Here is a 57,671-nt window from a genome sequence, read left to right as displayed (position 1 = left end):
CTTTCATGCTGGCGGGTAAACTCTTCGTCACATTCGGCGGCGGGCTGTTCCGCCGCAAACGCTTCGTCCACGAAAAGGCAGGCGGCTCCGATGCCGTCGCCCGCAGGACGGGATCAGATGCTGGAACGATCGTCGAGCCGACCTGACGACGGGAAGACGCTTTCCCACACACTTGCGCATGGCGGGCTCGCCGTCACGCTGCAATCGCAGGCGGACGCGCGCAGCGAGCTGATCGGCACGAGTCCGACCGACGACGAGACCAACCGCAAGAACATGGCGCTGCTGATCCAGCTGCGCTGGACCGCGGTGGTCGGGCAGATCGTGACGATCGGCGGCGTGCATCTTGGGCTCGGCATTCCCCTGCCGCTGGAGCGGATGGGCGCGGTGATCGGCGCGCTGGTGCTGCTCAACGTCTCCAGCCTGGTCTGGGTGCGCCATCGCGCCGCGATCACCAACAACGAGCTGTTGGTCGCCTTGATGCTGGACGTCGCCGCGCTGACCGCGCAGCTCTACCTCTCTGGCGGCGCGACCAATCCCTTCACCTCGCTGTTCCTGCTCCAGGTGACGCTCGGCGCGGTGCTGCTCGATGCCCGCTCGACCTGGTCGCTGGTCGCGCTGACCTGCGCGAGCTTTGTCTGGCTGACGCTGGCATACCGCCCGCTGGATCTGCCGCCGAATCCGCTGAGCGAGACCTATACGCTCACGGTCGCCGGCATGCTGCTGGGCTTCGTTCTCAACGCCGTGCTGCTGGTCGTGTTCGTCACCCGCATCAACAGGAATTTGCGCGAGCGCGACGCGAATCTGGCCGCGCTGCGCCAGCATGCCGCCGAGCAGGATCACATCGTCCGCATGGGCCTGCTCGCCTCCGGCGCGGCCCATGAGCTCGGCACGCCGCTCGCCTCGCTCTCGGTGATCCTCAGCGATTGGCGCCGCATGCCGGATCTTGCCGCCGATCAGGAGCTCGCCGAGGACCTCGCGGAGATGGAAACCTCGCTGCAGCGTTGCAAGTCGATCGTGACGGGCATCCTGGTCTCGGCCGGCGAAGCGCGCGGCGAAGGCTCATCGCCGACGACGGTGACGGCCTTCGTCACCGCCCTGGTCGACGAGTGGCGCGACGCGCGCTCGGCGCGGACGCTCTACTTCGTCAATACGTTCGGCGCGGACGTCGCCATCGTCTCCGACATCGCGCTGAAGCAGGTCATCTTCAACGTGCTCGACAACGCCTATGAAGTCTCGCGGGAATGGGTCGAGCTCGTCGCCGAGCGCGAGGGCGACAACCTCGTGCTGTCGATCAGCGATCGCGGCCCGGGCTTTGCGCCGGAGATGCTGGCGCAGCTCGGAAAGCCCTATCACTCGAGCAAGGGCCGCGCCGGCGGCGGGCTCGGGCTGTTCCTGGTGGTGAACGTCGTGCGCAAGCTCGGAGGCACCGTGACCGCCGAGAACCACAGGAAGCGCGGCGCCACCGTCCGCCTCACGCTGCCGCTCGCAACGCTGGCGATCGGAGGGAATTTTGACGCCTGACCGTTCGCTCATCGTCGTCGAGGACGATGCCGGCTTTGCGCGCACGCTGAAGCGCTCGTTCGAGCGCCGCGGCTATGACGTCGTGCTCGCCGCCTCGATCGAGGATGTGCGGAACGTGCTGGAGGAACGCTCTTTCGGCCACGCCGTCATCGACCTCAAGCTCGGCGGCGCCTCCGGCCTTGCCTGCGTCGAGCTGCTGCACACGCACGATCCTGACATGCTGATCGTGGTGCTGACCGGCTTTGCCAGCATCTCGACCGCCGTGGAGGCGATCAAGCTGGGCGCCTGCCACTATCTCGCAAAGCCCTCGAACACCGACGACATCGAAGCCGCCTTCAACAAGGCCGAAGGCAACGCCGAGGTCGCGCTCGACGCGCGGCCGACCTCGATCAAGACGCTGGAATGGGAGCGCATCCACCAGACCCTGATCGAGACGGATTTCAATATCTCGGAGGCGGCGCGAAGGCTCGGCATGCACCGGCGCACGCTGGCAAGGAAGCTCGAGAAGCGGCCGGTGAAGTGACCCGCCACGCGTCGTTTGACGAAGACTCTCTCCTCTCGTCGTCCCGGCGAACGCCGGGACCCCTACCGCGGAATCTATCGTTGCGATCGGTAGGCGTACCGAACGACTAGTCTTCGTCAAACTTCTCCCTGGGGGTATGGGTCCCGGCGTTCGCCGGGACGACACCGAGTTTGTCGAGAGAGCTCTTGCACGAAGCTTCAGTCATCGTCTTGGAAAACATTCCCCAAACAAAAAGCCCGGCCATTCGGCCGGGCTTTTGATTGCTTGCGCAGAGCGAAGCTGCTTACGCGGCCTCGTCGGCGACGGTGGTGTCGTCGCCATCGGTGTCGTCGGTATCGCCCTCGGCATCCGTATCGCCCTCGCCGTCGGCGGCTTCCGCCTTGGCGTTGGTGCGGCGCGGGCTCTTGGCGAGCTGGGCTTCGATCTCCTTGACCGCTTCGGTCTCGGTCGAGTGCTGCACCACCGCGATCTCGCGGGAGAGACGATCGAGCGCCGCTTCATAGAGCTGGCGTTCGCTGTAGGACTGCTCCGGCTGCGACTCCGAGCGGTAGAGGTCGCGCACGACTTCCGCGATCGCGACGATGTCGCCCGAATTGATCTTCGCTTCGTATTCCTGGGCGCGGCGCGACCACATGGTGCGCTTGACGCGGGCGCGGCCCTTGAGCGTCTCCAGCGCCTTCTTCACCAGCGCCGGCTCGGACAGCTTGCGCATGCCGACATTGGCGACCTTGGCGGTCGGCACGCGCAGCGTCATCTTGTCCTTGATGAAGTTGATGACGAACAGCTCGAGCTTCGCGCCGGCGATCTCCTGCTCCTCGATGGCCAGGATCTGGCCGACGCCGTGAGCGGGATAGACGACGAATTCATTGGCCTTGAAGCCCTGACGCTGGGTCACGACCTTCTTTTCCTCGACCTTCGGCGCAGCAGCCGCCGGCTTCACAGCGGGCTTGGCGGCAGCAACGGGAGCCTTGGCAGGAGCAGCAACGGGAGCCTTCGACGCGGCGGGCTTGGCAGCGGGAGCCTTGGCGGCAACGGGCTTGACAGCAGGCTTGGCAACGGTCGCTTTCGCGGCCGGTTTGGCAGTCTTGTTAGGCATTGCGCTTCTTTTGTTCTTCGAGGACTTTGCAGCCGGCGCCTTCGTCGCGGTCCGACCTTTGGATGCGCTACGGCTGGCCGCGGCGACTTTTTTGGCCTCCTTATGGGAAGCCCTCGCTGAAGTACTCTTTTTACGCGTTTTCTGTGACACAGCCTGCGCGCGGAAACTGCCACGCCCCTGTTCGACATTTGGTTTCACGGGAACCCAGCGGGGCCAACGGGGCTGACAGGGTTCGGCTTAATGTGCCCAATATAGCACATTTCCCGCAAAAATCAATGATTTAGGGGTCTTGAGGGCTGGTTTTCGGCGGAAGCGCCGCTATTAGGGTTAAGTTTGAGCCCGATTCAGTCGCCGGAGCCGGGGTTCGGAGAAAAATATTTCTCGAACTTGCCTTCCATGCCGTCGAATTCCTTGGCGTCGGCAGGTGATTCTTTCTTCTGGGTGATGTTCGGCCAGCTCTTGGCGTAGTCGGCGTTGACCGAAAGCCACTTTTCCAGGCCCGGTTCCGTGTCCGGCTTGATGGCGTCGGCGGGGCATTCCGGCTCGCACACGCCGCAATCGATGCACTCGTCCGGGTGGATGACGAGCATGTTGTCACCCTCGTAGAAGCAGTCGACCGGGCAGACCTCGACGCAGTCGGTGTACTTGCACTTGATGCAGTTTTCAGTGACGACGTAAGTCATCCAACGCTCCGAAAAGCTCTTTTAAAAGTCGCGGCTTGCGTAGCGCGTATGGCCCTGCGCTGCAAGGTCGGGAAGGCCCGATCATGACGGCTTTGTGTGTTTGATCGACCAAGAACTGAATTCGAAACGCAATTAATTGCGTTTCGCTTCGCTTAGCTCCTCAAAGAGCACCCGCGCCGCGGCAGCATCGCCACGGCGTTCGCTGAAGCCGGTGACCTTCAACACCCGCACGGTGCGATCGAGCGCGACGGTGATGACGTCGCCGATCTTGATCGCATGCCCCGGCGACTTTTCACGCTCGCCGTTGACGCGAACGTGGCCCGACCCGACGAGCTCGGCCGCGGAGGTGCGCGCCTTCACCACCCGCGCGTGCCACAGCCATTTGTCGAGGCGCTGCCGCTCGGTCGTCGTGGGATTACTCCTTGCGGCCGGACAGCTGCTCTTTCAGCGCCGCGAGCTTGGCGAAGGGCGAATTCGGATCGGCCGGGCGATCGCGCTCGCGCGGATTTGCGCTCGAGGCGTAGGGACGCAGCGAGGGTCCACCCTGGCGGTCGCGGCCCTTGTCGCGGTCACGGCCGCGGTTGTCACGGCCCTTGTCGCGATCTCCGCCGAACTTGCCCTTGTCGCGATCGCGCCCCTTGTTGTCGCGATCCTTGCCCTCGAAGCGGCGGTTCCTGTCGTCGCGCCCCTCGGGACGCGGCGCGCCTTCGCCACCTTCGCGCGGCTTGCGGAAGTCTCTGCCGCCGTCCCTGCGATGGCCGCCATGACGCTGGCCCGGCTTGGCGCCGTCGGCTGCTTGTGCGGCCCCGCCTTCCGCGGGCGCGGCACCTGCCTCTGCGCCTCCTTGCGGACGCTGATGGTGGTGACGCTGGTGGCGATGGCGCTCGTGGCGCGGCTTGCGGTCCTCGTGACGGCCGCCGGGGCGCCAGACCTCGATCAGCTCGGGCTCGGCGGGCGTCGCCGCAGCTTCGACAGGCGCGGCGGCGTCGGGTGACGCGGCGGCTTCGGTTGCGGCCGTCTCGGCCGGAGCGGCTTCGAGGCCAGCAGCCTCGGTGGGCGCAACGGGCTCTTCCGCCGGCGGCGCAATGCCGGGGGCGTCTTCGGGCGTGACGGGGGCCTCGGGAGAGGCTTCGAGCGCGGGCTCGGCCTCCTGAGCCGGCTCGTCCTGCAGCTCCATGCCGGGCGCATCTTCGACGGTGACCGGCTCGGCGACCGCTTCGGTGGAAGCCTCCGCCGGCAGGCCGGCAACGGCCTCTGCGGCGGTCTCGGTCGAGGTCTCTGTCGCGGATTCGGCGCTGCCTTCAGCCGGCGGCGTCTCGGCCGCGACCGTTTCCACCACGGCCGGCTTTTGCGGCAGCGGCGGACGCTTCTCCATGCGATAGCCGAGCGCGCGCAGGACCGACGCAAAATCTTCGCCGGCCGAACCAGTGAGCGAGGTCATCGCCTGCGTCACCACGAAGCCGCGGCCGTCGAAGGCGCCGGCCGGCTTTTCGCCGGACGCGTTCTCGCGCCAGGCCAGCGCCGGACGGATCAGATCGGCAAGACGCTCCAGAATGTCGACGCGCACGGCGCGTTCGCCGGCCTGCTTGTAGCCGAGCACGCGATAGGCATCGCGCGGCAGGGCCTTGTCGACCGGGAACGAGGTGCGGCCCGAGGATGCCAGATGCTGCGCGCCCGACAGCGAGGACAGATCGACATTGTCCTGCTTCAGCGCCCAGAGCAGCGCCGCGAGCGCGCGCGCGGCGGGCTTCAAAAGGCCGGGGAAATAGATGTGATAGGCGCCGAAACGGACGCCGTATTTGCGCAACACCGCGCGCGAGGGCTGGTCGAGATCCTTCAGCTCGTTGGCGATCTTCGGACGCTCGAGCACGCCGAGCGCCTCGACGAGCTGATAGGCGATGCCGCGGGCGATGCCGGTGACGTCCTCGGCCTTGGAGAGCTCGAACATCGGTCCGAGCAGCTTCTCGACATGGGTCTTGAGCCAGAGCTCGAGCCGGGCCTGCACCTTCTCGCGGGGGCCGCCGGTCAGGCGCTCGTCGGAGATGATGCGGATGCGCGGATGCAGCGCGTCCTCTGCGGCGGACAGCCGCGCCACGGCATCGCCGGTCCAGCGGATGATGCCTTCGGAGGTCAGCACGAACTGATCGTCCGGCGCGTTGCCGAGCTTTTCGGCGCGCGTGTTGATCTCGCCGGCGAGCACCGCTTGCGCTGCAGCCTGCAAGGCTTTCGCATCCGAGCCGGCTTCCGCCGCATCCGGTGCAAAGGTGAAGCCGTCGAGGCGGCCGATGACATGGCCTTCGACGATGACTTCGCCGGTCTTGCCGATTTCAGTATTCAAGCTCGTGTTCTCCCGCAGGCGGCGCATCAATACACTGGTCCGGCGATCAACGAAACGCTCAGTCAAGCGTTCATGGAGCGCATCCGATAATTTATTTTCGACCTCCCGCGCGATCCCCTGCCAGCGTTCGGGGTCTTTCAGCCAGTCCGGGCGGTTGGCGACGAAGGTCCAGGTGCGGATCTGCGCGATCCGGGCCGACAGCGTGTCGATATCGCCGTCGATGCGGTCGGCCTGGGTGATTTGGGCCTCGAACCAGGCGTCGGGAATGCATCCCTTCCGCATCAGGAAGCCGTACAGCGTGGTCACCAGCTCGGCATGGGCGGCCGGCGACAATTTTCGGTAATCGGGGACCTGGCAGGCCTCCCACAGCCGCTCCACCGCCGCCTTGCCATGCGCGATATCGCGCACCTCCACGTCGCGGGCGGCGTGATCGAGCACGCGCATGTCCTCGGCGACCGGGGCGCGCGTCAGCGCCTCGTGGCCGGGGGCGAGGTTCAGGGACACCTGGAGCGCGCCGAGCGAGGAGAAATCCAGCCTGGCGTTGCGCCATTGCAGCATCTTCACGGGATCGAAAGTGTGGTTCTGCAGCGCGTTGACGAGCTCGGGCTCGAACGGCGCGCAGCGGCCGGTGGTGCCGAAGGTGCCGTTGCGCGTGGCACGGCCGGCACGCCCCGCAATCTGCGCGAATTCGGACGGCGTCAGCCTACGGAACTGGTAGCCGTCGAACTTGCGGTCGGAGGCAAACGCAACGTGGTCGACGTCGAGATTGAGGCCCATGCCGACGGCATCGGTGGCAACGAGATAATCGACATCGCCGTTCTGGAACATCGCCACCTGCGCGTTCCGCGTGCGTGGGCTAAGCGAGCCCAGCACCACGGCGGCGCCGCCATGCTGGCGGCGGATCAGCTCGGCGATGGCGTAGACCTCGTCGGCCGAGAACGCGACGATGGCGGTGCGGCGCGGCTGGCGCGTGATCTTGCGGTCGCCGGCGAATTCGAGCTGCGACAGGCGCGGCCGCGTGATCATGGAGACGCCAGGCAGCAGCCGCTCGATGATCGGGCGCATCGTGGCGGCGCCGAGCAGCAGCGTCTCGTCGCGGCCGCGGCGGTTGAGGATGCGATCGGTGAAGACGTGGCCGCGTTCGAGGTCGGAGGCGATCTGGACCTCGTCGACGGCGAGGAAGGAGAGGTCGAGGTCGCGCGGCATCGCCTCGACGGTCGACACCCAATAGCGCGGATTCCTGGGCTTGATCTTCTCCTCGCCGGTGACGAGCGCGACCGCCTCGGCGCCGACCCTGCCAGCGATCTTGTTGTAGACCTCGCGCGCGAGCAGGCGCAGCGGCAGCCCGATCATCCCGGACGGGTGCGCCAGCATCCGCTCGATGGCGAGATGGGTCTTGCCGGTGTTGGTCGGCCCGAGCACCGCAGTGACGCCGGCGCCAGCCACCCGATCGGACGGCGCGCGCTCGGAAGCGAAGGGGGAGGAGGAAAAGGGCATCTGGGGGATTAGGTAGTGGCGATTTGGGCGAATGTCAGTGCTGTCTGGGGCGGGGGCGGGGCTTGGGGGCTGATCCGCCCACCATCAGCCCGTCATCCTGAGGCGCGAGCCATGCGGCGCATCGCGCCGCATGGGGAGCCTCGAAGGATGAACGGCCCGGGTGCCAACCCAGCGAATGTCCGCGGCGCCAGCCGGGCCCGTCGCCCTTCGAGGGCCGCTGAAGAAGCGGCCACCTCAGGGTGACGGGATGTGGCAGCGGAGAATCCGGCGCCTCCCCAAACCTCGCGCAACTGTCTCACTTTGCGACGCTTTTCCCGTTGGCTTTAAGCTTCGGAACGACTCTAGAACGAATCGCGGCCGAATCGCTGACTCCCTCTGGAGTCATGTTCCGTTCACGCAACATGTCGCGGGAGTCTTGTTGGCTGCAACTAGATGGAGTTTTGGGCCGCCGTACAAGTGACGTTTCGATGGCGCAAACCCTTAAGTTGGGGACGGCGCGGAGTCGAATCAGAATCGCGGAGGAGTCAAATGGATTCCAGGATCGAGGCCGCCCAAACTCGTTTTCGCGAAAACAACCCCATGCACAGTAGGTAGGTGGTTGAAATCACGACACTTCTTCCGTCATCCTGAGGTGCGAGTGGCGCGGTGCCCAGCACCGCGCCGGGAGCCTCGAAGGATGGACGGCCCGGTTGCGGCGGCTGGCGCTGGTTTCCTCGCGGTGAGAGCCGGGCTGTCGCCCTTCGAGGGCCGCCAAAGAGGCGGCCACCTCAGGGTGACGAGTTAACAAAGGACAGGCGCGGAAACAGCCGCCTACTGCGTCTTCGCCACCCTTGGCGGCTGGGCCGTGGTGATGAAGCTGGTGGCTTCCAGCATGGCCGGCCCCAGCGGCGTCGGCACTTTCAGCCAGAACGGGACCAGGATGCGGGTGCCGGCGACCGGGGCAAAGGCGATCTCGATGTTGCGCTGGGCGGCGAGGTATTTGATCACGGGGCGGTCCGGGATGTAGCCGGCGACGGGGACGAAGTAGAGCGAACAGACCACCACCGGGCCGTGATAGCCCTTCTCCGCCTTCACGCTCTCCATGCGCTTGAAATCGAGCTTCAGATCGTAGCGCATGCGGCCGTCGAATACGGGGGCCGAGTTGTGGCAGGCGTCCGGCGAGACGGGGTCGCCATTGCCGGGCACGCGCAGCAGCGAAGCCGTCATGGGGTCCCAGACGCCGCGGCGATGTGCGTCGGTGACGACGATACGGTCAGGATCGACCGGCGGCTCCGGCAGGATGGCAAAATCCTTCACATTGCCCTTGTCGAGCGTGATGCGGATCTCTTCGGTCTTCTTCGAGGTGGTGGTGGAGGCCTGGTAGCCGGTCGCCACCAGCGCGCCGCCAACGATGCGCCCTTGGCTAGCGCCGGTGCCGGACCCGCCGGTGAACGACTTCAGCAGCCCCGAGGTGCCGCCCGCGGCCGCCGCCGAGAACACGTCGTCCTGGATGTCGATGTTCCATGCGCCCTTGCCGACGGGAATGCCGGCCAGCGAGGCCTCATATTGCGCCTCGAGCTTGCCCTGCGCCGCCGCCGGCACCGCGCCCCACGCCACCACCACGCCGCAAAGCGCCGCCAGCCAGCCGGCAACGCGCGGGCGGACTGAGCGCTGTTCTGGCGCGAGAGGCGACGTTGTGAGCACGAAACAATCCAATCGGGGCGCGACGGTTGTTACTTAAGCCAAAAACCGCGGCAAACAATGTGTCCGGGCGGGTCGAGCCGGGAACTCCACCGGAGTCTTCAGGCCCGAATACGCCCTTTATGTGATGGTAAGGCGCGACAAACATTGCCGTTTTGGTGATCGGGGGCGCCGGGAGCGCTCACCTACCTCCACCCACTCCGCCGTCATGCCCCGGCTTGACCGGGGCATCCAGTACGCCGCGGCCCCCCTGGTCAGCCGCGCCGCCGCGGAGTACTGGATCGCCCGGTCAAGCCGGGCGATGACACCTGTCGTGGCGCGCAAATCCCCGCCCAAAACCTTGACTACCCGCCCCTTCCCCCCTATACGTCCGCCCGCTCCCTGCAAGGACAAAAGAATTAGCCCCCGTGGCGCCCAGAATGGCGGCCGCAATCGTTGGGGGATCAGCTCTAAGGATTTATGCCATGTCTCGCCGCTGCGAACTGACGGCCAAGGGCCCCCTCGTCGGCCACAAGGTCAGCCACTCCAACATCAAGACCAAGCGCCGCTTCCTGCCGAACCTGGTCAACGTGACCTTCATCAGCGAAGCCCTGGAGCGCAACGTGCGCCTGCGCGTCTCGACCAACGCGGTCAAGAGCGTCGACCACAATGGCGGCCTCGATGCCTTCCTGCTCAAGGCCAACGCCGACGTCCTGTCGCCGCGCGCCCTCGAGCTGAAGCGCGCCATCCAGAAGAAGGTCGGCCCGACGACCGCGCCGGCCAAGAAGGCCAGCTAAGTTTTTTAGAATTGGGCGGGGGCTACGTTGCGTCGCGTGGCGTAGGCTTAGCCAGTAAGAGTTTGCGTTGCGGCCGGATCGGAAGATCCGGCCGTTTTTGTTTTTGGGGATACCCTTCGCGTTTAAATATCCGGATATTGACATCCCTCCGAATAGTGTGGTGGCCTCTCGCCGCTACTTTAACTTGTAGATACTTAGAAAATTCCCCATGGGAGCTCTTTCGGCTAGCGGCGTCGAGTACGTTCAGCACTATGCGCCCCTGCACTATTTGCCGTTCATTGCCCGCTCGCGAGCAATTCTGAGTAAGCCTTCGTTGGATGCCGCCGGCTTTAAGTCGACACATCTTCGATCCATGTCTCGCGGCCAAGACGTCGCACGTGGTTTTGGGTCATATGCACACTTAACCCTCGATCGGCAGCCTCGCATCTTGAAGGCGAAGCTCGGCGCCGGATTTCCCCATATCGCATTGAGCGTTCCGGTTGCAGCAATAGAAGCGAGGCCCTTCAGCCTTTGCCGCTTCAACGTCGCGATGACGAGATATCTCAAACGCGGCAAGAAACGAGGCGCCCCGGAATCGAAGACCAATGGGCGCTACTATTTAGGCCATCAAATCCCGATCGCTCGAACCGACGACGATAAGCTGTCGATGCTCGCGATGCACTTGTCGCGGGGTACGATGATAGAAGTTTTAATTCACGGCGACCTCAAACTTCCCGATGACACAACTGTTCTCTGCTACTCGGATGACGATCTGGTAACCGCCCGCACAGTACTCACTCAATTGCAGACTCCCTGGAAGATTGAACTATCGGCACCTCCTGGCGAATACCCGCGCAGCACAGTTCACGCGGAGTCCGTCGACGACTTCATCGCGCAGGCGATGCAAGACCCAGAGTGGCGCGGCAACGGACTAGAATTCGATCGATTGCGTTAATCGCTTCCTCCGAAGGACGAGGAAGTCAAAAGACTATTGGATCTATTTGTCGCACGGCGCCACTCGGCGCTTCGAGCGAAAGCACATTGAGACTCTGACGATCGGAGCAAGCAGAGGGGCAATAACTCCCAAGGACGAGTCTCATCCACTTTTTTGGAGAGCGAGAATGCGTCAGGTAGTCCTGATCAGCGGCCACATTTGCACCGGCAAGTCGGAGTTGGCTCTCCGCTTGACTCGAGAGTTTGGCTACCACTTGGTCAGCACCAGCGGTGTTCTCAGGAATATTGCGGAGCAGCGAAGCAGGCAAACTGACCGATTAGCGTTACAAGCCTTAGGAGACGAACTCGATAGCGACACCAATCATCGCTGGCTTCTTCTCGAAGTAATCGAAGAGGCATCGAGACTTGAATTTGACCGGCCGATCGTCGTCGACAATGTACGTACATGGGATCAACTTCAACTTTTTCGTACTCATCACGGTTTTCGTGTAATTCATGCACACTTATGGGCTCCCAAGAGGGTGCTAGAGCAACGCTATCAGAAGAAGAATGCCGAGCGACCAGATGAAGCCGATCAGAGCTATACTGATGCGGATCTGATCAAGAACGAGAACGACATAAGTGCGTTCAAGCGCGATGCCGACGTGCGTATCAACACGGCACGAACTGATAGCGCGGATACGCTGGTGCGCGTCGCAGCAAGACTCGGCTTGTATAGTGGCCCGGACGTGCGATGTGTGGACGTAATTGTTGGAGGAATGTACGGCAGCGAAGGAAAAGGCCATATCGCTGCATATCTAGCCAATGAGTACGACATTTTAGTTAGAGTTGGAGGACCGAACGCGGGTCATACGGTCTCTAGTCCGTCCGGCGTATATACATATCATCAATTGCCGTCGGGCGCCCGGGACGCAAAGGCCAAACTATTGCTTGGCCCCGGCATGACCATTTTCGTACCCGCACTTCTAACCGAAATAGCGGACTGCGGGGTTACTCCCGAGAGGCTGTATATCGACCCTCAAGCTATGATCATTGAGGATGACGATTTCTCCCAAGAGGAAGAGCTAAAGAAAAACATTGCATCGACCGGTAGAGGTAGCGGCGCTGCGGCTGCACGCCGAATTCTTCTTCGGAAGCCGGGCGCAATCAGATTAGCTCGGGACGTTCCAGAACTTAAGCCTTATGTTGGCGATGCGGCTCCATACCGAGGCTCGATAGTCCGCCATCTTGAGCGGGCATACAGAGATGGCCAATCAATACTCTTGGAAGGCACGCAAGGAAGCGGCCTGAGTATTTTCCATGGCCAGTATCCATATGTCACCTCGCGAGACACGAATGTCGCGGGATGCTTGGCTGAGGCCGGAATATCCCCTTCTCGTGTTAGACGCATTCTTATGGTGATCCGCCCGACTCCAATACGCGTCGGAAATCCTGATGGCGGCAAAGAGACCTCAGGCTCCCTCAAGCACGAGGTCACTTTCGCAGAGGTCGCACTTCACGCCGGCCTCGACCCCGACGAAATCACGAAGCTTGAAATCACTTCGACAACAAAACGTCCACGAAGAGTCGGTTGGTTTGAGTGGGATCAGTTTCGCGACGCATGCGTTCTAAATGCTCCCACAGACATCGTGCTCACCTTCGCCGACTACTTACACGCGGCAAATCGAGACGCGCGACGGTTTGATCGACACAATCAAGTTCATCGAAGAACTGGAGCAAGTCTCCCAATCTCCAGTATCATTAATAAACACGCGTTTTCCGCGCGAGGAAGGACAGAAGATAGACCTTCGCAGCGTAATCGATAGGCGCACTTGGCAAACTCACCTCCGGCTCTCAACCAAGGGAGGGAGCTGACTTGGGTAACAAGACGAACAAGCTGAACATATATCTAATCAAGGACGAATTTTCGGCATCTGAAGCCATCGTCAAGCAGGGTCACAAGGAGCATGCAATAGCCGGCGTTGGGAGACTATATTTGCACGAGTCTCACACAAAGCCTCCAACTTGGCTCAAGGACTTTTTTCTTAATGAACTCGATGGCTTGTTTGCGATTTTCTCCGCAGGCGCCAAAGCCCTCTTGCTTGTAACGGTTCCCTGGAACGGAGCCAATCGAACTTTTGCCATCGCATTCGGCTATGGTCGTTTAATCTTGCAGGACGGCGTAATCGAAGAGCGCTTCGGCCTAAAGGTTGTCTTGAATAGCGTTGACCCTAAGAGCCTCCGCAGCATCGACAAGACTAGTCTCGGAGCTATTGCGAACAAAGCCGAGAACAAATCAGTCGCGCTGGGGAGACCGCCAATTTTGGTATTGATATCGAGCAAGACCTAGTCAATGCCGTGACCGGGCGCTCAAGAGTTCCCCTACTTGGTAAGTTAATTTCGGGACGCGATAGTCTTTCTATCGCAGTTAAAATCGACCGAAGCGAAATATGCGCGTTCCTACCCGCATGCCTGCAGCGGTATGAAAGCAACGAATACAAAACAGATTTTGACTGGATCGATCAGATTCGAGACATCCGAGATCCGACACAGCGGGATCAACTCAACGAGAATCTGCTCGAGCGTCTAAAGAACGGTGATCTCGATAGAGTGTGGATGGCGCCTCCGATCGTTGTCGATTGGGTCGACATCCAAGGGTTCAAGTACTCCAAAGCGAAGAGTTCTGACCTAAAGAACGACCTCGACATCCAAGATTTCTTATCGAGCCTGAATACAGTAGACCTAACGATCGGTGTGCTGAAGTCGCGTCTTATCTACGCGATATCGAGCAAGGCAGACTCGGAGATTGACCGTTGGAGCGCGTACAACTGCTTATATGCCGAGACAGTCATCGGCGAACGGGTATTCATACTCAACCAAGGCAAATGGTACGAGGTCGCAGGGGACTTCAGTAAGCTCGTAATTCAAGATTACAATGCTATTCCCGAATCCCAAATCCCACTTCCCCATTACGCTCATGCAAGCGAGGGGGAATACAACGAGTACGTTCCTTCGGTCGTAGGTAATGCCTGCTGCATGGATCGGAAGCTAGTGAGTTACGGCGGCGCTCACAGCACAATCGAATTCTGCGACGTGCTGACCGACACGAAGCAGCTCGTTCACATTAAGCGCTACGGCGGCTCAAGTCATTTGAGCCATCTTTTCAATCAAGGCGTCGTATCAGGCGAGCTTTTCGTCTCGGACGGCAAGTTTCGGAAATCAGTGAATGAAAAACTGCCCGCAGCTTACAAATGGGCCAATACCGATGAAGCGCCGGATCCAAGGGAGTGGGAAATCATCTTTGCCATAATTAGCAAGTCAAACAACGCGCTCGATATCCCTTTCTTTAGCAAGGTCGCTCTCCGAAACGCACAGCGGCGCTTGCAATCATACGGCTACAAGGTCCGTAAGAAGAAGATTCAAATAGTGCCGTAGGGCAGAGCCGGTTCAATCCTCTGCGTTCCAGGTTTCCTCGCTGACTTGTGAGGCCGGCTACCGCGCCAATAAGCGCCACATCAGCCCCGCACCGTGCCAGAAAAGCAGAGCAGTCGCTGCGCAAATCTCCTTTCGGAGAACACCTCCACGTCCCGAAGCTCTATCTCGCTGCCTGCGCAAGACGGACAAGACGCATTCGCGGCAGATGGTGCTCTCCGATCCCGGGGGGCGGCTCGGTGGCGGGCACTCGTAAACACCCTCCGCGCCCGTTAACCGTTCATTAACCAACGCACCCTAGCCTGCTGTAATCGTCCAGCCATCATTAGCTCGAATTGCCTTCCCGGTTCGCTCCAGGAGAAGCGCCGATGTGCGTTGCGTTGTTGACGTATGCCGATCTCAGTGCCCGCCTCAATATCTCGCGCGAGGCCGCGCGGTCGCTGGCGAGACGTCGCGGGCTGCCGCGCTCGCGTTCGGATGACGGCAAGGCCCTGGTGAGCGTTGATCTCGCCGAGCTCCGGTACACGCCCCGCCCGCGACGTGCCCGCCGGGCAGACCCCATCGATGCCTCCATCGCAAGGATCGAGGCAATCAAGGTCGAGTCCTTCAAGGCGGAGATCGCGCGGCTCGAAGACGTCGCAACCGCCTACAGGGCGGTGTTCGAACGCGAGCGGGAGCGCGCCGATCGCCTCGCCGTCGAGCTGACGCAGGCGGCCGCCGAGACGACGGCCGCCAATGCATGGGCGGCACGACTGGAAGACGAAGTGACGGCGCTGCGGAGCGATCGCCGCCCTGGCGGGACGATCGCAGGATACGCCGCGCGTCGATTGGGACATCTGGCCGCCGCCATCGTCAAAGCAGACCGCGCGGCTACAGCGCGATGAGATTGGGATGAATCGTCATCGCGCTCTAGTTTTTGTTCGAGCATGATCTTTTCGGAAAACCGCTCGCACTTTTCCGGATCATGCTTGCAGGTAGCACTCGAAGACTTCTCCATCCCCGGCTTGCCGGACCAATCGCGAGGGAAAAATGGCTGGCAATATCGATATTCATGAAATGAAGGCCCGCATCGTCGTGTTCGGTGTCGGCGGCGCAGGCGGCAACGCCGTCAACAACATGATCACGGCCGGGCTGCAAGGGGTCGAGTTCGTGGTCGCCAACACCGACGCGCAGGCGCTGGCCATGTCGAAGGCGAAGCACCTCATCCAGCTCGGCACACATGTCACCGCAGGCCTCGGCGCCGGCTCGCAGCCGGAACTGGGCCGCGCCGCAGCCGAGGAGGCCATCGATGCGATCCGCAATCAATTGACCGGCGCGCACATGGTGTTCGTGACTTCAGGCATGGGCGGCGGTACCGGCACCGGGGCTGCGCCGGTCGTCGCCAGGACCGCGCGTGAGCTCGGCATTCTCACGATCGGCGTGGTCACCAAGCCGTTCTACTTCGAGGGCCAGCGCCGCATGCGCTTCGCCGAGGCCGGCATCGAGGAGCTGCTGAAGACGGTCGACACCCTCTTGATCATCCCGAACCAGAACCTGTTCCGGGTGGCCAGCGACAAGACCACATTCGCCGATGCCTTCGCCCTTGCCGACCAGGTGCTTTATTCGGGCGTGGCCTGCATCAGCGACCTCATCGTCAAGGAAGGCCTGATCAATCTCGATTTTGCCGACGTCCTCTCCGTCATGAAGGAGAAGGGCAAGGCCATGATGGGACGGGGCGAGGCCTCCGGCGAGAAGCGCGTGCTCGCCGCCGCCGTCGCCGCGATCTCCAATCCGTTGATCGAGAACCCCTCGATCAAGCGCGCCAGTGGCCTCATCATCTCCATCACCGGCGGCAAGGATCTCATGCTGTACGAGGTCGACGAAGCGGCCAGCCGCATTCGCGACGAGGCCGACCCGGACGCCAACATCATCGTCGGCGCGTCCTTTGACGAAAGCTTAGAGGGCATCGTCCGCGTCTCGGTGGTGGCGACCGGTATCGACAATCTCGACCCGGCGCAGGCGCTGCCGGTGGAAACCGCCCTCACGCAGCTTGCCGGCAGGCTGCGCAACGACAGCCGCCGCATCGCCGATCGCATCGAGCGCAGCGCACCCATTCCGCAAGCGGGCAGCCCGCCCCTCCGCCCGCAGCCGCACCACCCGGTGGGGCCACCGGCACGGCCGGCACTGGACCATGCGCGCCAGGCGGCCGACCGGCCGCTCGATCCTTACGGCCGCACCGCTGCGCGCAATGCGCCCGACGAGGCCGTTCTCGATATCCCGGCCTTCCTGCGCCGCGCCGCCAACTGAGGGGGTGGCGAGAGCCGCGGTTGCCAATGCCGGAACTAAATCGCTGCTACGCGACAACGCGCTGAGATTAGCCTTGTTCTAGCCACGCACGCGGTGGCTCCCTCTCCCGCTTGCGGGAGAGGGTTGGGGAGAGGGTGCTTCCGCAATGGGACACTCCCGATGTGGAAAAAGCCCCCCCGGCGCTTCGCGCCGACCTCCCCCGCAAGCGCAGGGCTATCGCATATGAATTTCACGAGGACCGTGGGCTTGCTCCGCCTCTCCCGCTTGCGGGAGAGGCCGACGCGCCTCGGGCGATGCGAAGCATCGTCCCGAGCGCGGCGGGTGAGGGTTCTCACCACGGGGACATTCGCCGCAATTCTCAACAATCCCAATGCGGAGACAGCCCCCACCCCAGCCCTCCCCCGCAAGCGGGAGAGGGAGCCGACTGCCAATGCCGCCGCATCGTGCACGCCATAAGCGATAGCCCTGCCCGCAAGCGGGAGAGGTTGAGCGAGCGCGCGGCCCGCTCGATCCAACCAAAAGCCATCCTGCTCCAGATCCGCGCGCTTAGAGCGCGCAGATCATTCACGCTGCCGTGCTGCGCGGGCTCTCCGCGGTTTCCTTCTTGTCCGGCTCCTTGTCGCGCGACAGCCAGGCCGGAAAGCGAAGCAGGCGTTCGTTGGTGTCTTTCGGCAGCTCGATCGGCGGCGCTTCAACGGCCGAACACGGCAAGTCCAGCGCGGCCTGTCCGGATCGCACCGCATCCGCACGCTGATCCAGTTCGCGCAAGAGGGGATCGAGCACGCTGTCGATCTCGGTCGCCACCGACACGAGGAAACTATTGAGCTCGCGCGCCTCGGGCACGACGGCCGCAGCCGATTCGATCGCGCTGGAGAGACCGTCGACGACGGGCGCAAACGCACCGGCGGCTTGCTTCACTCGCGTCTTGATCATTTCGATCTCGCTCAGGACGCGCTCACGCTCCCGCCTTTTCTTCTCTTCGATGAGGCGCGCTTCGATTTCGGCGATCTGGGCCGTCAGGGTCGTGGCTTCGGATGCGAGCGCATCGCGTCGTCCGCGCGCGCGATCGAGATCGCGGCTGAGATTGTCCACTAAGTCGTCCTTTCCGAACATGGCTTTGCTCCGTAGGACAGGCGCTTTGCCCTGTAGGACGGCCTTGGCGCGAACCGCCAGCCTCGCCACCGACCGGATGGCCGGATCGGTCGAAACAGGCATCAACCTCGGTCGCGTCACATGGGCCGACATGGTGATCCCCCCATCGTCAACATTAGGCAACCGCATGGTTAACAAGGGGTTAATGTCAACAGATGATGGGACAATGGGGGCTCGGTGCCTGCGAGGACGCCTTCGTCTCCTCGCTGCCATCCCTTTCCGCTATACTCGCCCCGGTAGCATCCCCCCGAGGCGTATCCCATGGACCACGCGCGCGACCCCGCCCCCAACCCCTCCCCGAAAAACCTCGTCATCTGCTGTGACGGCACCGGCAATGAGATCAGCGAGAACATCTCCAACGTCCTGAAGCTGTATCGCTGCTTGCGCAAGACCGAGAAGACGCAGCCGCGGCAGATGGTGTTTTACGATCCCGGGGTCGGCACGGTGACGGAGCCGACGACGTGGCACCGGCTCAAGGCCAATATCAACCTGGTGCTGGGGCTCGCGACCGGCTACGGGCTCGATGACAATGTGCTCAGCGCCTATTGCTTCCTGGTCGAGCATTACGCGCCGGGCGACAAGATCTATCTGTTCGGCTTTTCGCGCGGGGCCTACACGGTGCGCGTGCTGGCGGGGCTGATCCACAAGGTCGGGCTGATCAGGCCGGAGCAGGCGAACCTCGCAGGAAGCGGCCTCGTCGCCTACAAGCAATATTCCGGCACCGGGCGCGGCAACGACATCGAAGACCTCAGGAACGTCGCCTTCGACGACCAGGGGCCGCTGCCGAAGGACGAGTTCGATCTCGCGGCGCAGTTCGCGCGCATCACCTCGACGCGCTGGCCGACCATCCACTTCATCGGCGTGTGGGACACGGTGGCGAGCGTGATCGTGCCGCGCGCCGACCGGCTGTTCTGGCCGAGCCTGGAGGAGCTCGCCTTCACGCTGCGCAATCCCAGCGTCAAGATCTTCCGGCAGGCGATCGCGATCGACGAGCGGCGCTGCATGTTCCGCCTGAAAAAATACGAAGAGCCGCAGGAGTTCTGGAGCAACCGCTACGTCCCTGATGAAAAGAAGGTGCCGCAGGACATTCTGCAGGTGTGGTTCGCCGGCGTGCACAGCGACGTCGGCGGCGGCTATCCGGAAGCCGAGAGCGGGGACTCCAAATATCCGTTGCTGTGGATGATCGACGAGGCGGAGAAGGCGGGGCTGAACTTCAACCCGGCGACCATCAAGCAGCTCGCCTGGGGAATCCAGCGCAAGAACTCACCGTTCCAGTATGTCGAGCCGGCCTACACCGGGAAGACCGGCATGCTGCACAATTCGATGACGGCGGGCTGGCGGCTGCTGGAGTTCTTGCCGAAGAGCGCAAAGTACAAGGAGTGGCCGGAGCGGAAGGTTTATTTCGGCTTCTACATCCCCGATTGCGAGCCGCGCCCCATCCCCGAAGGCGCGCATGTGCATGAGAGCGTGTTGAAGCGGATGGCGGTGGAGCCGGATTACCGGCCGGTGAATCTGCCGAAGGACTATGTGACGGTGCCGATGCCGGTGGGGCCGCAGCATGCGGAGGCGGAGACGGTGGGGGTGTGAGGAGAGCGGCGCTCTCATTGACGGGTGCAGGTGCGCGCCAACATCACCGCTGTCGTCCCTGCGAAAGCAGGGACCCATAACCACAGGGAGGGGTCTGGCGACGATCAGTCGTTCGGGATTGCTACCGCGCGCAATCGATGAATCACGCGGTATGGGTCCCTGCTTTCGCAGGGACGACAGGGGAGTCTGAGGCGAACCCCCACCCCGCTACCGCCGCTTTCTTCCTTCGCCGCTACTTTTCATTAAAATTCTTCCGCCCGCCTTAGCTGGATCGCATCATCTGCGTTCCATCATTGGCTCCGAACCCGCCGCGAGAACCTGCGGAATTGGAGGAGAGTGCCAATGTATCCGCGTAAATATGCCCGCGTGAAGCCTGCCGGGCTGGTGTCGCGCCAGGCCAAGATCATCACCGACCCGCGCGCGCCCGTCATCAACTGCACGCTGATCGACTATTCGCCCGGCGGCGCCTGCGTCGATCTCGGCGGCCAGGTGAACATCCCCGACCGCTTCGAGCTGCTGCACGTCAACACCAAGAAGCGCTGCCGCATCGCCTGGAAGCGCGGCACGCGCGTGGGCGTGGTGTTTTGAGGGACGCTGGAGTCACAAGCGCCGCTGCGCTGTAGGTGCGCTCCCTCCCTCGCTTGCGGGGGAGGGCTGGGGAGAGGGTGTCTCCGCAGAGGGATTCCCCCAGCGGAGAGAGCCCCCCACCCGGCGCGCGGGACGATGCTTCGCATCGCCCGGAACGCGCCGACCTCCCCCGCAAGCGGGAGAGGTTGTAGCGAGCCCGGAGCACGATTGTTCTCCAACAATTCCCCCGTTACTTCCGCATCCTCGCTTTGGCGCCGCCGACGATCTGCATGGCGACGCCGGCGATCCAGCCGAGCAGAGCGAGCCAGGTCCAGACCAGATGCGGGTCGAGGCGGAGCACGATGACGGCGACGGAGGCGAGCGCGGTCAGCGTGGCGCAGAGCGTGCCGGCGGCGCTGAGGAATTCGGCGGCGTCGATCTCGCTATGCGCCTCGTCGAACGGCAATTGCGGCGTGTCGATGCCGAGATAGAAGCCGACGAAGCCCAGCACCATCATCACCAGCAGAAAGCCCTGCGTGGTGAGCGCCGATATCGCCGATCCCACATAGGCGCCGACGAACAGCCCGCACGCCGCGCCGGCCATCGCAAGCCCGACACGCTCGAACACATGAGCCGTATTGCGAACACGAAACCGCATGGCAGGCCTCCGCGAGGAGTTGGGTCGCGCAAGGTTAGGCCAGTTTTGCGGGGGGTGGAAGCTGGGGGGATTTACGGATGCGGGAGGTGAGGGGCGTGCGGAGGATGCCGTTGCGTGAGAGACGCGAAAGGCACGCCACATTCTCCGCTGTCGTCCCTGCGAACGCAGGGACCCATAACCACAGGACGTGGTTTGACGAAGACTCTTAGTTAAGTTGTCAACGCACACCGCGGATCATCGATGGATCACGCGGTATGGGTCCCTGCGTTCGCAGGGACGACGGTGGTGCGCCGCTCTCGCACCACACGCGCCTCAACCACACACACCTACCGCGCCCCGAACGTCGTCCTCCCGAACAGCGCCTTTTGTGTTGAGGGTTGCGAGCGCCAGTATTGCGGCGGGGCTTCGACCTCGCCGCCGACATCGGCGGCGGCGTGCCAGGCCCAGCGCGGGTCGTAGAGCATGCCGCGGGCGAGCGCGATCATGTCGGCCTTGCCGGATGCGACGATCTCCTCGGCCTGCTTGCCCTCGGTGATCAGGCCGACGGCGATGGTCGGCAATCCGGTCTCGCGCTTGATGGCCTCCGCAAACTGCACCTGGTAGCCGGGGCCGAGCGGGATCTTCTGCAGCGGCGAGACGCCGCCGGAGGAGGCGTCGATCCAGTCGACGCCGCGCGCCTTCAGCGCGTTGGCGAACTCGATCGTCTGCGCCAGATCCCAGCCGCCCTCGACCCAGTCGGTCGACGACACCCGCATGCCAACCGGCTTGTCGTGCGGGAAGGCCGCGCGCACGGCGTCGTAAATTTCGAGCGGGAAGCGCATGCGGTTCTGCAAAGACCCGCCATATTCGTCGGTGCGCTTGTTGGAGATCGGCGACAGGAACTGATGCAGGAGATAGCCGTGCGCGCCGTGCAGCTCGATGGCGTCGATGCCGATGCGCTCCGCGCGCCTGGCGCTGTCGACGAAGGCCTCGCGGATGCGCTTGAGGCCCGCAGCATCCAGCGCCAGCGGCGCCGCCTCGCCCTCCTTGTGCGGCAGCGCCGATGGCGCCACCGTCTGCCAGCCGCCCTGCTCCACCGGGATCAGCTGGCCGCCGTCCCAGGGCCGCGCGCTCGACGCTTTCCGGCCCGCATGGGCGAGCTGCATCGCGATCGCGGTCGTTGAATGCTTGCGCACCGAGGTCAGCACCTGCTTCAGCGCGGCTTCGGCGGCGTCGCTGTAGAGCCCGAGACAGCCCGGCGTGATGCGGCCGATCGCCTCGACATGGGTCGCCTCGATGCAGAACATCGCCGCGCCCGACAGGCTGAGATTGTTGATGTGGGTGAAATGCCAGTCATTGGCGACGCCGTCATCGGCCGAATATTGGCACATCGGCGACACCACGATGCGGTTCTTCAACGTCAGGCCGCGCAGCTTGATCGGGGAAAACAGGACGCTCATGCGGGGGAGTTCCGGGGGATGAGAGGGGCAGTTGAGAGAGTGTAGTGGGCGGGCGGCGGATTGCCAGTTGCGCGCGGGGAATGGCGGGTAGTGGCGGCACGCATTGCGACCGCGGCTTGACGCGAGACCGCGCCACACATTCTGCCGTCGTCCCGGACAAGCGTCAGTGCAGATCCGGGACGACAGTGGAGATTGGGGCGCGCCCCGGGACGACGGCGGAGAACTACTCCGCCAGCGTGAATTGCAGCAGCAAGGTCCGCTGCAGCATCGAGAAATTATCGTCGGAGATCAGCGTCAGCACGGTCTCGCCGTCAGCCGTGACGTGGGCGTCGATGCCTTCCATGTTGTCGATCTCGTGGCCGAGATCGGCGGCGAACAGCGCCGGGCCGTCGACCAGCGCGCCGGGCGTGATGGATTTCAGGGGGATCGAGCGGATGCGGATGTTGACGCCGGTGAACCAGGAGAATTTGCGTTCGAGGATCAGAAGCTCGCCGCTAGCCAGCAGCACGGCGTCGCTGATGTCGTATTTCTCGGTACGGCGCACGCTGAACTGGCCGGGCGAGGGGCCGCCGATCAGGAAGGCTGTGAGGTTGCCGTCGGCATCCAGCCCGCGCTCGGAGAAGGCGATCAGGGTGCCCGCCAGCGGCATGTTCTGGTCTTTGCCTTTGGGCACGACGACCAGCGCCTCCAGCCCCTTGTTGGAGGGCAGCTTGCGGATTCCCGCCGGCACCGGCACCACCTCGCCGCGCGCGCGCGTGCCGCCCTTGGAGAAATCGTAGCGCAGGATCTGGTTGACGCGCTCGAGCCCGACATAGACGAAATTGCCGTCGCGCGCGATCGATTCCGAATCCCACCACAGCCGCTTTTCCGTGATCGGCCGCCCTTCGGCGCCGAGCAGCGGCGCGGCTTCGACCTCGTCGAGGCCGGTCATCTTGCCGCCGGAATAGCGGATGCGACCCGTGAACCAGCCGCCCTGGTCGGACACCGCGAGGAAGCCCTCGCCCTTGACGTCGAGCCGGATGCCGGACAGGCCGCCAAAGCCGCGATAGCGCGAGGTCAGCACGAGGCCGCTGCGATATTCCAGCGAGCCGAAGCGCGTCCGCGTGCGGTCACGCGGCTCGAAATTGGGAATGACGCGCGCGTTGACCTCGACGCTGACGGGCTCGACGACCGCGTTCTCGACTTGAAGCGGACGCGGCGGCGGCTCGGCCACCCCTTGCGCCAGCGCGGAGCGGGAGAGTGCGAGAGTGGAGAATCCCGCCGCAGCGTGCCTGAGGAAGCTGCGGCGGGATGGATGCGTGCTCACGAATGCAATTTGCGTCGCGGGCGACCGGCCGGCTGGGTGGGTGCGGTGTTGGTCTCGCTGAAGAGTTCGGCGAGCTTCTCGGTGATGGCGCCGCCGAGCTCTTCGGCATCCACGATCGTCACCGCGCGGCGGTAATAGCGCGTCACGTCGTGGCCGATGCCGATCGCGATCAGCTCGACCGGCGAGCGGGTCTCGATCTCCTCGATGATGTGGCGCAGATGCCGCTCGAGATAATTGCCGGGATTGACCGACAGCGTGGAATCGTCGACCGGCGCGCCGTCCGAGATCATCATCAGGATCTTGCGCTGCTCGGGCCGGCCGAGGAGGCGCTTGTGCGCCCAGTCCAGCGCCTCGCCGTCGATGTTCTCCTTCAGCAGGCCCTCGCGCATCATCAGGCCGAGATTCTTTCGCGCACGACGCCAGGGGGCGTCGGCGGACTTGTAGATGATGTGGCGGAGATCGTTGAGGCGGCCGGGATTGGCCGGCTTGCCGGCGGCCAGCCACGCTTCGCGCGATTGCCCGCCCTTCCAGGCGCGCGTGGTGAAGCCCAAAATCTCGACCTTGACGCCGCAACGCTCCAGCGTGCGCGCGAGAATGTCGGCGCAGGTCGCCGCGACCGTAATGGGGCGTCCGCGCATCGAGCCGGAATTGTCGAGCAGCAGCGTCACCACGGTGTCGCGGAACGTCGCCTCCTTCTCGTGCATGAAGGACAGCGGATGATAGGGATCGGTGACGACGCGCGACAGGCGTGCCGGGTCCAGAATGCCCTCTTCGAGATCGAACTCCCAGGCGCGGTTCTGCTGCGCCATCAGGCGGCGCTGCAGGCGGTTGGCGAGGCGGGCGACGATGCCCTGCAGATGCGCGAGCTGCTTGTCGAGATAGGCGCGAAGGCGCTCCAGCTCGTCATGGTCGCAGAGGTCCTCGGCCGCGATGATCTCGTCGAACTTAGGCGCGAAGGCATGGTATTCCGGCCCGCGCGGTTCGTTCTTGCCGTGCTGGTTCGGACGCGTCGCCTCGCCCGGGGTCTCGTCGTCGCCGAGCTCGCCGTCGTCGAAGGTGTCGGAGGTCGAGGCCTGCGCGCTTTCCATCGCGCTCTCGCTCATCTCCTCGCTCGACGCCTGCGCCTGGTCGGCACTCATCTCCTGCGCAGCGTCGGAATCGGGCGAGCCCTCGGCGCCGGACTGGTCGTTGTCGCCGTCCTGGTTCTCGTCGTTCTCGTCATCGTCCTCGCTGTCGGCGTTGCGCTCGTCGCCGATATCGAGCGCCGTCAGGAGATCGTGCACGGCGTCGCCGAACCGGGTCTGGTCCTCGACCAGGGTGTCGAGCCGGTCGAGCCGCTTGCCGATCTTGTCTTCGAGGATGGGACGCCAGAGATCGACCATCTTCTTCGCGGCGGTCGGCGGCGCCATGCCGGTCAGGCGCTCGCGCACCAGCATCGCCAGCGCGTCGGCCAGCGGCGCGTCGGCACGGTCGGTGATCTCGTCGAACTTGCCGCGGTGGAAATGGTCGTCGAGCATCGCGGTGAGATTCTTCGCAACGCCCGCCATGCGGCGCGCACCGATCGCCTCCACCCTCGCCTGCTCCACCGCCTCGAACACGCCGCGCGCCTGCGGATTGCCGGGCATCAGCTTGCGATGCAGTTTTGCATCGTGACAGGCGATCTTGAGCGCGATGGAATCGGCGTGACCGCGCACGATTGCCGCATCACGCTTGGTCATTTTGCGCGCGGGCTCGGGCAGCCGCGCCTTGCCGGGCGCAAGGCCCGGCCGCTCGGCCGCGAAGGAGACGTCGAGCTCCGGCGTCTTGGCGATCGCCTTCAGGCAGGAGGCCACCGAGCGCTTGAACGGCTCGGTCGGCGCTTCCTTGGTGTTACGGAATTTGGAGTTGGAGGTGGTCATCTGACCCTATCTGTCGTCCCGGCGAAGGCCGGGACCCATAACCACCGGCCGCTCTGTGTCAGGAAACTATCAGCGTCGTTATATCGAGACATCACGCGGTATGGGTCCCGGCGTTCGCCGGGACGACACACCGAGAGAAATCAGCTCAGTGCCACGTTGACCGCCGATTCCGGCAGCTCCGCGTTGAAGCAGCGCTGGTAGAACTCGGCGACCAGGGGACGCTCGAGCTCGTCGCACTTGTTGAGGAAGGTGACGCGGAATGCAAAGCCGATATCGCCGAAGATGTCGGCGTTTTCGGCCCAGGTGATCACCGTACGCGGGCTCATCACCGTCGACAGATCGCCGTTGGCGAAAGCGTTGCGGGTGAGATCGGCAAGGCGCACCATCTTGTTGACGATGTCGCGGCCTTCCTGGGTGCGATAGTGCTTGGCCTTCGCCAGCACGATCTCCACTTCCTCGTCATGGCTGAGATAGTTCAGCGTGGTGACGATCGACCAGCGGTCCATCTGGCCCTGGTTGATCTGCTGGGTGCCGTGATAGAGGCCCGAGGTGTCGCCGAGGCCGACGGTGTTGGCGGTCGCGAACAGCCGGAAGGCCGGATGCGGCTTGATCACCTTGTTCTGGTCGAGCAGCGTCAGGCGTCCGGAGACTTCGAGCACGCGCTGGATCACGAACATCACGTCCGGGCGGCCGGCGTCGTATTCGTCGAACACCAGCGCGACGTTGTTCTGCAGCGCCCAGGGCAGGATGCCGTCGCGGAATTCGGTGACCTGCTTGCCGTCGCGGACCACGATCGAGTCCTTGCCGACGAGGTCGATACGGCTGATGTGGCTGTCGAGGTTGACGCGGACGCAGGGCCAGTTCAGGCGGGCGGCGACCTGCTCGATATGGGTGGATTTGCCGGTGCCGTGATAGCCGGTCACCATCACGCGGCGGTTGCGCGCGAAGCCGGCGAGAATGGCGAGCGTGGTGGCGCGGTCGAAGCGGTAGTCGGAATCGACTTCGGGCACGTGAGGATCGACTTCGGAATAGGCGGGGACTTCGAGATCGCTGTCGATCCCGAACACCTGCCGCACCGACACCTTCATGTCGGGCTGACCGGAAACTTCCTCAACTTTGGACAGAGCGGCGGTCGTCATCAATCCTCCGAGGTCCCGGGCGGTCCCGAAACCGGTTATTCGCACGTTGGCTGCGGCTGGGTGCTGAAAATCAACCTATCAGAGACAACGTGCCGGCAGAAGCCCGGCCACCAATCAAAGTTCCGTTGTCTTTTCATTTAGATAGGCAAGGAACGCAGATTTTAGAGGGCTGCCTTGCGAATCACGCCCAAATTCGGGCGCGTCATGCCCGTTCCGTGCGAATGGCACTTTGGCCGTATGCGGTTACTTATGTAGGGTCCAAAGCTCCGAGCTCCAGCCCCTCAAGAGACGACGTGACGTCCTTCCTTGATCCCCTCATATCCTTCGTTTCCGCCCATCCGTGGCTGGCCTATCTGACCCTATTCCTGGCGGCCCTGCTCGAAGCGGTCCCGGTGGTGGGATCGGTCATCCCCGGCTCGACTATCATCCTGGCGCTGAGCGCCCTGGTTCCGGGCGGTGAGCTGAAGCTGCCATGGGTGCTGCTTGCCGCCGCCACGGGCGCCGTGCTGGGAGACGGCTCGGCCTACTGGATCGGGCACCGGCAGCAGCGCGAGATCCTCAACACCTGGCCGCTGACCAACTATCCGCGCGCGGTCGCCGAGAGCGAAAGCTTCTTCCACCGCTTCGGCACCTGGGCGGTATTCTTCGCCCGTTTCGTGCCGCCGATCCGCGCCTTCGTGCCTTTGACCGCCGGCGCGCTCGGCATGGCGCCGGCAAGGTTCTACGCCGTGAACATCCCGGCGATCCTGGTCTGGGCTCCCGCCCATGTGCTGCCGGGCGTGCTGGCGGTATCGGCCCTGCACGAATATGCCGGGCTGCATCACCATGGGCATGTCGGCAAGCATATCTGGATGCTGACGGTGGTTGGGGTTGCGATCGTTGGCGGCGTTGGCGTGTGGATCTACCGGCGGCGGAATGGCAGCGGTGTCGCGGCGGCGAAGCGGCAGGGGTAGGCTGCCGCCACACCAAAGGTGTCGTCCCTGCGAACGCAGGGACCCATACCGCGTGATCTATCGATTGAGACCGGCGGGAGTACCGAACGAACAGTCGTCGCCAAACTGCTCCCTGGGGTTATGGGTCCCTGCGTTCGCAGGGACGACAGCAGAGAGATATTCTAACTAACCCCCACCCTTCTCCCCGGCGCAGGCCCCACATACCTCGCCCTTGGCCTGATCAATTTCCCGAACTGCAACTGCTCGCTGGCGTGGGCGATCCAGCCGACGCTACGGGCCATCGCGAACAGAGCGAGCTCGCTGCCGGCGGGGAGGCGCAGCGCGTGCACCAGCACGGCGAGGGCGTAGTCGATATTGACGAATTCGCCGGTCGCCTCTGCGATCCGCTCCGGCACTTCGCGCGTGAACTTTCGCGGCGCGCCTGCACGAGACAGCGCATTCAGCAGCGATTGCGCGCGGGGATCGCCGCGCTTGTAGACGCCATGGCCAAAGCCGGCAAAACGTTCGCCGAGCGCGACGCGCTCACGCACCATCGGGGCGACGTCGCGATCGATCAGGGTCTTGACGAGCTGCGAAGCCAGCACGCTCGCGCCGCCATGTTTGGGCCCCTTCAATGCGGCGAGACCGGCGATGACGGCATCGTAGAGATTGAGGCCGGTCGAGGCGGCGCAGCGCGCGGTAAAGGTCGAAGCATTCAGCTCGTGATCGGCCAGCAGTACCAGCGCGCGGCGAATCAGATCAGGCGCGTGCTTGTTGTCCGCGGCCCAGGCTGTTGCGATCTGCTGATGCAGCGGCTCGGCCGAGGGTTCGGCATTGAGCATGGTCGCGACCAGCAACCGGACGATGCGGCCACCGACCATGGCGCGGCCGTCGGGCGCGCGGGTGAACGCACGGGGATCGACGCTCGCGGCCAGCGCGAGCACGGCGATGGCGCGGTCGATCGGCGCGGCCCGGCGTGCGGCTTGCCCGATCGTGCGCATTTCTTCGGAGAGCGCGGGCTGATTGTCCGGGGCGAATGGATCGACCTCGGAGACATCCCAGAGCAGCGTCGCCGTGTGCTCCAGCGTGTCGTTCTCGGCGAGATCGACGCAATTGACGCCGCGATAGATCGCCCCCTCTTCGGTGATGGTGGAGATCTCCGTGTCCATCACCGGCAGGTCGGCGTCGAAGCTGCGCAGGCCGCGCGGCTCCGGCGACGGCACCCGGCGCTCCTTCAGCGCGCGGACGTCCTCGGCACGGTAGCGGTTTTTGCGCGAATCCGGCGTCGGCTCGGAGCGGATCAGGCCGCGGCTGACATAGGCGTAGAGCGTGGCCGGCGAGATCGCGAGCTCGGCGGCGGCTTCCCGGGCGGAGAGGTAAAGCCCCTCGGAATTATTCATATTGATTTATGTAATCAAGATTGATCAATCTGTCGAGAGGGCCGAATTTTCCCTGGTGCAACGCAAAGGGAGATTTGGGTCATGAACATCCACCTCACCAAAAGCCAGATCGGGCTGGACGGCGTTCCCGCGGCCGAGACCGTGCTGAGCCATGTCGACGGCGAGCGCGGCGAACTGATCATCGCCGGCGAGCATGTCGGTCGCCTCGCCGCTCTCTCGAGCTTTGAGGGCGTCACCGCCCGGCTCTGGAACGGCGCCAGCAAGACCACCCTCACCGAGGCCAATGTGCGGGCGAGCCTCGGCCTTGCGCGCGAACGCGCCTTCGCGCGGCTGCCGGACCTGCTGCCGGCAACGCGCGGCATGGGCGTCATAGACGGATTTCGCGCGGCCGTCGCGGGGCTCCGCGCGGAGAACGGGCTGGAGCACGAGGCGACGATCGTCGGCGCGTTTCCGGTGATCGCAGGCGCGCTGGTCCGGCGCGCCAAGGGGCTCGAGCCGGTCGCGCCGGATCCCAATGTCAGCCATGCTGCCGATACGCTTCGGATGTTGCATGGGCGCGCACCGGCCGCACGCGAAGTCACCGCGCTCGATGCCTATCTCGTCACCGCCAGCGACCACGGCATGAACGCCTCGACCTTCACCGCGCGCGTGGTGGCTTCGACGCAGGCCGATCTGTTTGCCGCGGTGACCGCGGGCTATTGCGCCCTCACCGGTCCGCTGCATGGCGGCGCGCCGGAGCCGGTGCTGGAAATGCTGGACGCGATCGGCTCGCGCGAGCGCATCCAGCCCTGGGTGGATGCGGCGCTGGCCCGCGGCGAGCGGATGATGGGCTTTGGCCACCGCGTCTACCGCGTGCGCGATCCGCGCGCCGATGTGCTCAAGACCGCAGTCGAGGCGCTGGCGTCCAACGGCACCGATTTGCCCTTCGCCGGCGAGGTCGAGGCCTACATCCGCGCCGCCTTGCGCAAGAAGAATCCGGAGCGCCCGCTGGAGACCAATGTCGAATTCTTCACCGCGATCCTGCTCGATGCGCTGGCGATCCCGCGGCAGGCGTTCACGCCGATCTTCGCAGTCGCGCGCGCCGCAGGCTGGACCGCGCATGCGCGCGAGCAGCAGCGGACCGGGCGATTGATCAGGCCGAGCTCGTCGTATGTGGGGGCGATGCCGGAAGTTTGAGAGCGGATGTTTCCGCGAGCCCGGAAATCGTAGGGTGGGCAAAGGCGCACTTGCGCCCTGCCCACCATCAATCCGAAATCGCAATAGGCGCGTGGGCACGCTTCCGCCGTCGCTCTTCGAGCTATGGCGGACAAGTCGCTTTGCCCACCCTACGATACTAGCGCAAGAGGAGACGGCGTAGCCAATCACTCCGCCGTCGTCCCTGCGAAAGCAGGGACCCATACCGCGTGATTTATCGATAAGAGGCAGGTGAGAGTACCGCCGCGAGACTCTTCAGCTACGAATCTTCGCCAAACGTCTCCCTGGGGTGGGTCCCGGATCTACGCTCCGCTTCCCTGCGTTCGCAGGGACGACACCGAGGGTGTGGCGCCGGGGTGCCTGGCACCTACACAGCGCGCGCAAAGGCCCTACGCCTCGCGCACCACCGTCTTCAGATAATTATAGGCCTTGATGATCTCGATCAGGCGATCTTCCGTCGAGCGGTCGCCGCCATTGGCGTCGGGGTGGTGCTGCTTGACCAGCGCCTTGTACTTGGTCTTGACGTCGGCGAGCGTGGAATCGGGGCCGAGGCCCATGACTTGGAGCGCCTTGCGCTCGGCGTTCATCACCTTGCGCGTCTCGGCCTTGGGCTGAGCATCCGGGCCCTTCCGCCAGCCCGCGCGGCCGTTGATCTCGCTGAACATGCTGAACGGGTCGGCCGCCATGTCGATCTCGGCTTCCGCACCCTTCTTGCCGCCATTGGCGCCCATCTTCCAGGTCGGGCGGTGACCGGTCAGCGCATCCTTCTGATAGCGCGCGACGGCATCGGCGTTCATGCCGGAGAAGAAATTGTAGTTCTGGTTGTACTCGCGCACGTGGTTAAGGCAGAAGTGCCAGTACTCACGCTGGTTCTCGCGGCCCTTCGGCGCGCGATGCGCGCCCTTGTTCTGGCATCCGGCCCATTCGCAACCGACCGCGGTGTCGCGCGGCTTCACTTCCGGCTGCTTGCCCCGCGGCTTGACGCGGATGGAGTCGAAGAACTTTGATGAATCGATCGGCATGGCTGACTTTGACTACGCAATGCAAAAACCTTCAAGTCTTGACATTGCAATTCGCTGCAAACCCGGCAAATAACGGGTGTGATCTCTGCACCCGAATGGCACAACATGGCTATGCGCGACACTATCAGCAACAAGTTGCAGGAAGCTTTCACGCCGGAAAGCCTGCAAGTCGTCGACGAGTCACATTTGCACGAAGGCCATGCCGGCCATCGGCCCGGCGGTGAGACGCACTTCCGCGTTTATATTGTATCTGATGGCTTCAAAGGGAAGAGCCGGGTCGAGCGCCACCGCATGATAAATTCGGCGCTGGCCGCGGAACTCTCCGGCAGCGTGCACGCGCTGGCGATCCAGGCAAAGGCGCCGGGGGAAGGCTGACTTCGCTTACCCTCCCCCTCCAGGGGAGGGTAAGAAATTCAGAACGACGTCCCGGCCCGTCTCGGCTTGGCTTCTTCCAGCTCCGCCTCGCGAGCTACCGGTGAAATACGGAGCGCGGTTATGCGGTTGCGCTCGCGGCGCAGGACGCGGAAGCGGAAGCCGTGGAACGTGAAACTCTGGCCGCGGTCGGGGATCGAGCGCGCCTCGTGAATGACGAGGCCGGCAACCGTCGTTGCCTCTTCGTCGGGCAGATGCCAGTCCAGCGCACGGTTGAGATCGCGGATCGGCACCGAGCCGTCGACCACGACGGAGCCGTCGGGCTGGCGCCTTACGCCGGCGACCACCACGTCGTGCTCGTCGGAGATATCGCCGACGATCTCCTCCAGAATGTCTTCCAGCGTCACGAGGCCTTCAACCTCGCCATACTCGTCGACGACGAGCGCGAAATGGGTCTTGCGGCGACGGAACGCCTTGAGCTGCTGGGATATTGGCCGCATTTCCGGCACGAACCAGGGCGGCAGCATGATGGTGGTGACGTCGATGCGCGAGGTGTCACCTTCCGAGACGCGGATGGCCCGCAACAGATCCTTGGCGTGCAGGATGCCGATGATGTTCTCCGACTTGTCGCGCCACAGCGGAATGCGGGTGTATTCGGTGGCCAGCACCTCCCGCACCAGTTCTTCCGGCGGCAGGTCGGCATTGATCATCACCATGGCGGTGCGGTGAACCATCACGTCGGACACGGTGAGCTCGCCGAGGCGGAAGACGTTGTGAATGTATTCGGCCTCGCCGCTCTCGATCTTGCCGTGCACCGCGGATTCCTCGACCAGGCCCTCGATCTCGGAATCCGTCAGGATCTCGTGCTGCGAAAACTCCTGGACGCCGATCAGACGCAGGATCGCGCTCGAGGCCGTGTTGAGACACCAGCTCAGCGGATAGAACACAAGGTAGGAGGCATAAAGCGGATAGGCGATCCACTGCGACACCGGCATCGGCTCCCTGATTGCAAGCGTCTTCGGCACCTGCTCGCCGATGATGATGTGCAGGGAGGAGAAAACCAGGAACCCCGCCACGAACGAGGTGAAGTGCAGCGTGGCCTCCGATAGTCCGAGCGGCTGGAGGATCGGGCTCAGCAGCGCTGACACGGTCGGCTCGCCGATCCAGCCAAGGCCGAGCGAGGCCATGGTGATGCCGAGCTGGCAGCAGGCCAGATAGGATTCGATGTTTCCCATCATGGTCTGCAACAGGCGCGCGCCGAAGCGGTTCTGCTCCACCATGGCCTTGACGCGGAAGCCGCGGCTCTTCACGAGCGCAAATTCGGCTGCCACGTAAAACGCGTTGGCGGCGAGCAGGAGAACCGCAAGCAGCAGATTGATCGAGATCGAACTCATGTTTGCCTCGCGACCGCCTTGATCATCCGCGCCTCATTGCGGGCGGCCGATCCAGACGATGCCGCCATCACTGCGATAATTTCGACTTCAGGAAGTCCCGCACCGGGGCCGGCTCGACATCCTTCGCGATCACCGCGCGCCCGACGGCCTCCAGCAGGATGAAGGTGAGCTTGCCGCGCGTCACCTTCTTGTCCTGCGCCATCAACGCCATCAGCGCGTCGGCATCGGCAAGCCCCTCCTGGGCAAAGCCCGCGATGTCCTGCAGGCGCGTCGGCAGGCCGGCTTCGATCAGATGCCGCTCGACGCGCGACGCATCGGCTTCGCCGATCATGCCGAGCTTGGCCGAGAACTGCGCCGCCAGCGTCATGCCGATGGCAACGCCTTCGCCGTGGAACAGGCGGTCGGAGAAGCCGGTCGCAGCTTCCAGCGCGTGGCCAAAGGTGTGGCCGAGATTGAGCAGAGCGCGCTCGCCGGTCTCGCGCTCGTCGCGCGAGACGACGCCCGCCTTGGCGCGGCAGGAGGTCGCGATCGCGTGCTCGCGCGCCGAGCCGCCCTTGAAGATGTCGGAATGGTTCTTCTCCAGCCAGGTGAAGAAGGCCTCGTCACCGAGCACGCCGTATTTGGCGACCTCGGCATAGCCGGCGCGGAACTGCCGCGGCGACAGCGTGTCGAGCACGGCGGTGTCGGCGACCACCAGCACCGGCTGGTGGAACGCGCCGAGCAAATTCTTGCCCTGCGGCGAGTTGATGCCGGTCTTGCCTCCGACGGAGGAATCGACCTGCGCCAGCAGCGAGGTCGGCACCTGCACGAAATCGACACCGCGGCGCAGGATCGCCGCGGCAAAGCCGGCGAGATCGCCGACCACCCCGCCGCCGAGCGCGATGACGAGGTCGTTGCGCTCGATCTTCGCGGCGATCAGGGCTTCGCTGACCTTTTCGAGGCCGGCATAGGTCTTGGAGATCTCGCCTTCCTCGACAATGATGCGCGAGGTCGGGATGCCGCTGGCGGCGAGCGAGGCCTCGGTGGGCTCGAGCCAGTGCTTGGCCACCGTGCGATCCGTCACGATCGCGGTGCGCACGCCGGGACGCAAGGCGGCGACCCGTTCGCCGAGCGAGGACAGCACCCCGCGGCCGATGACGATGTCATAGGCGCGATTCCCCAGCGCGACCTCGACGTTGACAGGGTCGGAATGTTTCAACGGCGCAGTCATCGTATCGCACTCGCAACGTCGGCAGGTGGTTGGGTGGCTTGCTCACCACAGAGATGCGCGCGCAGCGCCTCGATGGTCTCCTCGACGATCTTGTCGTGCGGCACGTCGCGCGAGGCGATGGTGAGATCGGCATGGCTGTAGACCGGCTCGCGCTCGGTGAGGAGGCGCGTCACGGTTCCCTCGGGGTCGGCGGTCCGGAGCAGCGGGCGGTCGGCACGGCGCCGCACCCGGCGCATGATGACGTCGTGGTCCGCCTTAAGCCAGATCGAAACCGCCTTCGCCGCAATGCGCGCACGGGTCTCCTCGCGCATGAAGGCGCCGCCGCCGGTCGCCAGCACCACCGGACCGCTGTCGAGCAGCCGCGCGATGACCCGCGCTTCGCCGTCACGGAAATACGGCTCGCCGTGGCGCTCGAAGATCTCCGGGATGCTCATCTGGGCCGAGGTCTCGATCTCGGTGTCGGCGTCGACGAAGGGCAGCTTGAGCCTGCTCGCCATGCGGCGGCCGATGGTGGATTTGCCCACCCCCATCATACCGACGAGCACGATCGAGCGCGCCCCGAGCGCCGACAGGATGTCGGCTTCGGGCGAAGCTGGTATCGGCAACGCGGCGTCGGACATGGATATTGCTCTGGATCTCGCTCGATCTGCCGCCAAAGACGGCATGCTTTGGCCACCTATACGACCCCGCAGGGGGCCTCGCCAGTGGACTCTTGCCACGAAACGGCGAACATGTTGGATGATTTCATTGGTTAATTTGCCCGCCGAGACCCTAACCAAGTCCCTGCAGAGACCCCAGAACGATGCCCAGCCTGTTCCGCTTCCTGACGGTCGTCGCCGTGATCGCCGGCATCGTCTATGGCGTGGTCTTCGCACTGGCCAATTTCGTCAGTCCCAAGTCGCGGGAAATGACGGTGACGATCCCGCCGGACAAGTTTCTCAAGAAATAGGAGCTAGCCTCCCGGGCATGCGCAACCCGCCCTCAGATGCCAAGCTCACCGGCCTGTTCCTCGACATGCTCGCGGCGGAACAGGGCGCCGGGCCCAATACGCTCGACGCCTATCGCCGAGACCTCACCGATTTCTCGGAATTTTTGGGCCGCGTCGGCCACAGCTTTGCCGACGCCGAGACGCAAAATTTGCGCGACTACCTCGCCGATCTCGATGCCCGCGGCTTCAAATCCACCAGCGTCGCGCGCCGGCTGTCGGCGATGCGGCATCTCTATCGCTTCCTGCTGAACGAACGCATCCGAGCTGAGGATCCCGCCGCGATCCTGTCCGGTCCCAAGCGCGGCCGCGGCCTGCCGAAGGTGCTGTCGATCTCCGATGTCGACCGCATGCTCCGCCGCGCCAAGGAATTGAGCGAGGCGCAGGATGCCTCGCCGTCGAAGCGGCTGCGCGCCTTGCGGCTGTATTGCCTGCTCGAGGTGCTCTACGCCACCGGCCTGCGCGTCTCCGAGCTGGTGGCGCTGCCGCGCTCGGCGGCCAAGCGCGATGCCCGCATGATCGTGGTGCGCGGCAAGGGCAACAAGGAGCGCCTGGTGCCGCTCAACGAGGCCTCCCGCCAGGCGATGGCGGATTATCTCGCCGCGACGGAAGCTGCGAAGACGGAGAAGAAGAAAGACAGCCTCGCCGCCTCGAAATGGCTGTTCCCCTCGTTCGGCGAGAGCGGGCATCTGACGCGCCAGCATTTTGCCCGCGACCTCAAGGAGCTCGCGGTCGCCTCGGGCCTTCAGGCCCGGCTGGTCTCCCCGCACGTGCTGCGCCATGCCTTTGCCAGCCACCTCCTGCACAATGGTGCCGATCTGCGTATCGTGCAGACCCTGCTCGGCCACACCGACATCTCGACGACGCAGATCTACACCCATGTGGTGGAGGAGCGGCTGAAGAGCCTCGTGCGCGACCTGCACCCGCTGGCGGAGAAGTAGTTGTCGCCGTAGCCCGGATGGAGCGCAGCGAAATCCGGGGTTCTCGCCCCGCGGACAGACCTTCCCGGATTGCGCTTCGCTCCATCCGGGCTACGGGCACCCCATGAAACCGCCTTGACTTCGGCCACATCTCCGCAGAAAGAGCCGGTGCCTTCGCATGATTTGACGGGCCCGCTCGCAACGCACAGGTCAACTCATTGAAGAAGCTACACTTCTTATCCTTGGTCTAAATCCGCTTCGCCGCCTCGCCCCGTCCTCCCTATATTGAGTTGATGCAAGACCAGATGCGCAGCTATCTCGACTTCGAAAAGCCGGTCGCCGAGCTCGACTCCAAGGTCGACGAGCTCAGGACGCTGGCGGCCTCCGGTACCGACATCTCCGATGAGATCGGGCGGATCGAGGACAAGGCGGCGCAGGCGCTGGCCGACCTCTATCAGAACCTGACGCCGTGGCAGAAGACGCTGGTCGCGCGGCATCCGCAGCGGCCGCATTTCAACGATTTCATCAAGGGTCTGATCACCGAATTCACCCCGCTCGCCGGTGACCGCAAGTTCGGCGAGGACGAGGCGCTGGTCGCCGGCTTCGGCCGTTTCCGCGGCGAAGCGATTTGCGTGATGGGCCAGGAAAAGGGCGATTCCACCGAGAGCCGCATCAAGCACAATTTCGGCATGGCGCGCCCCGAAGGCTATCGCAAATGCGTGCGGCTGATGGAGATGGCCGAGCGGTTCGGCCTGCCGGTGCTGTCGCTCGCCGATTCCGCTGGCGCCTATCCCGGCATCGGCGCCGAGGAGCGGGGACAAGCCGAAGCGATCGCGCGCTCGACCGATGCCTGCATGGCGCTGACGGTACCGAACGTCGCCATCATCACTGGCGAGGGCATGTCGGGCGGCGCCATTGCGATTACCACCGCCAACAAGGTGCTGATGCTGGAGCACGCGATCTACAGCGTGATCTCGCCGGAAGCGGCGTCCTCGATCCTCTGGCGCGACGGCACCAAGGCCCAGGAAGCCGCCAACAACATGAAGATCACCGCCCAGGACATGCTCCGCTTCGGGGTGATCGACAGCATCCTGAAGGAGCCGGTCGGCGGCGCCCACCGCGACCCCGCCGACATGATCGCCACCACCGGCGATGCCATCGCCAAGGCCTTCGACGAGCTGCGCGGCCTGGATGGGGATGCCATCCGCAAGCAGCGCCGGCAGAAATTCCTCGATATCGGCCGGAAACTGGGCTGATTCGGCGGGATTCGGTGCCGTAGGGGCGGTGCGCTCCCTCTCCCGCTTGCGGGGGAGGGTTGGGGTGGGGGTATCTCCACGGGCGACACTCCCAATGCGGCGCGAGCCCCCTCCCGGCCTCCCCCGCAAGCGGGGGAGGTGAAGACCCCCCGGAAACCGCCCGTTAACCCTTTTTTTGCCCAAATCAGCGATCTGAGTCCCAGTCGGGCCGAAAGGCCCAAGTTCCGTCCCAACTCGCGTCCATTCAGTCTTCGTTGACCATGCCGATGGGCCAACGGGCTCGTGATCCCCGCTCGGGTTGCGACCACATGACCCAGAGGTTAGAATTTTAATCAATGGCTTCAGGGCATAAGCGCTGGGGCGTGGTCTGAAAAAGCCCGTCACGACGGGTCTGGTTTTCCGGTCGGATCATGCTCCATCAGAATTGGGGTTCGCGCTCTCTGCCCGGCACGGTGTGGGGTCCATCTTGATTTCTCGTTCGCTTGCTCGCGCGCTCTTGGCTTCGGTTGCGCTGATGACGGCCAGTGTTCTGCTGGCCGGCTGCGATACCGACCAGGTCTCGCTCGCGACCAATGCCAAGGCCAATCAGCCGGTGCCACCGAAGCTGCTCGCCGCGATGGTCGAGAAGGACATGGACCTGCAATCGCCGATCCTGGTCCGCCTGTTCAAGCAGGAGGCCGAGCTCGAGGTCTGGAAGCAGGCCCGCAACGGCCAGTTCGCGCTGCTCAAGACCTATCCGATCTGCCGCTGGTCGGGCGACTTAGGTCCGAAGGTGCGCGAAGGTGACCGCCAGGCGCCCGAGGGATTCTACTCGATCAACCCGAGCCAGATGAATCCGCAATCGGCCTATTACCTCTCGTTCAACACCGGCTATCCGAACGCGTTCGACAAGGCGCTGGGCCGCACCGGCTCGCAGCTGATGGTGCATGGCGACTGTTCTTCGCGCGGCTGTTACGCGATGACCGACGAGCAGATCGCAGAGATCTATTCGCTCGGCCGCGAATCCTTCTTCGGCGGCCAGAAGGCGTTCCAGCTGCAGGCCTATCCGTTCAAGATGACGCCGGTGAACATGGCCAAGCACCGGAACAATCCGAACATGCCGTTCTGGAAGATGATCAAGGAAGGCTATGATCATTTCGAGGTGACGCGGCAGGAGCCGAAGGTCGATTTCTGCGAGAAGAAGTACGTCTTCGACGCGGCGAAGCCCGCGGACGCAAAGCGCGATCCGGTGTTCGACGCCTCGGCAAAGTGCCCGGCCTATGTGATTCCCGAGGACGTCGTCGCCGCCGTGCGGGGCAAGCAAGCCAAGGACGAGGCGGAATACGCGAGGCTGGTCGCCAAGGGCACGCCGGTGGCGCGCATGAACACCGGCATCGACGGCGGCATGAACAAGATCTTTGCCGCGAAGATTCCGGAAGGCTCGACCGGCCTGTCCGAAGGCGCCGAAGGCACCACGCTGCAGATGCTGGCGATGGCCAAGGCGCCGGGCACGATCCCTGGCCACGTCAATCCGCCCAAGCCGAACCTCGACAGCGTGGCGTCCGCGCCTGCGCCGCAGGAAGAGCCAGTCGTCGCCGTCAGCGCACCCGCGACCGGCGCCCGCGTCGCCACGGCCGCGCCGACGACTGAGAAAGCCGGCGGCTTCTTCTCCAACCTCGGCCGCAAGATGGGCATGGGCTCATCCGACACCACCGCGACCACCCCGCCGCCGCAAGCCACCGCATCCGTGGCCCCGGCCATCACGACCACGACGCCGCCGACCGCAGCGTCGCGGCTCAAGGCCGCCGTGACCCGATTCGTGCCGGGACATGACAAGTCCAAGGATGCAGCGAAGGACGCGCCGAAGCCGGCTGCGACCGTGGCGACCAAGCCTGCCGAACCGGCAAAGCAGCCCGACACCCGCCTCGCCGCAACGCGCCCGGCGCTGAAGCCGTCGGTGGCGGATGGTACGAGTGAAGCGACGCAGATCATGGGCGCCGCGCCGGTGATCTCGTCGAACTCGTTCGACAGCCGCTTTGGGGCGATGAAGTAGGCGGGCGACGCCGCGCTCCTGTCTTTCACGATCGACAACGTCTCACCGTCACCCCCGCGCAACGGCAAAGCCGTTGTCGCTGGAGGTGGCCGCTTCTTCAGCGGCCCTCGAAGGGCGACGGCCCGGCTGGCAGCTCGGCCGTTCCTTCGAGGCTCGCTACGCGGTGCTCATGCACCGCGCTGCTCGCACCTCAGCGATTCCGAGACTTATGACGGCATCAGCAGGGTGCGCAGTCCGAATGACGATCCATTCAATCGCTACTTCGGATAATAATAATTTCTCTTTACCCGAACTCCGACACACCCTATACTCCCTCGCCATCTCATCCCGCCGGAAGGGGCGGGTCGCGATCGTCACGGTTCGTGGGGTGAGTTGCGGTGGACGCGGGCGGTGTTGGCGCCAGATGCGGTCGCAGGGCGGGTCTCCCCGTGAGCGATGGCGGGCGCGGTACGACAGGCCGGCCGCGTACGGCAAAATCGTGTGGTCCTGGCGCCCGCAGGCTGGCGTCAAGTCTCCGCGGTGGTGTGCGTGCCCGACCGGGTTGCGCACATCAGCGATCTGCGAGGCGACGGGGGCAAGAGTGCATCGCTCCCCGGGGAGAGCGCGACATAAGCCGTCAACCCACTGCGCAGGGAAGGCCGGTTATCGGGCTGCACCTGTGTCTCCCCTGTGAGCGTCTATCCACGCATCATTGCACAGGGGCTCTCGGGTGCCAGCCGGTACCCGGCCTTCCCTGCGCCCTTCCGATTCGAAGGGCGCCAGAAGCGAAGCAAAACCCGGGCGCTGGAGCGCTGCGGGATCGCGATGTCATGTGGGCTGTTTGACAGTTGAAGATGATAAGACCGTGACCAGGCTTCTGGCTGACGTCGGCGAATTGCGGTGAAGTCGAGCCCACGCGACCATATCTCACCGTCACCCTGAGGTGGCCGCTTCTTCAGCGGCCCTCGAAGGGCGACGGCCCGGCTGGCCGCGCGGCCGTTCATCCTTCGAGGCTCGCTACGCGGTGCTCGTGCACCGCGCTGCTCGCACCTCAGGATGACGGGGCAGCCAGAGTGCTCGCTGCAGAACGGGCGGTGTCAAGCAGCGTCGCCTACGGCGCCAGATACCGCATCAGCTCCGGATTGCCCCGCACCGCGCCCGCCTCTCCCTGCAGCGCGACGCGGCCGCGGTCGAGCACGTAGGCGTAGTCGGCGACGCGCAAGGCGAGGTCGAGGTGTTGCTCGACGATGATGACGGCGATTGTCTTGGCGAGCTCGATCAGGCGCTCGGTGATCTCCTCAATGACGCCGATCCAGACGCCTTCGGTCGGCTCGTCCAGCAGCAGCAGCTTTGGATCGCCCAGCATGGCGCGGCCGATCGCCAGCATCTTGCGTTCGCCGCCGGACAGCGTGCCGGCGGGCTGGTCGAGGCGCTGGCCGAGCTTCGGGAAGATGGTCAGCACCTGGTCGACCGCGTCAGCCTTCTTGCTGGCGAGCGAGCCGACGGCGAGATTGTCGCGCACCGACAGGCGCGCGAACACCGAATGCTCCTGCGGCACGTAGCCGATGCCGGCGCGCACGCGCTCCTGCGTGGCGCGGCGGCTGATGTCGCGGCCGTCGAAGGCGACCTCGCCCTTCCACGCCGGCAATTCGCCGACGATGGTCTTCATCAGCGTGGTCTTGCCGGCGCCGTTGCGGCCGAGCACAGCGACGCCGCCGCGCCAGGGAATGCCGAGGGTGACGTCGAACAGCACCTGGCTGCGGCCATAGCCGGCATCGAGATGTCTAATGTCCAAAAATTCAGGCACGGCGCAGATAAATCTCCTGGACGGCGTTGTTGGCCTGGATCTCGGACACCGTGCCTGACGCCAGCACCTTGCCCTGATCGAGCACGGTGAGGCGATCGCAGATGTCGCGGATGAAATCGAGGTCGTGCTCGACGATGACGAGCGAGCAATGCTGCTTGATCGGCTGCAGCAGCTCGCCGGTGACGCGGCGCTCCTCCAGGCTCATGCCGCCGGTCGGCTCGTCGAGCAGCAGCAGTTTCGGCTTGCCGGCGAGCGCCATCGCGATCTCCAACCATTGCTGCTGGCCGTGCGACAGCGCCGCTGCGGCCTCGAAGGCGCGATCCGCGAGGCGGAACTGCGTCAGCATGGTCATGACCTGATCGTGCAGCGCGCCTCTCGTGCGCGAGAACACGAGGTCGACCAGCGAGGACTGCGCCTGCAGCGCGAGCAGGATGTTGTCGTACAGCGTCAGTGACGGCAGCACGGATGTGATCTGGAATTTCAGGCTCATGCCGGCGCGAGCGCGCTCGGTCGGCGTGAAGGCGGTGATGTCGGTATTGACGAACGACACCTTGCCCTGCGTCGGCACCTCGGCGCCGGCGATGCACTTCATCAGCGTGCTCTTGCCGGAGCCGTTCGGGCCGATCAGGCCGTGGAATTCGTTGGCACCGACGGTGAGCGCGGCGCCGTCGAGCGCGGTGAGCTTGCCGAAGATTTTTGTGATGCCGGCGGCTTCAAGGAGCATCGCGATTCTCCTTGACGTTCTCCTTGAGGTCTTCTTTGGCCCTGGCGCCGAAGCTACCCACCCGCTCGCGCTCACCGAGGACGAAACTGATCAGGCCGAGAGGACGGAACAGGATGACGAGCAGCAGCAACAAGCCCAGAATGATCGGCCAGATGTCGCGATAATTGTCCGAGAGCCAGAAGCTGACGCCCTCGACGATGACGGCGCCGATGACGGCGCCGATCAGCGTGCCGGAGCCACCGAACAGCACATAGAGCACCACCTGCGTCGAGACGACGACGCCGACCATGTTGGGCCAGACGAAGCCTTCGTGGAAGGCATAGAGGCTGCCGGCGAGCCCGGCGACTCCGCCGCCGATGGTGAAGATGATCGCCTTCAGATGCTGCGCCTTGTAGCCGAAGAAGGCGATGCGCTGCTCGTTCTCGCGCAGGCCGGCGAGCGCGAGGCCGAATTGCGAGCGCACCAGGAAGCGGCAGAGCAGGTAGACCACGACGAGGATACCGAGGACGAGATAATAGAACGCCGGCCCTTCCGTGAACTCGTAAGTCCCGAGCGACATCGGCGCGATCGAGGGAATGCCGTTCTGGCCGCCGAGATAATACCAGCCGCGCGCGAGGCGATCGGCGGCGTAGGAGCCGGTCAGCGTGCCAAGCGAGACGAAGATCACGCTGGAGGGATGCCGCCCGAGCAGCAGGAAGCCGCCGAGCAGCAGCGCGAAGGTGAGGCCGATGATGGTGCCCGCCGGCAGGACCAGGAAGATGTTGGTGATATCAAGGTCGCGCGCGAGCAGCGCCACGCCATAACCGGCCGAGCCGAAGAACAGGGCCTGGCCGAAGCTCATGATGCCGGCATAGCCCCAGACCAGGTCGAACGACAGCGCGAACAGCGCGAGGATGATCACGCGCGTCGCGAACACCGTGAGATAGTCCTGCAGCACCAGCGGCGCGAGCAGCGCCGCGACCAGCACGACGCCCTCGACGATCGGCAGGATCTTTCGCGCCGACGATCGTTCCGCCGTCCCGCCGCTATCCATGGCGACGTCCGCCTCCCCCCCGATCTCGGCGGGGATCGCCTGTTTCACTGCGCCCATCGACTTCAGCATTCCAAATCAGCATTCCTTGGGATCGACGAGGCCGTTGCTGCGCCCGACGATCTCGTAGTTTCCGCCCTTGGCGACCGCGGTGTACATCTTCATCTTGCAGTGGCGCTTGCCCGGCACCATCTCGGCAGGCCCGCCGGGGCCTTCGGCGATCTTGGCATGGTCGAGCGCGGCGGCGACCGACTCGCGGTCGATCTTGCCAGCCTCCTTCACCGCGGCTTCCCACAGTTTCAGGCCCCGATAGGTGCCGGTGGCGGCGCTGCCGGCGGCGAACAGGAAGTTGCCCGGAAAATCCTTCTCGTAGGCCGCCTGGATTTTGGCGTCGAACGGATTCTCCTTGGTCAAGACCTTGAAATAGTCGAGGCAGCTGGCGAGCCCCTCGATCTCCGCGGCCTGATTGATGTTGAGCGTGTTCTCGTCATAGTAGACGCAGGCGAGCCGCCCGCCGTTCTTGAGGAAGCCCGCTTCATAGAGCTGCTTGAAGAACGGGCCGACGCCCGGCGGGATCACGGTGTTGAAGACCACGTCGACCTTGTTGGAGATGATGCGATTGACGGTCGCGGAGAAGTCGACCTGGTCGAGCGGGTAGTATTCCTCGAACACGACCTCGCCGCCATTCGCTTCGATCACCTTGCGGGCATAGACGTTGAGCGTGTGCGGCCAGACATAATTGGCGCTCGGCAACGCGAACTTCTTGCCGCCGTTCTTGATCAGCCAGGGGATGAATTCGTCGCATTGCTGCGCCGGCGTCGGCCCGGTGCAGAACAGATAGGGCGTGCACTCCTTGCCCTCGTAGAGCTGCGGATAGATGTAGAGCGTCTTGCCGCGCGCCACGATCGGGTCCTTGATCGCGTTGCGCATCGAGGAGGTGATGCCGCCCAGGACCATGTCGACCTTGTCGCGCTGGATCAGCTTGCGGACGTTGCCGACGGCGACGGATTCGTTGGAGGCGGTGTCCTCGATATAGAGCTCGAGCGGACGGCCGAGCAGGCCGCCGCCGGCGTTGATCTCCTTGATCACCATCTTGGCGACGTTGGCGTCGGCGTTGCCGGCATAGGCGATCGGGCCGGTGAGGTCGGTCGCGATGCCGACCTTGATCGGAGCCTCTGCGGCATTGGCCCAGTCGGCCGGGATCACCCAGCTTCCGACCCCGGTTGCGACCGCGCCGGAGGCAAAGGCGAAATTGGAGAGGAAGCGGCGACGTGAGAGCTGAGTGCGATCGAACATGACTAAACCCCTTTTCCAGCGATGAGGCCCTGCGGGCGGAATTTGATGAAGACAATGGCGAGCACGAAGACGAGGACGTCGGCGACGACGGGCGCCATCACCCAGGGCAGCGCGGCGCTGAGCGTGCCGATGACACCGGCGCCCGCGACCGGCCCGATGAAGGAGCCGACGCCGCCGACCATGACCGCGACGAAACCCTGGATCAGGAAACGCAGGCCGAGATCGGCGTAGAGGCTGAACACCGGGACGATCAGCGCGCCGGCAAGGCCGGCGAGCGCGGAGCCGAACGCGAAGGTGGCGCCGTACATCAGGGGCGTGGAAATGCCCGAGGCTCGCGCCAGCGATGGATTCTCCAGCGTGGCGCGCATGCGCAGGCCAAAGTTGGTGCGCGACAGCAGCAGATAGCAGCCGGCCATCACCAGGAGCGTGATGACGATGATGGTGAAGCGCCAGGCCGAGATGTGCATGGCGCCGATGTCGATCGAGCCGCCGATCGGCTCGGGCACGGTGAGATAAAAGCCGCCGATCAGCCCGCGCACGGATTCGCGGATGATCAGGCCGAGCGCGTAGGTGCCGAGCATGGCGACGATCGGCGCGGCGTAGAATCTGCGGATGATCAGCGCCTCCAGCACGAAGCCGAGCGCGCCGACGACGAAGGGCGCCGCGATCATGCCGGCCCAGATCGGCAGGCCCTTGGCGTAGGCGAGATAGGTGATGTAGGCCCCGAGCAGGACGAACTCGCCCTGCGCGAAGTTGAAGATGCCCATCATGCTGGCGATGATCCCGAGCCCCAGCACGATCAGAACGATGATCGCGCCGAAGCTCAGGATCTCGAACGCCGCGACGAACGCGTTAGCCATAGGGTGGTCTTCCGTCCGTCTGCATCAATGCCCGCTCACATCTTCTTCCAGTCGCCGATCTGCTCGAAGGCGTGGGCGGCGCGGTAGATGGTGGATTCCTCGAACATCCGGCCGACCAGCATCAGGCCGACCGGCAGGCCGTCGACCATGCCGCAGGGCAGCGACATCGCGGGATGATGGGTGATGTCGAACGGCGCGGTGTTGGAGATCATCTCCAGGGCGCGGGCAACGTATTCCTCGCGGCTGGCATTGGGCTCCGGCAGCTTGGTCGCCTTCATCGGCGTGGTCGGCATCAGCAGCAGATCGTAATCGCCGAACGCCTTGTCGTAGGCCGCGGTCAGCCGGCGCGAGATGTTGAGTGCCTTGCCGTAGAAGCGTGGACCGAAATTGTTGTTGATGTAGGTGCCGAGCATCATGAACAATTTCGTGGTCTCCGACAGCGAATCGGCCTGGCGGCGCCAGCCGCGATGGAAATCCATCAGCGAGGTCGAATAGAGATCGCCGCGGGACAGGCCATAGCCGTCGCCGAACATCATGGTCTGGGTCAGGCCTTCGGTGCCGATCGGCGTCCAGATCGCGCCGCCCAGCAGATGCATCGGGATCGACACCGTCTCGACGGTGGCGCCGAGATCCTTGAAGCGTTTCGCCGCCTCGCGCACGCTTTCATTCACCGCGGCCTCGGCCGTCGGCTGTTCAAAGCCTTCCTTGACGATGCCGATTTTCATGCCCTTGACGCCCTGGCCGAGCGCCTTGGTGTATTCCTCGACCTTCGGCGACTTGATGCGCGGATCGTAGCCGTCGTCGCCGGCGAGCACTTCGAGCAGCAGTGCGTTGTCGGCGACCGTCGCCGTCATCGGCCCGGTATGGTCGACATAGATCTCGATCGGCATGATGCCGGTGTAGGGGACGAGGCCCCAGGTCGGCTTCATGCCGTAGATGCCGCAGAACGAGGACGGCATGCGGATCGAGCCGCCCTGATCGCCGCCGATCGCCATGTCGACCTCGCCGAGCGCGACCACGACGCCCGAGCCCGACGACGACCCGCCGGCCGAGTAACCCATCTTGTGCGGATTATGCACCGGCCCGTAGGAACCGGTGTGGCTGCCGCCGGAGAGGCAGAAGTGCTCGCAATGCACCTTGCCGGCGATCTCGGCGCCGGCATCCAGCATGCGCGTGACGATGGTGGCGTCGAAATCGGGCACATAGCCTTCCAGCGTCGACGAGCCGTTCGTCATGGGAACGCCGGCCAGCATGATGTTGTCTTTCAGCGCGACGGTCTTGCCCTTGAGCTTGCCGCTGGCGGCGCCCTTCACGGTCGACTTGCGATACCAGGCATTGCGCGGGTTCTCTTCAGCCGAGGGCCGATAGCCCGGGGTGCGCGGATATTTCACCTCGGGCAGTTCGTCCGGCATCGCGGCGACGAGATTGTAGGCCTCGATCGAGCCCTGCATCAGGCCACGGAACGAGGTGACGTCGTCATCGGTGAGCGAAAGGCCGCATTGCTCGGCGACACTGCGAAGTTGGGCGGGGGTGGGAAGGACAACTGTCACGGCGCTCTCCTCTGAGGCTTCTTGATCCCTGGCTTTTGGACGGACGCCTCGCGGTCGCGCCTGCACAAGCGCGGGCCGTTCGGCTACCGTGTCGATATTACAGACGGAAATATTTTCCTTTTCAAGTATTATTTCGCAAAGCCGCTGCGACGTATCAACAGCCGCCCTTCAAAGCGTCTTGATGATCTTGAAGTCGAGACCGTCGGCTTCAGCGAGGTACATCGGCATCTCGGCGCGCCCGTCGCGAAGAACCACGGGACCGCGGCCCGCCGAGTAAACGGTGTTGCGTGCGGCCTTCAGCAGCGGACGAAAGGCCAGCGAGCCGGCACGGTTGGCCACCGACTCCAGGAACCGCAGCCCTTCATAGTTCGATTGGCCGACCGAGCCGACCGGCGGCGCGTGCGGGCCGAACATGGCCTGGTAGCCGCTGAGGAACTCGTCATTGGCACGCGAGGCCATGCAGTTGAAATAGCCGGAGGCGCAGAACAAATTCTCGGTGTTGTCGGCACCGATGCCGAGCAGCACGGTCTCGTCCATCGCGCCGGCAAGTCGCAGCGTCGACGTCGCAAGGCTGGCTTCCGCGAAGGCGCGGTTGAAAGTGATGCTGTCGGTGCCGATCAGCGAGATCAGCACGACATCGGGCTTGGCTGCGCGGATGCGCGCCAGATGCGGCTCGTGATTGTCCTCGCCGACCGGGACGAACTCCTCGCCGACGACCTGGCCGCCGGCCTCCTTGATGTAGCGCTTCACCGCGCGATGCGACTGCCAGGGCCAGACATAGTCGCTGCCGATCAGGTACCAGCGCGCCGCCTTCTTGACGTCGGCGAGCCAGTGGATCGAGGGACGGCTCTGCCAGCGCGGCGTCTCGCCGATCGCCATCACGCCCGGCGTGCGCTCGCCGCCTTCATAGACGGGAGTGTAGATGTAGGGGATGCGGTTGCCGGTGACCTTGCGCAGGGCAACACGGACGGCGCTGATATGCGAGCCCATGATCAGGTCGACCTCGTCGAAGGCGATGGCCTGCTCGGCGCGCCGCACGACGTCTTCGATCGGGCCGCCGGAATCGTAGATCGAGAGTTCGAGCTCGCGCCCCAATATGCCGCCGCGCTTGTTGATCTCGGCGACCGCCAGCATGGCGCTGTTGGTGGAGGTCGGGCCCCAGATTCCGGGCGAGCCGGTGAAAGTGAGGAAATTGCCGATGCGCAGCTTGTTGCGGGCGCCGCGGCGTTTCATGACGTGGATGTCAAATGGCGATAGGTCGAAATCCGCTGCCGCGGACGACAGATTCCTGAACAGCAAAGACGGTGGCAACGCCGGACCGCCATGAGCCGGGAAGTTTACCGTCGCGCGCACGCCAACTCCTGTCTGGCACCAGACCTGAAAGCACATTGAGCAGGCGGCCGCGGCTTCCGCCCTTTTGTTGTGCAATGATCCTATTTTGAAAATATTGAATATTCAAGAATTGAAGTGCATATAGATGCAGCATTGATTGCAAGACATTCACTCAATTGGGTCAAGACGAAGTCTTAGCCGTGGCAAAACCGTCGAAAGAAAACACCCCGATCACCGAACACCTCGCTTACCTGCTCGCGCAAGCTAACCGGGAGATCAACCGGCAGCTCGAACTGCGGTTGAGCAAGGAAGGCGTGCCGGTCGAGCAGTGGCGCATCCTCAAGGTGCTGTCGGATGGCAACGGCCATTCGATGGGCGAGCTTGCGGGCGCCGTGCTGCTCAACCATCCGACGCTGACCAAGATGATCGACCGCATGGTCTCCGACACGCTGGTCTATCGCGTGCAGGACCCGGGCGACCGCCGCAAGGTGCTGATGTTCATCTCCGACCGCGGCAAGGTGCTGTGCAAGAAGCTCAACTCGCTCGCGGTCGACCAGGAGGAGCACATCCTGGAGAGCTACGGCGACAAATCGACGAGCGAATTGAAGCGGCTGCTGGAGAGCTTGATCGATAGTTCGAATTAGACCTCGTGAATTGGAGCGTAGGCGCCTTGCGGAGCCGACACACTCGTCTGCCATTCAATGCATGGAGAGGACCTCCATGAAAAGCACGCGCGCTGGTCACGCCGGCTTGGTGGCGCTCACAGAGCGCATCCGGGCCTTATTCAATTCTCAAGGCTCGCCCTTGAGTCCAGGCGGAATGAGCAGGCGCCGCATGATTGCATCATCGCCAGCACGAGAGGCGATAGCGTTGGCCGTTCCATGTCGTCCAGCCCACGGACTTGTTGCTGACCGGTTTGGCTAGATACCATTTATTGCCATCGGCATGGTTGAAGTATACGCCGCCCTGCGTTCCGCTGCGTGGATTTGTTAACTTCACCCATCGCGAGCCATTATCTGAGAAGTTGCCTGCCCAGCGTGCTCCCGAGCTGCTGGTGCAAGTGCCGCCGCTGCAGCTTGTCTGACTGTCATCAACGGCGGCCCATTTCATCCGGGCCGGCCGGCCGTCTATGTTGCACGACCATGTTCCGCCCCACCATCCGCCCACTTGGCTCGCAGGTGCGGAATCGCAAGCGTAGAAACTCAGGGCAAGAACACAAAAGGTGGTTGGCAGCGCGCGTTTGGACATTGTCTGGCTCCCAATTTTCGGGCCGCGTATTGTGATTCAATCAAAACACGGATCGAGCTCGGTAGAGGTGATCCAGATCACAATGAGCAGTGGCAAAAGATTGGATGATCTACCCGCAGGTGTTCTCCGAGACACGATGCCGCGCTTTGACCATCGGCTTTCGGGCTTCAGCTGCGCGGCCGGGGGAGCGAGTGGCCGCCGACAATCTGCAGCAACAGCACTCGGAAGTGATCACAGGAACAGGCGCCGCAAGGTCACGCGCATGCAACAGCGCGATGCTTCTCGCCTGTTCGCTCAGCATCGGGGCCGGTTGCCAGGTGGCCAAAGCGTGCTCAGCCGCGCGTGACGGATGCCAGACCGCCTGACAAATGTAAGCCAGCCATCCTCGATGACGTGGGCCTACCATTCGTGATGCGCCCTAAAGATCAGCAGGCACCATATGGATCGGAAGCATTTCAACCCCTCGCGAACTCGTAGGCCAATACAGCACCGCGAGTTCGCTGGGTCTTGAGATCATCGATCAAGCATACCGCCCGTGGCAGTGCTTGTACTTCTTGCCTGAGCCGCAGGGGCAGTCCTCGTTGCGGCCGACCTTGCCCCAGCTTGCCGGGTTCTTCGGATCGCGCAGCGCGGCGTCGGAGGTCTGGGCGCCGAGCGTGACGCTGGCGAGCGCCATTTCGTCCTCGCCGGTGTTCGGATCGAACTTGTGCGCCTCCATCGGCGGCAGCACGGGCGCTTCCTGCTCGGGCGGGACGATCTCGACCCGCATCAGCTGCGCCGTGACCGCCTCGCGCAAGTGAGCACTCATCTCCTGGAAGAGATTGAAGGCTTCGGTCTTGTACTCCTGCAGGGGATCGCGCTGGCCGTAACCGCGCAGGCCAATGACCTGGCGCAGATGGTCGAGCATGATCAGATGCTCGCGCCAGAGATGGTCGAGCGTCTGCAGCAGGATGGTCTTCTCGACGTAACGCATCACGTCGGGACCCCATTGCGCCACCTTGGCCGCCATGTGCTCGTCGGCCTTGGTCTCGATGCGCGTCAGCAGCTCCTCGTCGGCGATGCCCTCTTCCTTGGCCCAGTCGTCGACCGGCAGGTCGAGATCGAGCACGCGCTTCAATTCGTCCTTCAGGCCGGCGACGTCCCACTGCTCGGCATAGGCATGCTCGGGCACGTGCTTGGCGACGAGGTCGTCGATGAAGGCGTGGCGCATGTCGGTGACGGTCTCGGCGACGCTCTCGTCCTTCATCAGGTCGACGCGCTGGTCGAAGATCACCTTGCGCTGGTCGTTCTGGACGTTGTCGAACTTCAAGAGATTCTTGCGGATGTCGAAGTTGCGCGCCTCGACCTTCTGCTGCGCCTTCTCGAGCGCCTTGTTGATCCAGGGATGGATGATGGCCTCGCCCTCTTGCAGGCCGAGACGCTGGAGCATGCTGTCGAGGCGATCCGAGCCGAAGATGCGCATCAGATCGTCTTCCAGCGACAGGAAGAATTTCGAGCGGCCGGGATCGCCCTGACGGCCGGAACGGCCGCGCAGCTGATTGTCGATACGGCGGGATTCGTGGCGCTCGGAGCCCATGATGTAGAGGCCGCCGGGCTTGGTCACGGTCTTGGCGGGCTTGTTGCCCTTCGCCGGCTCGATCTCGACGATCTCTTCCGCCTTCAGCACGATCTCGCGGAAGCGCTCGACGTCGGCCTTGATCTGCTCGATCTTCCTGGCCTTCTCGGCCTCGTCCTCGATGCCCGCGGTCTCCTTCGGGATGCGCATCTCGAGCGAGCCGCCGAGCTTGATGTCGGTACCGCGGCCGGCCATGTTGGTCGCGATCGTGATCGCGCCGGGCACGCCGGCTTCCGCGACGATATAAGCTTCCTGCTCGTGGAAGCGCGCATTCAGCACCGCGAACAGTTTCGCCGGCTTGCCGGCGCGGGCGGCAGCGTAAAGCTTGTCGAGCGCGTTCTCCTTGCCGAAATCGATCTGCTTGTAGCCGTTCTGCTTCAGAAACTCGGCCAGCACTTCCGACTTCTCGATCGACGCCGTGCCGACCAGCACCGGCTGGAGCCGCGAATTGGCCCGCTCGATCTCGGCGAGAATGGCCGCGTATTTTTCCTTGTGGGTGCGATAAACCTCGTCGTCCTCGTCGAGGCGGCCGATCGGCACGTTGGTCGGGATCTCAACGACTTCGAGCTTGTAGATGTCGAAGAGCTCGTCGGCTTCGGTCAACGCCGTGCCGGTCATGCCGGCGAGCTTCTCGTACATCCGGAAATAGTTCTGGAACGTGATCGAGGCCAGGGTCTGGTTTTCCGGCTGAACCTGCACGTGCTCCTTGGCTTCCAGCGCCTGGTGCAGACCTTCGGAATAGCGGCGGCCCTGCATCATGCGTCCGGTGAACTCGTCGATGATGACGACCTCGTCGTCGCGCACGATGTAGTCCTTGTCGCGCGTGAACAGCGTGTGCGCGCGCAGCGCCTGGTTGATGTGGTGCACGACGGAGACGTTCTCGACGTCGTAGAGCGACTCGCCCTTGAGCTGGCCGGCATCGCGCAGCAGGGTCTCGATCTTCTCCATGCCGGCTTCGGTCAGCGTCACCGTGCGCTGCTTCTCGTCGACCTCGTAGTCGGTCTTGTCGAGCTTGGGCAGGAAGCCGTCGATGGTGTTGTAGAAATCGGAGCGGTCGTCGAGCGGACCGGAGATGATCAGCGGCGTGCGCGCTTCGTCGATCAGGATGGAATCGACCTCGTCGACGATGGCGAAGAAGTGCGGGCGCTGGACCATGTCCTCGAGCCGGTACTTCATGTTGTCGCGCAGATAGTCGAAGCCGTATTCGTTGTTGGTGCCGTAGGTGATGTCGCAGGCATAGGCCGCCTTGCGCTCGGCATCGTCGAGGCCGTGCACGATCACGCCGGTGGTCATGCCGAGGAAGCCGTAGATCTGGCCCATCCAGCCGGAGTCGCGGCGGGCGAGGTAATCGTTGACGGTGACGACGTGGACGCCCTTGCCGGCGAGCGCATTGAGGTAGACCGCGAGGGTCGCGACCAGCGTCTTGCCTTCGCCGGTCTTCATCTCGGCGATGTCGCCCTCATGCAGCACCATGCCGCCGATCAGCTGGACATCGAAATGGCGCTGGCCGAGCGTGCGCTTGGCGGCCTCGCGCACGGTGGCGAAGGCGGGGACCAGCAGGTCGTCCAGCGTCTTGCCCTCGGCGAGCTGTTTCTTGAAGTCGGCGGTGCGGGCCTTGAGCGCCTCGTCGGAGAGCTTCGAGACCTCTCCTTCCAGCGCGTTGATCGCGTTGACGCGGGACTGATATCCCTTCACCCGCCGGTCGTTGGCGGAGCCGAAAAACTTGCGGGCGAGCGCGCCGATCATGCCTGGTTCCTGTGTTCGCGATTCAACCGCGTTGACCTAAGAAGTTGTCACCCGCCTGCCTATCAACTCACCGTGACGCCTCGTGGCGTCAGAGCCCGGACTGCGGGGGTCATCCGCCATATGGGTGGGAATTGGGCAAGTCTGGGTTCAACGGCCAAAAACGCAGCAAAATAAACGCCATCGCCATGGTCGCGACCGGGCAGAGATATGGCCCGGTCAGGGCCTTGTCAACGGCGGGCGCATTGCGGCTAATTCATCATTTTGACAGACTTTTCGCGTTGCCAAGCCCCCCTGTATTGGGCGAGTGTCCGCCCCGCTCGAGCAGCCCCCTGCTTCAACATAAGGATTTTCCATGACCACCTCGTTCCCGGTAACCACCGGCCAGCGTTTCCGCAGTGCGTCCGCCCTGGCTGGCAGCCTCGCTCTGGCGCTGTCCCTGGCGTTCGCAGGCCCGCTCCGGGCCGCCGACGATCCGGTGCTGGCGAAGGTCAATGGCGCGGAAATCAAGAAGAGCGACGTCGCCATGGCCGAGGAGGAGCTCGGGCCGAGCCTCGCCCAGATGGACCCGGCGACCAAGGACGAGAACGTCCTGTCCTTCCTGATCGACATGAAAATCGTCAGCAAGGCTGCCGAGGACAAGAAGGTTGCCGATAGCGAGGAATTCAAGAAGCGCCTGGCATTCGCCCGCAACCGGCTTCTGATGGACAGCCTGCTCGCGGGCGAGGGCAAGGCCGCCACCACCCCCGACGCCATGAAGAAGGTCTATGAAGAGGCCTCCAAGCAGATCACCGGCGAGCAGGAAGTGCGCGCCCGCCATATCCTGGTCGAGACCGAGGACGAGGCCAAGGCGGTGAAGGCCGAGCTCGACAAGGGCGCCGATTTCGCCGAGCTGGCCAAGAAGAAGTCCAAGGATCCGGGCTCGGCCGACGGCGGCGATCTCGGCTTCTTCACCAAGGAGCAGATGGTGCCGGAATTCTCGGCGATCGCCTTCGCGCTCGAGCCCGGCAAGATCTCCGACCCCGTCAAGTCGCAGTTCGGCTGGCACGTCATCAAGGTCGAGGAAAAGCGCAACCGCAAGGCGCCGGACTTCGAGCAGGTCAAGGCCCAGATCGAGCAGTACGTCACCCGCAAGGCCCAGGCCGACTACGTCGCCAAGCTTCGCGCCGAAGCCAAGGTCGAGCGGCTGGACCAGCCGGCGGCGGACGCCAAGCCGGCGGATGCGGCGAAGCCCTCCGACAGCAAGATGGCGCCCCCTGCAAAGAAGTAAGAATTCGCTGTCACTTCGGTGACGTGAAGAGTATCTAAGCCTTTGTGATGCCCGGCCCCAAGCGCGAAGCGCGTCTTCGCACAGAGGGGCCGGGCATCTGCATATTCAGATCCCACCAAGGCGCCCCGCGATGTCCTCCTCCGTCTCCCCGCTCGCCCCGAAAACAGTTCCCGACATGCCCACCATTGCGGGCATCCGTCTCGCGACGGCCGAAGCCGGCATCCGCTACAAGAACCGGACCGACGTGTTGCTGGCGGTGATGGACAAGGGCACCGCGGTCGCCGGCGTCTTCACCAAGTCGAAATGCCCCTCGGCGCCGGTGGAATGGTGCCGCGGCAAGCTGAAGGGCGGCAAGGCACAGGCGCTGGTCGTCAATTCCGGCAATGCCAATGCCTTCACCGGCAAGACCGGCCGGGCCTCCACGGCGCTGACCGCCAAGATCGCGGCCAAGGCGGTCGGATGCAGCGAGGGCGAAATCTTCCTGGCCTCGACCGGCGTGATCGGCGAGCCGCTGGACGCGACCAAGTTCGACGGCGTGCTGGGCCGACTGGCTGAAGCCGCCGAGCCCGGCGACTACCTCGCCGCGGCCAAGGCGATCATGACCACCGACACCTTCCCGAAGGTCGCGACCGCGACCGTCAAGCTCGGCAAGGCCAAGGTCACCATCAACGGCATGGCCAAGGGCGCCGGTATGATCGCTCCCGACATGGCGACGATGCTGTCCTTCATCTTCACCGACGCACCGATCGCGCCCGCGGCCTTGCAGGCGCTGCTCAAGAGCGGCGTCGAGGAGACCTTCAACGCGGTGACGATCGACGGCGACACCTCGACCTCGGACACGCTGCTGGCCTTCGCCACCGGCGCTGCCGCCGGGCACGGCGCACCGAAGATCAGCCGCGCCAGCGATCCGCGCCTGAAGGCCTTCGTCAAGGCGTTCAACCAGGTGCTCGCCAACCTCGCCGAGCAGGTCGCCCGCGACGGCGAAGGCGCGCGCAAGCTGGTCGAGATCACCGTCGAGGGCGCCAAAACCAAGGCCTCCGCGCGCAAGATCGCGATGTCGATCGCCAACTCGCCGCTGGTCAAGACCGCGATCGCCGGCGAGGACGCCAATTGGGGCCGCGTCGTGATGGCAGTCGGCAAGGCCGGCGAGCCGGCCGATCGCGACAAGCTCTCGATTTCCTTCAACGGCATCCGCGTCGCCAAGAGCGGCGCGCGCGATCCTGACTATGACGAGGCGCAGGTCTCGGAAGCGATGAAGGCGCCGGAGATCGCGATCAAGGTCTCGCTCGGCCTCGGCAAGGGCCGCGACCGCGTCCTGACCTGCGACCTCACGAAGGAATATGTCGCGATCAACGGCGATTACAGGTCGTAGGGCTCACGACGCCTTCTTCGTCATCCTGAGGTGCGAGGGATGGGGCGCGGAGCGCCCCATCGGGAGCCTCAAAGGATGCAGGGCCACCGCTACAGCCGCGTGGAGAGAGCCGGGCCGTCGCCCTTCGAGGGCCGCTGAAGGAGCGGCCACCTCAGGGTGACGGTAAGAGAGCGCGAGAGCCGTGCTTCAAATCACCCTGAAATCCGCGCGTCCGCGACCGCTTTCTTGAACAGCGCGTTCATGGCGTCCGAGATGCCTTGCGTCGGGCTCACCTCGAAATAGAGCCCGGACGACGCGCAGCTCTGCATGTTCTGCGCGATCTCGCTGTTCGGCGACGGCCCGTAGGGGCCGGTATTGAACGGAGCGATCCATTTCATGTACCAGCTGTTGGTGGGCAGCGCGAGGTACGTTGTGTACAGCACGGCAATCTTGACGCCCCGGTCCTTCATCGTCTTGCAGAGCGCCGCATTGAGCGGCGATTGGCACCGCGTGGTGCCGGAGAGCGGTTTCAGACATCCGGTGTTGCTCTCGTCAGCGACCCCGTCGGAGACGAAGAACAGATATTTGAGCGGGCTGGACGGCGTGCCGGTTCCGGGGGAGCTGATCTCGCCGTTGATCGCAGGGAATATCGCGGTGAATGCCGTGTCCTGGTCGTTATTCTCGTTCTGACCGTTCACCGACATCAGGTCGATATTGCCCGCCGCCGTCTTGGCGCTGGAGAGAGAGGCCGACAACGAAAACAGATTGCGCAGGCCGAGCGTGCTTGCGGAGCCGCCGAAATCATAGATCGCCATTCTGAACTGGTTTGAATAGGTCTGGGTCACACTCGCCGTATCCATCAACGACTGCGTTGCGGTCCGAAGCACGTCGATCCGGGTAGTCACGCCAAGCTTCTTGGCAAGGTCGTAGTAATTGTTCTTGTCCTTGAGGTCGTGGCAGGCGAAAGCGCACTTGTCCGATGTGTTGTTGACCATCGTCTGCACGTCGGTCGGCGTCGCGCCGACACCCATCGACGGCGAATTGTCCAGCAGAAGGTAGAAATCGATATAGAGCGGCATGCTGGCCGTCGCTTTCGACGTACCGGACAGCGTCAGCGCGGACTTGCCGATCAGGCCGAGAAACATGGTGTTCATGGTGGCGTTGAACGCAACGGTCGAGGTGACGGTCGATCCGGTTTTGACCACGGTCGGCGTGACGCTGTTGAGAGTGTAGCCGGTCTGATTGGCGCGATTGGCGTCGAAGATGTTCTGGGCGTCGGTGACGCCGACGGAAATCGACCCATCCGACGTCATGGTACCGGCGGCCTTGAAGGCCGGTGAGGCCTTGGCGATCGAGCCGACGCTGGCGGCATCGGCCGCGGCCTGAAGCTTGGCCCGGGTCTGCGTCGCGCGCGAGTAGTCGACCGCGCAGCCGACCGCAGTCATCAGGGGGACGCAGGCGAGCGCGAAGATCACCGCGATATTGCCGCGCCGGTCGTTGACGAACCGGCGGATGATGGTGGAAAGCGCAGCGCGCATGATTGGGGCCCGGAGTGGTTTAAGCGTTCCCACTCTAGGAACCGTCGATTAAATATGACTTATGGGAACCTCGGAAACACGGGCCGCAACAGGGTTAATAAACCGTTGCGGATGATCTTCAGCGAGCGACATCACGTATGGCCGATCTGAAACTGACCCTGGTTGTGGCCTGCGCGCTGATCGACGCCGACAAGCGCGTCCTGATCGCGCAGCGCCCCGCGGGCAAGACGCTGGCCGGCCTCTGGGAGTTTCCCGGCGGCAAGCTCGAGGTGGGCGAGCGGCCGGAGCAGAGCCTGATCCGCGAGTTGCACGAGGAGCTCGGCATCACCGTCGCCGAGCCGTGCCTGGCCCCGCTGACCTTCGCGAGCTACGGCTACGAGACCTTCCACCTCCTGATGCCGCTCTATATCTGCCGGCGTTGGGAGGGACAGGTGACGCCGCGCGAAGGCCAGACCCTGGCCTGGGTCCGTGCCAACAAGCTGCGCGACTACCCGATGCCCCCGGCGGACATTCCGCTGGTCCCGCATTTGATTGATCTGCTGATGTGAGATCCCTGTCATTCCGGGGCGGTCCGCAGGACCGAACCCGGAATCTCGAGATTTCGGGTTCTCGCTGCGCGAGCCCCGGAATGACGGTGCTAGTAGCCTAAGTCTTCCCCGCCTTCTTCACCGCCTCCGCCAGACTCGCTTTCGCCGATCCCGGCTTCAGCGGCTGCTGCTGGCTCGCATGCGGGGCCCAGCCGGATAGCCAGATGATGTCGAACGTCGCACGGATGCGGCCGTCGGCATCGGCAAAGCGCTCAGTGTAGATCTCGGCCATCCGCAGCAGCGTCGCGCGCCGGCTCGGTGTTCGCCGCCGCTCGATCAGCACATTGGCGGCGCCCATGCGCCGGAGATCCTGCATCAGCGCGAATGCGTTGGAATAGCGCACCACGACGCGGTCGACATCGGTCACCGGCAGCGCAAAGCCCGCCCGCTGCAGCAGCGCGCCGATGTCGCGCAGATCCGCGAACGGCGCGACGCGCGGCGACACGCCGCCCTCGCATTCGGCTTCCGCGGCGGCAAAGGCCTGGCGGAGCTCGGTCAGGCTGTCGCCGCCGATCATCGCGGCGAGCAGCAGGC

General features: G+C 64.1%; 48 protein-coding genes and 2 pseudogenes (2 of these 50 cut by a window edge). 22 read left to right on the top strand and 28 right to left on the bottom strand.

Annotation, left to right across the window (positions count from 1 at the left end; all coding sequences use genetic code 11):
• The 3 genes in view from GGD65_RS31965 to GGD65_RS31955 are tightly spaced (each overlapping or abutting the next) and all read left to right on the top strand, a layout consistent with a single transcriptional unit that may run on beyond the window.
• Positions 1–146, top strand: the 3' end of a protein-coding gene (locus tag GGD65_RS31965) for an SURF1 family protein (RefSeq protein ID WP_183237848.1). Its footprint begins 706 nt before the window's first position; 146 of the gene's 852 nt are visible here — the last part of the coding sequence; the start codon falls outside the window, past its left edge; its stop codon occupies positions 144–146.
• Positions 118–1,521: an ATP-binding protein gene (locus GGD65_RS31960; protein WP_026201678.1), complete on the top strand. Its 1,404-nt coding sequence runs from the start codon at positions 118–120 to the stop codon at positions 1,519–1,521. The genes GGD65_RS31965 and GGD65_RS31960 overlap by 29 nt, the downstream gene beginning before the upstream one ends.
• Positions 1,511–2,044, top strand: a complete 534-nt coding sequence (locus GGD65_RS31955; protein ID WP_183237847.1) for a response regulator transcription factor — start codon at positions 1,511–1,513, stop codon at positions 2,042–2,044. The genes GGD65_RS31960 and GGD65_RS31955 overlap by 11 nt, the downstream gene beginning before the upstream one ends.
• A 283-nt stretch (positions 2,045–2,327) precedes the next feature.
• Here the strand turns inward: GGD65_RS31955 and GGD65_RS31950 are convergent, their stop codons facing one another.
• The 5 genes and pseudogenes from GGD65_RS31950 to GGD65_RS31930 form a co-directional block, all read right to left on the bottom strand.
• Complete coding sequence (locus GGD65_RS31950) at positions 2,328–3,140, bottom strand: CarD family transcriptional regulator (protein ID WP_084674786.1); 813 nt, start codon at positions 3,138–3,140, stop codon at positions 2,328–2,330.
• Between the two features lie 344 nt (positions 3,141–3,484).
• On the bottom strand, positions 3,485–3,823 hold the full coding sequence (gene fdxA, locus GGD65_RS31945) for a ferredoxin FdxA (RefSeq protein WP_011082989.1): 339 nt from the start codon (positions 3,821–3,823) through the stop codon (positions 3,485–3,487).
• A gap of 132 nt (positions 3,824–3,955) precedes the next feature.
• Positions 3,956–4,225 (bottom strand): annotated as a pseudogene (locus tag GGD65_RS31940) (RNA-binding S4 domain-containing protein); the annotation flags it as partial.
• 13 nt (positions 4,226–4,238) lie between these two features.
• On the bottom strand, positions 4,239–7,658 hold the full coding sequence (locus GGD65_RS31935; RefSeq protein ID WP_183237846.1) for a helicase-related protein: 3,420 nt from the start codon (positions 7,656–7,658) through the stop codon (positions 4,239–4,241).
• A gap of 810 nt (positions 7,659–8,468) precedes the next feature.
• A complete protein-coding gene (locus GGD65_RS31930; RefSeq protein ID WP_179732253.1) occupies positions 8,469–9,278 on the bottom strand; it encodes a DUF3108 domain-containing protein in 810 nt (269 codons plus the stop codon).
• Between the two features lie 524 nt (positions 9,279–9,802).
• Here GGD65_RS31930 and rpmB point away from each other — a divergent pair.
• The 6 genes and pseudogenes from rpmB (at position 9,803) to ftsZ (ending at position 16,744) form a co-directional block, all read left to right on the top strand.
• Positions 9,803–10,114: a 50S ribosomal protein L28 gene (gene rpmB / locus GGD65_RS31925; protein ID WP_183237845.1), complete on the top strand. Its 312-nt coding sequence runs from the start codon at positions 9,803–9,805 to the stop codon at positions 10,112–10,114.
• Positions 10,115–10,541: 427 nt separating this feature from the next.
• The gene (locus GGD65_RS31920; protein WP_183237844.1) at positions 10,542–11,048 is read left to right on the top strand and encodes a hypothetical protein; all 507 of its coding nucleotides are present in this window, start codon (positions 10,542–10,544) and stop codon (positions 11,046–11,048) included.
• 166 nt (positions 11,049–11,214) lie between these two features.
• Positions 11,215–12,852 (top strand): adenylosuccinate synthetase, encoded by a 1,638-nt coding sequence (locus GGD65_RS31915; protein ID WP_210317406.1) that lies wholly within the window; start codon positions 11,215–11,217, stop codon positions 12,850–12,852.
• A 50-nt stretch (positions 12,853–12,902) separates the two neighbouring features.
• Positions 12,903–14,461 (top strand): annotated as a pseudogene (locus GGD65_RS31905) (TIGR04141 family sporadically distributed protein).
• Between the two features lie 380 nt (positions 14,462–14,841).
• Positions 14,842–15,342: a hypothetical protein gene (locus tag GGD65_RS31900; protein ID WP_246783482.1), complete on the top strand. Its 501-nt coding sequence runs from the start codon at positions 14,842–14,844 to the stop codon at positions 15,340–15,342.
• 145 nt (positions 15,343–15,487) lie between these two features.
• A complete protein-coding gene (ftsZ, locus tag GGD65_RS31895; protein ID WP_183237841.1) occupies positions 15,488–16,744 on the top strand; it encodes a cell division protein FtsZ in 1,257 nt (418 codons plus the stop codon).
• Positions 16,745–17,308: 564 nt separating this feature from the next.
• Here the strand turns inward: ftsZ and GGD65_RS31890 are convergent.
• Positions 17,309–17,857, bottom strand: a complete 549-nt coding sequence (locus GGD65_RS31890; RefSeq protein WP_246783481.1) for a hypothetical protein — start codon at positions 17,855–17,857, stop codon at positions 17,309–17,311.
• A gap of 300 nt (positions 17,858–18,157) precedes the next feature.
• Here GGD65_RS31890 and GGD65_RS31885 point away from each other — a divergent pair, with 300 nt between their 5' ends.
• Together GGD65_RS31885 and GGD65_RS31880 are read left to right on the top strand one after the other, a co-directional pair.
• Positions 18,158–19,483, top strand: a complete 1,326-nt coding sequence (locus GGD65_RS31885) for a DUF2235 domain-containing protein (RefSeq protein ID WP_179732158.1) — start codon at positions 18,158–18,160, stop codon at positions 19,481–19,483.
• Positions 19,484–19,825: 342 nt separating this feature from the next.
• On the top strand, positions 19,826–20,071 hold the full coding sequence (locus tag GGD65_RS31880; protein ID WP_026201681.1) for a PilZ domain-containing protein: 246 nt from the start codon (positions 19,826–19,828) through the stop codon (positions 20,069–20,071).
• Between the two features lie 229 nt (positions 20,072–20,300).
• Here the strand turns inward: GGD65_RS31880 and GGD65_RS31875 are convergent, their stop codons facing one another.
• The 5 genes from GGD65_RS31875 to cobS form a co-directional block, all read right to left on the bottom strand.
• Positions 20,301–20,708, bottom strand: coding sequence for a hypothetical protein (locus GGD65_RS31875; protein WP_018320584.1), 408 nt, complete (start codon positions 20,706–20,708; stop codon positions 20,301–20,303).
• A gap of 326 nt (positions 20,709–21,034) precedes the next feature.
• Entirely contained in the window at positions 21,035–22,147 is a 1,113-nt protein-coding gene (locus tag GGD65_RS31870) for an NADH:flavin oxidoreductase/NADH oxidase (RefSeq protein ID WP_183237840.1), read from the bottom strand.
• 223 nt (positions 22,148–22,370) lie between these two features.
• A complete protein-coding gene (locus tag GGD65_RS31865) occupies positions 22,371–23,453 on the bottom strand; it encodes an esterase-like activity of phytase family protein (protein ID WP_183237839.1) in 1,083 nt (360 codons plus the stop codon).
• The gene (gene cobT / locus GGD65_RS31860; protein ID WP_018320581.1) at positions 23,450–25,351 is read right to left on the bottom strand and encodes a cobaltochelatase subunit CobT; all 1,902 of its coding nucleotides are present in this window, start codon (positions 25,349–25,351) and stop codon (positions 23,450–23,452) included. The genes GGD65_RS31865 and cobT overlap by 4 nt, the downstream gene beginning before the upstream one ends.
• Positions 25,352–25,491: 140 nt before the next feature.
• Positions 25,492–26,490 carry a cobaltochelatase subunit CobS gene (gene cobS / locus GGD65_RS31855; RefSeq protein ID WP_092261308.1) on the bottom strand — a complete coding sequence of 333 codons (999 nt, stop codon included), beginning with the start codon at positions 26,488–26,490 and terminating at the stop codon, positions 25,492–25,494.
• A gap of 293 nt (positions 26,491–26,783) precedes the next feature.
• Between cobS and GGD65_RS31850 the strand changes: the two genes are divergently transcribed.
• On the top strand, positions 26,784–27,443 hold the full coding sequence (locus GGD65_RS31850) for a DedA family protein (protein ID WP_183237838.1): 660 nt from the start codon (positions 26,784–26,786) through the stop codon (positions 27,441–27,443).
• A 161-nt stretch (positions 27,444–27,604) separates the two neighbouring features.
• On the opposite strand, the gene GGD65_RS31845 is transcribed toward GGD65_RS31850, so the two are convergent.
• Complete coding sequence (locus GGD65_RS31845; RefSeq protein ID WP_179732166.1) at positions 27,605–28,822, bottom strand: citrate synthase family protein; 1,218 nt, start codon at positions 28,820–28,822, stop codon at positions 27,605–27,607.
• An 81-nt stretch (positions 28,823–28,903) separates the two neighbouring features.
• Between GGD65_RS31845 and GGD65_RS31840 the strand changes: the two genes are divergently transcribed.
• Positions 28,904–29,998 (top strand): citrate synthase/methylcitrate synthase, encoded by a 1,095-nt coding sequence (locus tag GGD65_RS31840; protein WP_183237837.1) that lies wholly within the window; start codon positions 28,904–28,906, stop codon positions 29,996–29,998.
• A 407-nt stretch (positions 29,999–30,405) separates the two neighbouring features.
• On the opposite strand, the gene GGD65_RS31835 is transcribed toward GGD65_RS31840, so the two are convergent.
• Complete coding sequence (locus tag GGD65_RS31835; protein WP_018320576.1) at positions 30,406–31,038, bottom strand: J domain-containing protein; 633 nt, start codon at positions 31,036–31,038, stop codon at positions 30,406–30,408.
• Positions 31,039–31,143: 105 nt separating this feature from the next.
• On the opposite strand from GGD65_RS31835, the gene GGD65_RS31830 reads away from it, so the two are divergent.
• The gene (locus GGD65_RS31830; protein WP_179732170.1) at positions 31,144–31,413 is read left to right on the top strand and encodes a BolA family transcriptional regulator; all 270 of its coding nucleotides are present in this window, start codon (positions 31,144–31,146) and stop codon (positions 31,411–31,413) included.
• Between the two features lie 38 nt (positions 31,414–31,451).
• On the opposite strand, the gene GGD65_RS31825 is transcribed toward GGD65_RS31830, so the two are convergent.
• From GGD65_RS31825 to GGD65_RS31815, 3 genes are all read right to left on the bottom strand, one after another.
• Positions 31,452–32,804 carry a hemolysin family protein gene (locus tag GGD65_RS31825; RefSeq protein ID WP_092261313.1) on the bottom strand — a complete coding sequence of 451 codons (1,353 nt, stop codon included), beginning with the start codon at positions 32,802–32,804 and terminating at the stop codon, positions 31,452–31,454.
• 67 nt (positions 32,805–32,871) lie between these two features.
• Complete coding sequence (gene aroB, locus GGD65_RS31820; RefSeq protein ID WP_183237836.1) at positions 32,872–34,014, bottom strand: 3-dehydroquinate synthase; 1,143 nt, start codon at positions 34,012–34,014, stop codon at positions 32,872–32,874.
• Entirely contained in the window at positions 34,011–34,634 is a 624-nt protein-coding gene (locus GGD65_RS31815; protein WP_018320572.1) for a shikimate kinase, read from the bottom strand. Before GGD65_RS31815 ends, aroB begins: the two co-directional genes overlap by 4 nt.
• 182 nt (positions 34,635–34,816) lie before the next feature.
• On the opposite strand from GGD65_RS31815, the gene GGD65_RS31810 reads away from it, so the two are divergent.
• From GGD65_RS31810 to GGD65_RS31795, 4 genes are all read left to right on the top strand, one after another.
• Entirely contained in the window at positions 34,817–34,963 is a 147-nt protein-coding gene (locus tag GGD65_RS31810) for a hypothetical protein (RefSeq protein ID WP_014439243.1), read from the top strand.
• Between the two features lie 17 nt (positions 34,964–34,980).
• The gene (xerD, locus tag GGD65_RS31805) at positions 34,981–35,940 is read left to right on the top strand and encodes a site-specific tyrosine recombinase XerD (protein WP_018320571.1); all 960 of its coding nucleotides are present in this window, start codon (positions 34,981–34,983) and stop codon (positions 35,938–35,940) included.
• A gap of 272 nt (positions 35,941–36,212) precedes the next feature.
• Positions 36,213–37,175, top strand: a complete 963-nt coding sequence (locus tag GGD65_RS31800; protein WP_183237835.1) for an acetyl-CoA carboxylase carboxyltransferase subunit alpha — start codon at positions 36,213–36,215, stop codon at positions 37,173–37,175.
• Positions 37,176–37,689: 514 nt separating this feature from the next.
• Positions 37,690–39,207, top strand: a complete 1,518-nt coding sequence (locus GGD65_RS31795) for a murein L,D-transpeptidase family protein (protein ID WP_183237834.1) — start codon at positions 37,690–37,692, stop codon at positions 39,205–39,207.
• A 1,090-nt stretch (positions 39,208–40,297) separates the two neighbouring features.
• Here the strand turns inward: GGD65_RS31795 and GGD65_RS31790 are convergent.
• The 8 genes from GGD65_RS31790 to GGD65_RS40465 form a co-directional block, all read right to left on the bottom strand.
• The gene (locus GGD65_RS31790; RefSeq protein ID WP_183237833.1) at positions 40,298–40,993 is read right to left on the bottom strand and encodes an ABC transporter ATP-binding protein; all 696 of its coding nucleotides are present in this window, start codon (positions 40,991–40,993) and stop codon (positions 40,298–40,300) included.
• Entirely contained in the window at positions 40,986–41,717 is a 732-nt protein-coding gene (locus GGD65_RS31785) for an ABC transporter ATP-binding protein (protein ID WP_183237832.1), read from the bottom strand. Before GGD65_RS31785 ends, GGD65_RS31790 begins: the two co-directional genes overlap by 8 nt.
• Positions 41,707–42,819 carry a branched-chain amino acid ABC transporter permease gene (locus GGD65_RS31780; RefSeq protein WP_183237831.1) on the bottom strand — a complete coding sequence of 371 codons (1,113 nt, stop codon included), beginning with the start codon at positions 42,817–42,819 and terminating at the stop codon, positions 41,707–41,709. Before GGD65_RS31780 ends, GGD65_RS31785 begins: the two co-directional genes overlap by 11 nt.
• Positions 42,820–42,825: 6 nt before the next feature.
• On the bottom strand, positions 42,826–44,043 hold the full coding sequence (locus tag GGD65_RS31775; protein WP_183237830.1) for a substrate-binding protein: 1,218 nt from the start codon (positions 44,041–44,043) through the stop codon (positions 42,826–42,828).
• A gap of 2 nt (positions 44,044–44,045) precedes the next feature.
• Positions 44,046–44,903 (bottom strand): branched-chain amino acid ABC transporter permease, encoded by an 858-nt coding sequence (locus GGD65_RS31770; protein ID WP_179732185.1) that lies wholly within the window; start codon positions 44,901–44,903, stop codon positions 44,046–44,048.
• 35 nt (positions 44,904–44,938) lie between these two features.
• On the bottom strand, positions 44,939–46,453 hold the full coding sequence (locus tag GGD65_RS31765) for an amidase (RefSeq protein WP_179732187.1): 1,515 nt from the start codon (positions 46,451–46,453) through the stop codon (positions 44,939–44,941).
• A 168-nt stretch (positions 46,454–46,621) separates the two neighbouring features.
• Positions 46,622–47,806: a substrate-binding domain-containing protein gene (locus GGD65_RS31760; RefSeq protein WP_183237829.1), complete on the bottom strand. Its 1,185-nt coding sequence runs from the start codon at positions 47,804–47,806 to the stop codon at positions 46,622–46,624.
• Positions 47,697–47,948 carry a hypothetical protein gene (locus GGD65_RS40465; RefSeq protein WP_179731495.1) on the bottom strand — a complete coding sequence of 84 codons (252 nt, stop codon included), beginning with the start codon at positions 47,946–47,948 and terminating at the stop codon, positions 47,697–47,699. Before GGD65_RS40465 ends, GGD65_RS31760 begins: the two co-directional genes overlap by 110 nt.
• Positions 47,949–47,985: 37 nt before the next feature.
• On the opposite strand from GGD65_RS40465, the gene GGD65_RS31750 reads away from it, so the two are divergent.
• Positions 47,986–48,429, top strand: a complete 444-nt coding sequence (locus tag GGD65_RS31750; RefSeq protein ID WP_018320557.1) for a MarR family winged helix-turn-helix transcriptional regulator — start codon at positions 47,986–47,988, stop codon at positions 48,427–48,429.
• A gap of 199 nt (positions 48,430–48,628) precedes the next feature.
• Here GGD65_RS31750 and GGD65_RS41235 read toward each other — a convergent pair whose 3' ends face one another.
• Positions 48,629–49,033: a DUF6006 family protein gene (locus tag GGD65_RS41235; protein WP_409333982.1), complete on the bottom strand. Its 405-nt coding sequence runs from the start codon at positions 49,031–49,033 to the stop codon at positions 48,629–48,631.
• Between the two features lie 520 nt (positions 49,034–49,553).
• Complete coding sequence (gene secA, locus GGD65_RS31745; RefSeq protein WP_092261323.1) at positions 49,554–52,394, bottom strand: preprotein translocase subunit SecA; 2,841 nt, start codon at positions 52,392–52,394, stop codon at positions 49,554–49,556.
• A 352-nt stretch (positions 52,395–52,746) separates the two neighbouring features.
• On the opposite strand from secA, the gene GGD65_RS31740 reads away from it, so the two are divergent.
• Together GGD65_RS31740 and argJ are read left to right on the top strand one after the other, a co-directional pair.
• Positions 52,747–53,661, top strand: a complete 915-nt coding sequence (locus tag GGD65_RS31740; protein WP_092261324.1) for a peptidylprolyl isomerase — start codon at positions 52,747–52,749, stop codon at positions 53,659–53,661.
• Between the two features lie 130 nt (positions 53,662–53,791).
• Positions 53,792–55,033 carry a bifunctional glutamate N-acetyltransferase/amino-acid acetyltransferase ArgJ gene (argJ, locus tag GGD65_RS31735; RefSeq protein ID WP_183237828.1) on the top strand — a complete coding sequence of 414 codons (1,242 nt, stop codon included), beginning with the start codon at positions 53,792–53,794 and terminating at the stop codon, positions 55,031–55,033.
• A 191-nt stretch (positions 55,034–55,224) separates the two neighbouring features.
• Here argJ and GGD65_RS31730 read toward each other — a convergent pair whose 3' ends face one another.
• On the bottom strand, positions 55,225–56,550 hold the full coding sequence (locus tag GGD65_RS31730; protein ID WP_183237827.1) for a TadE/TadG family type IV pilus assembly protein: 1,326 nt from the start codon (positions 56,548–56,550) through the stop codon (positions 55,225–55,227).
• Positions 56,551–56,687: 137 nt separating this feature from the next.
• On the opposite strand from GGD65_RS31730, the gene mutT reads away from it, so the two are divergent.
• Positions 56,688–57,098 carry an 8-oxo-dGTP diphosphatase MutT gene (gene mutT / locus GGD65_RS31725; RefSeq protein WP_183237826.1) on the top strand — a complete coding sequence of 137 codons (411 nt, stop codon included), beginning with the start codon at positions 56,688–56,690 and terminating at the stop codon, positions 57,096–57,098.
• A gap of 97 nt (positions 57,099–57,195) precedes the next feature.
• Here the strand turns inward: mutT and GGD65_RS31720 are convergent, their stop codons facing one another.
• Positions 57,196–57,671, bottom strand: the 3' portion of a protein-coding gene (locus tag GGD65_RS31720) for a methyltransferase domain-containing protein (protein WP_179732257.1). 394 nt of this gene lie beyond the right edge of the window; 476 of the gene's 870 nt are visible here — the last part of the coding sequence; its start codon lies beyond the right edge, outside the window; its stop codon occupies positions 57,196–57,198.

Origin of the sequence: Bradyrhizobium sp. CIR18, from assembly GCF_014198295.1 — a bacterium.
In the GTDB taxonomy this organism is placed as follows: domain Bacteria; phylum Pseudomonadota; class Alphaproteobacteria; order Rhizobiales; family Xanthobacteraceae; genus Bradyrhizobium.
The sequence above is the reverse complement of the archived record's forward strand: the minus strand, read 5'-3'. Positions and strand labels throughout refer to the sequence as shown.

Excerpts from the sequence above, each read along its gene's own strand:
- xerD (WP_018320571.1), top strand. The coding sequence starts at position 34,981 with ATGCGCAACCCGCCCTCAGATGCCAAGCTCACCGGCCTGTTCCTCGAC.
- GGD65_RS31740 (WP_092261324.1), top strand. The coding sequence starts at position 52,747 with ATGACCACCTCGTTCCCGGTAACCACCGGCCAGCGTTTCCGCAGTGCG.
- GGD65_RS31775 (WP_183237830.1), bottom strand. The coding sequence starts at position 44,043 with ATGTTCGATCGCACTCAGCTCTCACGTCGCCGCTTCCTCTCCAATTTC.
- GGD65_RS31830 (WP_179732170.1), top strand. The coding sequence starts at position 31,144 with ATGGCTATGCGCGACACTATCAGCAACAAGTTGCAGGAAGCTTTCACG.
- GGD65_RS31825 (WP_092261313.1), bottom strand. The coding sequence starts at position 32,804 with ATGAGTTCGATCTCGATCAATCTGCTGCTTGCGGTTCTCCTGCTCGCC.
- cobT (WP_018320581.1), bottom strand. The coding sequence starts at position 25,351 with ATGACCACCTCCAACTCCAAATTCCGTAACACCAAGGAAGCGCCGACC.
- aroB (WP_183237836.1), bottom strand. The coding sequence starts at position 34,014 with ATGACTGCGCCGTTGAAACATTCCGACCCTGTCAACGTCGAGGTCGCG.
- GGD65_RS31800 (WP_183237835.1), top strand. The coding sequence starts at position 36,213 with ATGCAAGACCAGATGCGCAGCTATCTCGACTTCGAAAAGCCGGTCGCC.
- GGD65_RS31885 (WP_179732158.1), top strand. The coding sequence starts at position 18,158 with ATGGACCACGCGCGCGACCCCGCCCCCAACCCCTCCCCGAAAAACCTC.
- GGD65_RS31950 (WP_084674786.1), bottom strand. The coding sequence starts at position 3,140 with ATGCCTAACAAGACTGCCAAACCGGCCGCGAAAGCGACCGTTGCCAAG.
- GGD65_RS31785 (WP_183237832.1), bottom strand. The coding sequence starts at position 41,717 with ATGCTCCTTGAAGCCGCCGGCATCACAAAAATCTTCGGCAAGCTCACC.
- GGD65_RS31845 (WP_179732166.1), bottom strand. The coding sequence starts at position 28,822 with ATGAATAATTCCGAGGGGCTTTACCTCTCCGCCCGGGAAGCCGCCGCC.
- fdxA (WP_011082989.1), bottom strand. The coding sequence starts at position 3,823 with ATGACTTACGTCGTCACTGAAAACTGCATCAAGTGCAAGTACACCGAC.
- mutT (WP_183237826.1), top strand. The coding sequence starts at position 56,688 with ATGGCCGATCTGAAACTGACCCTGGTTGTGGCCTGCGCGCTGATCGAC.
- GGD65_RS41235 (WP_409333982.1), bottom strand. The coding sequence starts at position 49,033 with ATGTCCAAACGCGCGCTGCCAACCACCTTTTGTGTTCTTGCCCTGAGT.
- GGD65_RS31835 (WP_018320576.1), bottom strand. The coding sequence starts at position 31,038 with ATGCCGATCGATTCATCAAAGTTCTTCGACTCCATCCGCGTCAAGCCG.
- GGD65_RS31815 (WP_018320572.1), bottom strand. The coding sequence starts at position 34,634 with ATGTCCGACGCCGCGTTGCCGATACCAGCTTCGCCCGAAGCCGACATC.
- GGD65_RS31770 (WP_179732185.1), bottom strand. The coding sequence starts at position 44,903 with ATGGCTAACGCGTTCGTCGCGGCGTTCGAGATCCTGAGCTTCGGCGCG.
- secA (WP_092261323.1), bottom strand. The coding sequence starts at position 52,394 with ATGATCGGCGCGCTCGCCCGCAAGTTTTTCGGCTCCGCCAACGACCGG.
- GGD65_RS31810 (WP_014439243.1), top strand. The coding sequence starts at position 34,817 with ATGCCCAGCCTGTTCCGCTTCCTGACGGTCGTCGCCGTGATCGCCGGC.
- GGD65_RS31795 (WP_183237834.1), top strand. The coding sequence starts at position 37,690 with ATGACGGCCAGTGTTCTGCTGGCCGGCTGCGATACCGACCAGGTCTCG.
- GGD65_RS31915 (WP_210317406.1), top strand. The coding sequence starts at position 11,215 with ATGCGTCAGGTAGTCCTGATCAGCGGCCACATTTGCACCGGCAAGTCG.
- GGD65_RS31890 (WP_246783481.1), bottom strand. The coding sequence starts at position 17,857 with ATGTTCGGAAAGGACGACTTAGTGGACAATCTCAGCCGCGATCTCGAT.
- GGD65_RS31960 (WP_026201678.1), top strand. The coding sequence starts at position 118 with ATGCTGGAACGATCGTCGAGCCGACCTGACGACGGGAAGACGCTTTCC.
- ftsZ (WP_183237841.1), top strand. The coding sequence starts at position 15,488 with ATGGCTGGCAATATCGATATTCATGAAATGAAGGCCCGCATCGTCGTG.
- GGD65_RS31780 (WP_183237831.1), bottom strand. The coding sequence starts at position 42,819 with ATGCTGAAGTCGATGGGCGCAGTGAAACAGGCGATCCCCGCCGAGATC.
- GGD65_RS31935 (WP_183237846.1), bottom strand. The coding sequence starts at position 7,658 with ATGCCCTTTTCCTCCTCCCCCTTCGCTTCCGAGCGCGCGCCGTCCGAT.
- cobS (WP_092261308.1), bottom strand. The coding sequence starts at position 26,490 with ATGACGACCGCCGCTCTGTCCAAAGTTGAGGAAGTTTCCGGTCAGCCC.
- GGD65_RS31730 (WP_183237827.1), bottom strand. The coding sequence starts at position 56,550 with ATGCGCGCTGCGCTTTCCACCATCATCCGCCGGTTCGTCAACGACCGG.
- GGD65_RS31840 (WP_183237837.1), top strand. The coding sequence starts at position 28,904 with ATGAACATCCACCTCACCAAAAGCCAGATCGGGCTGGACGGCGTTCCC.
- rpmB (WP_183237845.1), top strand. The coding sequence starts at position 9,803 with ATGTCTCGCCGCTGCGAACTGACGGCCAAGGGCCCCCTCGTCGGCCAC.
- argJ (WP_183237828.1), top strand. The coding sequence starts at position 53,792 with ATGTCCTCCTCCGTCTCCCCGCTCGCCCCGAAAACAGTTCCCGACATG.
- GGD65_RS31875 (WP_018320584.1), bottom strand. The coding sequence starts at position 20,708 with ATGCGGTTTCGTGTTCGCAATACGGCTCATGTGTTCGAGCGTGTCGGG.
- GGD65_RS31870 (WP_183237840.1), bottom strand. The coding sequence starts at position 22,147 with ATGAGCGTCCTGTTTTCCCCGATCAAGCTGCGCGGCCTGACGTTGAAG.
- GGD65_RS31880 (WP_026201681.1), top strand. The coding sequence starts at position 19,826 with ATGTATCCGCGTAAATATGCCCGCGTGAAGCCTGCCGGGCTGGTGTCG.